The sequence below is a fragment of the Bradyrhizobium macuxiense genome (assembly GCF_001542415.1).
GTDB classification, from domain to species: domain Bacteria; phylum Pseudomonadota; class Alphaproteobacteria; order Rhizobiales; family Xanthobacteraceae; genus Bradyrhizobium; species Bradyrhizobium macuxiense.
This window is the reverse complement of sequence record NZ_LNCU01000039.1, coordinates 271,319-328,989: the sequence shown is the minus strand read 5'-3', so window position 1 is coordinate 328,989 and position 57,671 is coordinate 271,319. Positions and strand designations below refer to the sequence as shown.

At 59.3% G+C, this 57,671-nt stretch carries 55 protein-coding genes and 1 pseudogene (1 of these 56 cut by a window edge); 24 read left to right on the top strand and 32 right to left on the bottom strand.

Going from position 1 to position 57,671, the window contains the following annotated elements:
- Positions 1–577, bottom strand: partial view of an IS30 family transposase gene (locus AS156_RS12450; RefSeq protein WP_066504044.1) — the 5' portion only. It extends 302 nt beyond the left edge of the window; 577 of the gene's 879 nt are visible here — the first part of the coding sequence; the start codon lies at positions 575–577; the stop codon falls past the left edge of the window.
- 149 nt (positions 578–726) lie between these two features.
- Here AS156_RS12450 and AS156_RS12445 point away from each other — a divergent pair, with 149 nt between their 5' ends.
- Positions 727–1,860 carry an MATE family efflux transporter gene (locus AS156_RS12445; protein ID WP_245312745.1) on the top strand — a complete coding sequence of 378 codons (1,134 nt, stop codon included), beginning with the start codon at positions 727–729 and terminating at the stop codon, positions 1,858–1,860.
- Between the two features lie 167 nt (positions 1,861–2,027).
- Complete coding sequence (locus tag AS156_RS12440; RefSeq protein WP_136626174.1) at positions 2,028–2,354, top strand: hypothetical protein; 327 nt, start codon at positions 2,028–2,030, stop codon at positions 2,352–2,354.
- A gap of 907 nt (positions 2,355–3,261) precedes the next feature.
- Here AS156_RS12440 and AS156_RS12430 read toward each other — a convergent pair.
- The 11 genes from AS156_RS12430 to AS156_RS41985 all read right to left on the bottom strand — a co-directional run bounded on the left by AS156_RS12430 (position 3,262) and on the right by AS156_RS41985 (position 12,386).
- Positions 3,262–3,792 carry a hypothetical protein gene (locus AS156_RS12430; RefSeq protein ID WP_066504038.1) on the bottom strand — a complete coding sequence of 177 codons (531 nt, stop codon included), beginning with the start codon at positions 3,790–3,792 and terminating at the stop codon, positions 3,262–3,264.
- 53 nt (positions 3,793–3,845) lie between these two features.
- Positions 3,846–4,715, bottom strand: a complete 870-nt coding sequence (locus tag AS156_RS12425; RefSeq protein ID WP_136626173.1) for a hypothetical protein — start codon at positions 4,713–4,715, stop codon at positions 3,846–3,848.
- Between the two features lie 43 nt (positions 4,716–4,758).
- Positions 4,759–5,892 carry a type III secretion system translocon subunit SseC family protein gene (sctE, locus tag AS156_RS12420; RefSeq protein WP_066504034.1) on the bottom strand — a complete coding sequence of 378 codons (1,134 nt, stop codon included), beginning with the start codon at positions 5,890–5,892 and terminating at the stop codon, positions 4,759–4,761.
- Complete coding sequence (locus tag AS156_RS12415; protein ID WP_136626172.1) at positions 5,882–6,385, bottom strand: SycD/LcrH family type III secretion system chaperone; 504 nt, start codon at positions 6,383–6,385, stop codon at positions 5,882–5,884. Before AS156_RS12415 ends, sctE begins: the two co-directional genes overlap by 11 nt.
- 935 nt (positions 6,386–7,320) lie before the next feature.
- The gene (locus tag AS156_RS12410; protein WP_066504029.1) at positions 7,321–8,385 is read right to left on the bottom strand and encodes an EscU/YscU/HrcU family type III secretion system export apparatus switch protein; all 1,065 of its coding nucleotides are present in this window, start codon (positions 8,383–8,385) and stop codon (positions 7,321–7,323) included.
- A gap of 6 nt (positions 8,386–8,391) precedes the next feature.
- Positions 8,392–9,180 carry a type III secretion system export apparatus subunit SctT gene (gene sctT / locus AS156_RS12405; protein ID WP_066504028.1) on the bottom strand — a complete coding sequence of 263 codons (789 nt, stop codon included), beginning with the start codon at positions 9,178–9,180 and terminating at the stop codon, positions 8,392–8,394.
- 93 nt (positions 9,181–9,273) lie between these two features.
- Complete coding sequence (gene sctS, locus AS156_RS12400; RefSeq protein ID WP_066504027.1) at positions 9,274–9,534, bottom strand: type III secretion system export apparatus subunit SctS; 261 nt, start codon at positions 9,532–9,534, stop codon at positions 9,274–9,276.
- Positions 9,531–10,193, bottom strand: coding sequence for a type III secretion system export apparatus subunit SctR (gene sctR / locus AS156_RS12395; RefSeq protein ID WP_066504026.1), 663 nt, complete (start codon positions 10,191–10,193; stop codon positions 9,531–9,533). Before sctR ends, sctS begins: the two co-directional genes overlap by 4 nt.
- Positions 10,190–11,176 carry a FliM/FliN family flagellar motor switch protein gene (locus tag AS156_RS12390; protein WP_066504024.1) on the bottom strand — a complete coding sequence of 329 codons (987 nt, stop codon included), beginning with the start codon at positions 11,174–11,176 and terminating at the stop codon, positions 10,190–10,192. The genes sctR and AS156_RS12390 overlap by 4 nt, the downstream gene beginning before the upstream one ends.
- The gene (locus AS156_RS12385) at positions 11,173–11,829 is read right to left on the bottom strand and encodes a hypothetical protein (protein WP_066504023.1); all 657 of its coding nucleotides are present in this window, start codon (positions 11,827–11,829) and stop codon (positions 11,173–11,175) included. Before AS156_RS12385 ends, AS156_RS12390 begins: the two co-directional genes overlap by 4 nt.
- 383 nt (positions 11,830–12,212) lie before the next feature.
- A complete protein-coding gene (locus AS156_RS41985) occupies positions 12,213–12,386 on the bottom strand; it encodes a Ulp1 family isopeptidase (RefSeq protein WP_136626171.1) in 174 nt (57 codons plus the stop codon).
- A gap of 829 nt (positions 12,387–13,215) precedes the next feature.
- Here AS156_RS41985 and AS156_RS12375 point away from each other — a divergent pair.
- Positions 13,216–15,243: a secretin N-terminal domain-containing protein gene (locus AS156_RS12375; RefSeq protein WP_160331087.1), complete on the top strand. Its 2,028-nt coding sequence runs from the start codon at positions 13,216–13,218 to the stop codon at positions 15,241–15,243.
- Positions 15,244–15,730: 487 nt separating this feature from the next.
- Here AS156_RS12375 and AS156_RS12370 read toward each other — a convergent pair whose 3' ends face one another.
- The 12 genes from AS156_RS12370 to AS156_RS41980 form a co-directional block, all read right to left on the bottom strand.
- Positions 15,731–16,696: a LysR substrate-binding domain-containing protein gene (locus tag AS156_RS12370; RefSeq protein ID WP_082747470.1), complete on the bottom strand. Its 966-nt coding sequence runs from the start codon at positions 16,694–16,696 to the stop codon at positions 15,731–15,733.
- A 74-nt stretch (positions 16,697–16,770) separates the two neighbouring features.
- Complete coding sequence (locus AS156_RS12365; protein ID WP_066504019.1) at positions 16,771–16,989, bottom strand: EscF/YscF/HrpA family type III secretion system needle major subunit; 219 nt, start codon at positions 16,987–16,989, stop codon at positions 16,771–16,773.
- Positions 16,990–17,004: 15 nt separating this feature from the next.
- A complete protein-coding gene (locus AS156_RS12360; RefSeq protein ID WP_066504017.1) occupies positions 17,005–17,256 on the bottom strand; it encodes an EscE/YscE/SsaE family type III secretion system needle protein co-chaperone in 252 nt (83 codons plus the stop codon).
- Entirely contained in the window at positions 17,243–18,607 is a 1,365-nt protein-coding gene (locus tag AS156_RS12355) for an FHA domain-containing protein (protein WP_066504016.1), read from the bottom strand. The genes AS156_RS12360 and AS156_RS12355 overlap by 14 nt, the downstream gene beginning before the upstream one ends.
- Positions 18,608–18,618: 11 nt before the next feature.
- Positions 18,619–20,715, bottom strand: a complete 2,097-nt coding sequence (gene sctV / locus AS156_RS12350; protein ID WP_066504015.1) for a type III secretion system export apparatus subunit SctV — start codon at positions 20,713–20,715, stop codon at positions 18,619–18,621.
- Positions 20,716–21,128: 413 nt separating this feature from the next.
- A complete protein-coding gene (gene sctO / locus AS156_RS40600) occupies positions 21,129–21,647 on the bottom strand; it encodes a type III secretion system stalk subunit SctO (protein ID WP_082747467.1) in 519 nt (172 codons plus the stop codon).
- On the bottom strand, positions 21,635–23,011 hold the full coding sequence (gene sctN, locus AS156_RS12340) for a type III secretion system ATPase SctN (RefSeq protein WP_283807915.1): 1,377 nt from the start codon (positions 23,009–23,011) through the stop codon (positions 21,635–21,637). The genes sctO and sctN overlap by 13 nt, the downstream gene beginning before the upstream one ends.
- Entirely contained in the window at positions 23,008–23,631 is a 624-nt protein-coding gene (locus tag AS156_RS12335; RefSeq protein WP_082747466.1) for a FliH/SctL family protein, read from the bottom strand. The genes sctN and AS156_RS12335 overlap by 4 nt, the downstream gene beginning before the upstream one ends.
- Positions 23,610–24,305: a hypothetical protein gene (locus tag AS156_RS12330; protein WP_136626170.1), complete on the bottom strand. Its 696-nt coding sequence runs from the start codon at positions 24,303–24,305 to the stop codon at positions 23,610–23,612. Before AS156_RS12330 ends, AS156_RS12335 begins: the two co-directional genes overlap by 22 nt.
- A 25-nt stretch (positions 24,306–24,330) precedes the next feature.
- The gene (gene sctJ, locus AS156_RS12325) at positions 24,331–25,116 is read right to left on the bottom strand and encodes a type III secretion system inner membrane ring lipoprotein SctJ (RefSeq protein WP_136626169.1); all 786 of its coding nucleotides are present in this window, start codon (positions 25,114–25,116) and stop codon (positions 24,331–24,333) included.
- Positions 25,113–25,544: a type III secretion system inner rod subunit SctI gene (gene sctI, locus AS156_RS12320; protein WP_160331086.1), complete on the bottom strand. Its 432-nt coding sequence runs from the start codon at positions 25,542–25,544 to the stop codon at positions 25,113–25,115. Before sctI ends, sctJ begins: the two co-directional genes overlap by 4 nt.
- Positions 25,528–25,950, bottom strand: coding sequence for a hypothetical protein (locus tag AS156_RS41980; RefSeq protein WP_136626168.1), 423 nt, complete (start codon positions 25,948–25,950; stop codon positions 25,528–25,530). The genes sctI and AS156_RS41980 overlap by 17 nt, the downstream gene beginning before the upstream one ends.
- A 756-nt stretch (positions 25,951–26,706) precedes the next feature.
- Here AS156_RS41980 and AS156_RS44290 point away from each other — a divergent pair.
- Positions 26,707–27,072 (top strand): annotated as a pseudogene (locus AS156_RS44290) (ISNCY family transposase); the annotation flags it as partial.
- A gap of 40 nt (positions 27,073–27,112) precedes the next feature.
- On the opposite strand, the gene AS156_RS40590 reads toward AS156_RS44290, so the two are convergent.
- The 3 genes from AS156_RS40590 to AS156_RS12305 all read right to left on the bottom strand — a co-directional run bounded on the left by AS156_RS40590 (position 27,113) and on the right by AS156_RS12305 (position 29,178).
- Positions 27,113–27,382, bottom strand: a complete 270-nt coding sequence (locus AS156_RS40590; RefSeq protein WP_082747464.1) for an Arm DNA-binding domain-containing protein — start codon at positions 27,380–27,382, stop codon at positions 27,113–27,115.
- Between the two features lie 129 nt (positions 27,383–27,511).
- A complete protein-coding gene (locus AS156_RS12310; protein WP_066504153.1) occupies positions 27,512–28,192 on the bottom strand; it encodes a cysteine hydrolase family protein in 681 nt (226 codons plus the stop codon).
- 296 nt (positions 28,193–28,488) lie between these two features.
- Positions 28,489–29,178, bottom strand: a complete 690-nt coding sequence (locus AS156_RS12305; RefSeq protein ID WP_066504004.1) for a hypothetical protein — start codon at positions 29,176–29,178, stop codon at positions 28,489–28,491.
- A 967-nt stretch (positions 29,179–30,145) separates the two neighbouring features.
- On the opposite strand from AS156_RS12305, the gene AS156_RS12300 reads away from it, so the two are divergent.
- The 11 genes from AS156_RS12300 (at position 30,146) to AS156_RS12250 (ending at position 41,613) form a co-directional block, all read left to right on the top strand.
- Positions 30,146–32,554, top strand: coding sequence for a UvrD-helicase domain-containing protein (locus AS156_RS12300; protein ID WP_136626167.1), 2,409 nt, complete (start codon positions 30,146–30,148; stop codon positions 32,552–32,554).
- Complete coding sequence (locus AS156_RS12295) at positions 32,551–33,744, top strand: PD-(D/E)XK nuclease family protein (RefSeq protein ID WP_066504002.1); 1,194 nt, start codon at positions 32,551–32,553, stop codon at positions 33,742–33,744. Before AS156_RS12300 ends, AS156_RS12295 begins: the two co-directional genes overlap by 4 nt.
- 191 nt (positions 33,745–33,935) lie before the next feature.
- Positions 33,936–34,880 (top strand): hypothetical protein, encoded by a 945-nt coding sequence (locus AS156_RS12290; RefSeq protein ID WP_136626166.1) that lies wholly within the window; start codon positions 33,936–33,938, stop codon positions 34,878–34,880.
- Positions 34,877–35,992, top strand: a complete 1,116-nt coding sequence (gene dbpB, locus AS156_RS12285; RefSeq protein ID WP_066504000.1) for a DGQHR domain-containing protein DpdB — start codon at positions 34,877–34,879, stop codon at positions 35,990–35,992. The genes AS156_RS12290 and dbpB (AS156_RS12285) overlap by 4 nt, the downstream gene beginning before the upstream one ends.
- Positions 35,989–37,275 (top strand): tRNA-guanine transglycosylase DpdA, encoded by a 1,287-nt coding sequence (gene dpdA / locus AS156_RS12280; RefSeq protein WP_066503999.1) that lies wholly within the window; start codon positions 35,989–35,991, stop codon positions 37,273–37,275. The genes dbpB (AS156_RS12285) and dpdA overlap by 4 nt, the downstream gene beginning before the upstream one ends.
- Complete coding sequence (gene dbpB / locus AS156_RS12275) at positions 37,272–38,309, top strand: DGQHR domain-containing protein DpdB (RefSeq protein ID WP_066503997.1); 1,038 nt, start codon at positions 37,272–37,274, stop codon at positions 38,307–38,309. Before dpdA ends, dbpB (AS156_RS12275) begins: the two co-directional genes overlap by 4 nt.
- A gap of 13 nt (positions 38,310–38,322) precedes the next feature.
- Positions 38,323–38,958, top strand: a complete 636-nt coding sequence (gene queE, locus AS156_RS12270; RefSeq protein ID WP_066503995.1) for a 7-carboxy-7-deazaguanine synthase — start codon at positions 38,323–38,325, stop codon at positions 38,956–38,958.
- The gene (queD, locus tag AS156_RS12265; protein ID WP_066503994.1) at positions 38,955–39,317 is read left to right on the top strand and encodes a 6-carboxytetrahydropterin synthase QueD; all 363 of its coding nucleotides are present in this window, start codon (positions 38,955–38,957) and stop codon (positions 39,315–39,317) included. The genes queE and queD overlap by 4 nt, the downstream gene beginning before the upstream one ends.
- Before the next feature lie 27 nt (positions 39,318–39,344).
- The gene (gene queC / locus AS156_RS12260; protein WP_066503992.1) at positions 39,345–40,061 is read left to right on the top strand and encodes a 7-cyano-7-deazaguanine synthase QueC; all 717 of its coding nucleotides are present in this window, start codon (positions 39,345–39,347) and stop codon (positions 40,059–40,061) included.
- A 6-nt stretch (positions 40,062–40,067) separates the two neighbouring features.
- On the top strand, positions 40,068–40,847 hold the full coding sequence (locus AS156_RS12255) for a Pycsar system effector family protein (protein WP_066503990.1): 780 nt from the start codon (positions 40,068–40,070) through the stop codon (positions 40,845–40,847).
- Positions 40,848–40,851: 4 nt separating this feature from the next.
- Complete coding sequence (locus AS156_RS12250) at positions 40,852–41,613, top strand: HAD family hydrolase (RefSeq protein ID WP_066503984.1); 762 nt, start codon at positions 40,852–40,854, stop codon at positions 41,611–41,613.
- Between the two features lie 296 nt (positions 41,614–41,909).
- Here AS156_RS12250 and AS156_RS12245 read toward each other — a convergent pair whose 3' ends face one another.
- Entirely contained in the window at positions 41,910–43,691 is a 1,782-nt protein-coding gene (locus AS156_RS12245; protein WP_136626164.1) for a hypothetical protein, read from the bottom strand.
- Between the two features lie 815 nt (positions 43,692–44,506).
- Between AS156_RS12245 and AS156_RS12240 the strand changes: the two genes are divergently transcribed.
- The 8 genes from AS156_RS12240 (at position 44,507) to AS156_RS12210 (ending at position 53,817) form a co-directional block, all read left to right on the top strand.
- The gene (locus AS156_RS12240; protein ID WP_066503979.1) at positions 44,507–45,670 is read left to right on the top strand and encodes a hypothetical protein; all 1,164 of its coding nucleotides are present in this window, start codon (positions 44,507–44,509) and stop codon (positions 45,668–45,670) included.
- 546 nt (positions 45,671–46,216) lie between these two features.
- Positions 46,217–46,513, top strand: a complete 297-nt coding sequence (locus AS156_RS41975; RefSeq protein ID WP_136626163.1) for a hypothetical protein — start codon at positions 46,217–46,219, stop codon at positions 46,511–46,513.
- Positions 46,514–46,667: 154 nt separating this feature from the next.
- Positions 46,668–47,807 (top strand): patatin-like phospholipase family protein, encoded by a 1,140-nt coding sequence (locus AS156_RS12235; RefSeq protein WP_245312742.1) that lies wholly within the window; start codon positions 46,668–46,670, stop codon positions 47,805–47,807.
- Positions 47,808–47,854: 47 nt separating this feature from the next.
- Positions 47,855–48,835 (top strand): nucleotidyltransferase domain-containing protein, encoded by a 981-nt coding sequence (locus AS156_RS12230; protein WP_136626162.1) that lies wholly within the window; start codon positions 47,855–47,857, stop codon positions 48,833–48,835.
- Between the two features lie 15 nt (positions 48,836–48,850).
- Complete coding sequence (locus tag AS156_RS12225; protein ID WP_066503975.1) at positions 48,851–50,578, top strand: ThiF family adenylyltransferase; 1,728 nt, start codon at positions 48,851–48,853, stop codon at positions 50,576–50,578.
- Positions 50,579–50,616: 38 nt separating this feature from the next.
- Entirely contained in the window at positions 50,617–51,075 is a 459-nt protein-coding gene (locus tag AS156_RS42820) for a Mov34/MPN/PAD-1 family protein (RefSeq protein ID WP_160331084.1), read from the top strand.
- An 876-nt stretch (positions 51,076–51,951) separates the two neighbouring features.
- On the top strand, positions 51,952–52,149 hold the full coding sequence (locus tag AS156_RS41970; RefSeq protein ID WP_136626161.1) for a hypothetical protein: 198 nt from the start codon (positions 51,952–51,954) through the stop codon (positions 52,147–52,149).
- Positions 52,150–52,215: 66 nt separating this feature from the next.
- On the top strand, positions 52,216–53,817 hold the full coding sequence (locus AS156_RS12210) for a hypothetical protein (protein WP_066503968.1): 1,602 nt from the start codon (positions 52,216–52,218) through the stop codon (positions 53,815–53,817).
- Here the strand turns inward: AS156_RS12210 and AS156_RS12205 are convergent.
- The 3 genes from AS156_RS12205 to AS156_RS41965 are packed head-to-tail and all read right to left on the bottom strand — an operon-like array spanning position 53,814 to position 55,995.
- The gene (locus AS156_RS12205; protein ID WP_201456031.1) at positions 53,814–55,184 is read right to left on the bottom strand and encodes a ThiF family adenylyltransferase; all 1,371 of its coding nucleotides are present in this window, start codon (positions 55,182–55,184) and stop codon (positions 53,814–53,816) included. The genes AS156_RS12210 and AS156_RS12205 overlap by 4 nt on opposite strands.
- Before the next feature lie 44 nt (positions 55,185–55,228).
- On the bottom strand, positions 55,229–55,621 hold the full coding sequence (locus tag AS156_RS12200) for a hypothetical protein (protein WP_201456030.1): 393 nt from the start codon (positions 55,619–55,621) through the stop codon (positions 55,229–55,231).
- Positions 55,618–55,995, bottom strand: coding sequence for a multiubiquitin domain-containing protein (locus tag AS156_RS41965; protein ID WP_136626160.1), 378 nt, complete (start codon positions 55,993–55,995; stop codon positions 55,618–55,620). The genes AS156_RS12200 and AS156_RS41965 overlap by 4 nt, the downstream gene beginning before the upstream one ends.
- A gap of 77 nt (positions 55,996–56,072) precedes the next feature.
- Here AS156_RS41965 and AS156_RS12190 point away from each other — a divergent pair, with 77 nt between their 5' ends.
- Positions 56,073–56,444, top strand: coding sequence for a helix-turn-helix domain-containing protein (locus tag AS156_RS12190; protein ID WP_066503965.1), 372 nt, complete (start codon positions 56,073–56,075; stop codon positions 56,442–56,444).
- Positions 56,445–56,451: 7 nt separating this feature from the next.
- Here the strand turns inward: AS156_RS12190 and AS156_RS12185 are convergent, their stop codons facing one another.
- On the bottom strand, positions 56,452–57,315 hold the full coding sequence (locus AS156_RS12185; RefSeq protein ID WP_066503963.1) for a DUF4238 domain-containing protein: 864 nt from the start codon (positions 57,313–57,315) through the stop codon (positions 56,452–56,454).
- Between the last annotated feature and the right edge of the window lie 356 nt (positions 57,316–57,671).

The following is a 57,671-nucleotide window of genomic DNA, read 5'->3' as shown; positions in this document are numbered from 1 at the left end:
GACGCATTCCTCCGATGGCGTTCTCGATGCCGCCCTTCTGCCAGGGCGCGTGAGGATCGCAGAAGAAGGTCTCGATCGAGAGGCGATGCAGTGCCAAATGACCGACGAACTCGGTGCCGTTGTTGAAGGTGACGGTCTGGCGCAGCTCCTGCGTCATGTTCGCGAAGAAGCGCACGAGATGGCGGGCGACACCGCGTGCGACCTTGCTGGCGAGGCGAATGCCGAGCAGCAGGCGCGAGGTGCGCTCATGCACGGTCAGCACGGCCTGGCCGAGGTCGGCCTCCCAATGTCCGGGGATGCTGCGGTCGGCCACCTCGATCGGCCGATTTGCCAAGGAAACACGGCCTTCGATGAAGCTTGCGGGACTGCCGCCCTTCTTGCCGCGGTAGCCTCGCCTGCTCTTGGCGCGCGGTAAATAGCGCCGCCAGTTGAAGTCCGTGGGACGGGCGAGCTGGGCATAGATGAAGCGGTAGATGGTCTCATGGGCCGCGATTTGGCGGACCGAGCTGCCATTGGCCGAAAGGCAGGCAATCTCGCATCGGTCGTCCAGAGAGAGCTGCTTGTAAGTCCGCCCCATGGCAACACCTCCTCAAGGAAGTGTCGCACTTCGTTTGTGAACTCAGGGTTGGCCAAATGGGTGGCTCGCCATCACCTCAGTGACGAACTCGCCGCAACGCGACACTCGCGACCCCGATTGCGCTCACGCAGCTTGCGCAGATCGCGATGATGGCGACGGATCTGGCCTGGATCGGCCACATCGGCATCGAGGCCCTCGCGGCAGCCGCGCTTGCCGGTATGATCTTATCGGTTGGCCTGACCTTCGCAGCTGGCGTGATCTCGGCAGTAGGGCCGCTCGCGGCGCAAGCACGTGGCGCGGCAAACACAGCCCTGGTACGGAGTTCGCTGCGCATGGGGCTATGGATTGCACTCGCTCTATGGGCGCCGATCATGGTTCTGCCGGTGCAAGGCGAGCAAATCGTGCTAGCGCTTGGCCAGGAGCCGGCTATCGCGCGCTTAGCTCAGCAATATCTGCTCGGGCTCGCCTGTGGTATCTTGCCGGCGCTGTGGTTTTTGGCGATCCGCAGTTTCATGGCAGCGGTCGATCGCCCGGCGCCGGCCTTGTGGATCACGCTCGCCGCCATCCCGACCAACGCACTGCTGGCCTATCTGTTGATCACCGGCAAGTTCGGCTTGCCGCAGCTTGACTTGTTCGGAGCCGGCCTTGCGACTAGCCTGGTGAACAGTGGGACCTTTCTGGCCGGTATTTGGTTCGTTGCATGCTGCCGTCCTTTTCGCGACTACCAGGTGCTCCGATATCTTTGGCGGTTCGATTGGCCATTGATGCTGGAACTCCTCGTGGTCGGCACCCCGATTTCGGTCGCTATTTTCATGGAATCGGGTCTTTTCTCTGCGACGGCCCTCCTGATGGGTGTGATCAATACCACAGCGGTTGCCGCCCATCAGATCGCATTCCAGGTTGCAGCTGCCCTATTCATGATCCCGTTTTGCATCGGAATGGCGATGAACGTGCGCATCGGACACGCACTCGGCAGCAACGATCTATCAGGTATCAGACAGGCTGGTTTTGCCGCCATGCTGCTTGGAGTCCTGATCGCGGCGATCGCTACGATTGCGGTGGTCGGCACGCGCTTTGAATTGCCGAGCTGTTCGTCGACCAATCGGCCAGGCGCTTCTTGCACATACCAAGGCAGCACACGATGCGACCAGAAGATAAGCTCCGCGCTTGAAGTGCTTCTCGAGTATCGTGACCCGGCTATCCTGGAAAGGCGCAACCCGCGCCGATCATCCTCCCTCCACGAAAGACAAGAGTCTCATCGAGGACGCGGCTGCCGCCAGTAAACGCGCCAGGAAAGCCGTCGAAGTCTCCGTCAAGAACCTCCTCAAGTTTGCAGGGGGCCTCGCCGCCCGCGGCAAGAAGATTGATCAGCTGGACCACATCGCACTCCTCGAGCTTGCAAATAAGCTGTTTCCAAGAGCCTCATCCGCGGGCTCGGCATGATCGATCCGTGAATACCGCAACGCCGGGCGCACTTCCGGTGCGGAAGGAGCTACGCTGGCGGTTGATGTTCTGGGCCTTCTCGCCGATCTTGAGTGTCGACCCGGAGAAACTTCGGCGGCTCCTGGATGACGAACCGACATTCTCGCAGACGATCGACAATTTGGCGGAGCGTCAGGACGGTATGGATCCGGTTGATCAGCTGCCAACCGAAAGTCTCGATACCGCAGAGCTTATAGGGATGCTCGCTTCTCCCGTCCGTTCGCCAGAAGACGAAGTCAATCCAGCCGGATCCATACCGGCCGGGCGCGGAGCAGACTGGCTTATTGCCCACTGAGAGTCTGGATACGGCGAAGCTCCTCGAGATGATCGCTTCGGGCGGCCATTCGCCAGCGGACAGCATCAATCAGCCAAGTTCGATGCCATCATGGACTCTTGAGAATTCAACGACCGGCGCAGCATTTCAGGCGCGCAATCGCAACCTGCGATGCCAGCACTCGAGCTGTATCTTCCGCAAGGATGGGAGCATGGTGAGCAGTGGGCGAGCGAGGACTTCAAGAAAGGAATGCGGCTGCATGGTGTGCTCCCGGACGAAGTGCGGCCGGAGACAAGATTGACCATCCGCGGATTGGACTACATAGCCAGCATTGGACCGCCAGGCCTGGAGCACGAGGTGTTTCTTCGCAGAGCGTGACAAGGCATTCGCAGTCAGAGCAAATATGCATGGCGCCTTTCATAAGACCGCGCGGCCGCCTCTTCCGAGAGGCGCCTCGCTGGCGCACGTATACCGGCGAATATCACCGGCAGCATGTGGGCTGGGACCCCGCTCCCAAGGCGTCCGCCGGCGCAACGTAACGACTCAATCGGGAGCCCCCGCCATAGTTCAACCGGTGGATCGAGCCCGAAGCTTTTGAAATCGCCTCGCATACACATGGGTTTCGACCTCGGAAGAACGACAAGGCAACTGACAGACTGCAGCGACGCTGATCCGCTGCTGATCAGCGACTCCGATCGCGGTACTTTTCGAAAGACTGCCAGCGTTTCCTGTTGCCAAGGGCAGCGGGACCGATCATTCCTTCCGCGGATGAACCAAAGACGAGCTCCTCCGTAACGATCCACCACAAGACCAGAACAGGCCGCTATGGATCTATCAACTAATTGATTGACCGCATCGTGCTGACCCTTCCTGTAACGTTTTGTAGTGTAGCAGCGATTACCTGCCCGCAGCCGTCAATACTGGCCCATCATCGAATATTGCCAATGACGGCCTCCTTGGCCTTTTCGTCTTTCGACAGAACGTTAGATGTCAATTGAGTGACCTGATTGAGCTTATCCAGAAGCCCTTGAAGCGAAATCACTGCCATTTGCCCTTCGCTGTTGGCGCTATCAATCGCCGCTTTGAGATTGTTGATCGCGGCGTCGAACTCCGCCTGTATGCCATATACGTCGTTATTGATTTTCTCGATGGCGATGCCATTCGCCTGTATGAACTCATAGACGCTTCGGGTCTTGCCTTGCGAATCGACAAAGGTGCCGTACGCTTTAACAGTCTTGTCGTCATTTGGCCTTTCGGCCCGCAGAGTCGCCAATGCGCTATTCATGTCTTTCAAAAGATTGTTACGCGCCTGCATGCTGGCATAATCAGCCCGGAGCTGCGTCTCGTAGATGCCGTGTCGCTCCATCATGAGCAGCATCATGGTCGCATATAGCGACTGCCCATCTGTGAGGGCATGGTCCGCACTGTAGGACGGCACGCTTGCAGTTGCATTGATCATTTTCTACCCTCCTTCCGGTCTAAAACATCGTTTGTTCAAATGATGGGTTGCACTCAGGCCATGTTGACGAGTTTGCTCCTCGTCTCGCTATCAGCACTACGCATCTCCGCAAGCTTGCTCAGCATGTCCTGAATCTGCGTCTGATAGTAATCGATGAATTGCCTTTCGTCCTCCGCGTGGGCCTTCGCCTTGGTGCTATCCGCGTCATGCTTCGCCTTTTCTTCCTGACATTGAGTGGACGCCATGTTCATGCCGGCCCCCGCGATCTTGGACGTTTCCGTTGTCATGGCGGCCATGCCCCCCCATTTCATGGTCTCCTCTGCGGCCGCGGTTTGCGCGTGAGCCATGCGCGTAACTTCTAAATGGCCCATGCTATTAGAAGTGTGGGCGTCAAGACCAGACGAGGACTTGGGTGCATTGCTTTCGAATCGCAATTGACTCTGGCGAGCACCCTTGAGGTTCATGCCGGCGCCGGCGATAGCGCCACTCGATGCGGCGATCGAGCCAAACAACTGGTAGAGCCCTGAACTTCGAATCGACTTGGCGGCCGCGTCCTGCGCAGCGATATCGGCGCCAACCGCAGCCCACATGTCCTCTCTGGCCGCTTTGCGAAGCTCAGAATTGAGACGAACAATGAGCGCCGCGATCGCCGACATGTTGCTCCCCGTCGCAAAGTCCTCGAGCTTGGGCGCAATACCTGAAAGCGTCTGCTGAGTAACACGCTCAGGAAACCCCGAGTTTCCAAGCAGTGCAGAACTTGGCGCGCCGTTAACACTATGGGCAAGCGACTGAGTAGTGGTCGCCTCTGGTGCGCGGGCGCCGCGGAGGGAGACAGAGGGCGAACTCGGCGAAAGCTGACGATGCGCGGCATTGTCCAATGGATCAACGCCGACGACATTTACACGCTCGATAGCACCTAGCATGAATGCGTTCCTTACGCTCGCAAGAGAAGGCTGTTAGAAATGATTAGGCGAAGGCACGGATGAGAGACGCATCGCTTGCACTGCGGCTCTCGATAGCCTCGGCAATCCTCTGCGTGGTCGCCTTTTGGTCGAGGACGAGCCGCTTGATGAAGTCCATCTCGTTGTTTTGAAGCTCTTTCATCCACGTAATTCGCTTCCTTATGTCCAAAGCGTCCGCCTGAGTGTCCGCGGCCTCCTTCTGCTGAACCCCATTCGCTATGCCCGCAGCGGCCCCGCCGAACGAAGCAGTTGCCTCGCCAACGCGGGCGGCAGTCGAAACCTTCTGGCTGATCTGAGCAATCCTGGTAGCGTTCGAGGTTGTATCTGCAATCGTGGAAGCGGCTTGATTCATGGCCCTTGAGAGGACGGTTGCCAACGAGCCCGGTTGCTTTGCGAGGGAGGCAAGTCCACGGAGAGCTGACGCGCCGGCCTCACCAAGGCGGCTCCACATAGCGGCCGCGCGGGCTCCATTCGCAGCCCCACCCATAAGCCCGGCGCCTGCCGTCAGCACGGTAACCGACAATATGATGCCCATCGTGATGCCGACAGCCACTTTGTTCGCTTGGGCAGCATCCATGTTGCCGTCTTGCATGAGACGTTTGGCAATCGCCTGGGTCATCTTGTCGACGACACCCGTTTCGTTGAGCACCGCAACGCCAACTGTCACTGCCGCGGCAACTGTCGCAAGAGTGCCACCGGTGACCACGGCGGCCGCGACCGAGAGCCCGACCGCGAGCCACCCGAGGAACTTCCTTATGTGTGCGCTCTTTTTCGCTTTCGCCATAGCGTTAGCGGCTTCGATGATCTTGTTGCCGATCGTCTCGTGCTGCTGCCTTAGCAGTTCGCCTTCGTGTCGAACATCCGCCATCCCGCTCGCAATTAGCCGGTCAGCCATTTTGATCCTCAATGCCAGCAGATTGTTAGCAAGTTCTACCGGGTCGAGCCCGCGCGGCAGCGCCAGGTTCGGAATCGAACCCGATGCGACGATTTTGCGGGAGACTGCTGGCGGCAAATTGCCAATTGCTGTCGTATCGAGCGTGCCTGAACGAGCAATCAAGGAGCGACCGGGTACAAGCAGCGTCCCTGCTTCGTACTGCGCTTCACTGTTCCAACCGGTTACGTTCAAGCTATGCGCCATTTGAGTTCCTTTCCGTTTTCAGACGGTCGAGCATCCGTCGCGCGCGCCAGGCGAACGTGTTGAGCTCGGAATTTCCGGCGCTGAGCGTCAGGACATCACCGAGCGCGACTATGGCTGCTGCCGGGCGCCCCAGTTTGACCAAACATTCTGCAGCGCGAAGTGGTATCTGCGGGTCCTCGCTGTTCAGGAGCGCAGCCAACTTGTAAGCCTGCACCGCCCCCTCTGTATCCTCAAGCATCTGACTGGCAGCAGCCAGGCTGAGCCAGGATCGCGCGTCAGTGTGTCGATGCAAGCATAAAAAGCGAAAGAAACTCAGCGCGTGCTCATATTTGCCGCAGCAGTAATAGCGGTAACCGAGCGCATATAGTGCCTCAAGTTCTTCGTCTGTAATGCCAACGACATCGCCTAACGTCGCGCGCCCCGCCATGAAGTCGAGCGCGAGGTGCGACGAGGCTCCGCCGTCAATCGCATCGGCCGCCTCAGGATCGCTCAATAGGCCTTGCTCGACCCCGCTCGCCAAATCACACCCTTTGTCCGAGCCATGAAAGATTCAAAGTCGTTTCGGGTGAAGGCAAAACATCGCCTGGGGCCGCCTGCTCGCATGAATAAGATGCGTCAGAGCCCCCGTCGCAATCGCCGTTACTCGCAGGAGGGGATTCCGGGTCGGCAGCCCCGGCGTCCGATAGTTGAGCCAGCCACTCAAGTTGAGCATCCGCCCTCCTTAGAAGGCGGTCCATTTGCTTGATCGTTTGTCGGGACCTTTGTATCGTTTCGTCTAGATCCACGTTCGCTTCCTCACCAACTTCATGCGATGCAACCCGGGTCCGACCTGCACCCGACGGCGCCATGCCGCTCGCAGGTGCAAACCACTCGAGAACGTCGACCGCCAGATCGGCGGCTCGACGCCAGGGCTGGGACAATCTGCGTCTTGCACAAGATGCCCGTTATCCCGACTGAACGACGCCGAGAACAACTTCGGCATCCAGGAGTACTGGACGGCCCCTGCCCTACGGTACCCGATAGTCCGCGGCGTGCAAAATATTGAGTCATTATGGGTGCATCGGCACGAATGATAGGGCCGCTCGTATCGGCGCAAGCGTGGCTACCGTTCAGGTTGACGGCCAATACGATTATTCTGAACTTTCCCTGAAACCTTATGAGGGCGGAGTTCGTAACGGCGACTTATCGTGGATGTGAAGCGTGTGGCATTCTCCGGACGCCTCGCGTTCCACCCGCCACTACCTGCCCAGGCCTTAAATTGCCCACATCCATCCTAGGGGGCACCTAATAGCGATCCGAAGAATGTTGCCGAACAATTCACGACAAATTACTCGGTTCTGAGGAGGATGGCGTCGAAGGTGGCACCAAGGGGTCTATTTCATTCGCGCCATGCTGACTATTCCGAAGCTCGCAACTGACCTCACGAATTCAGAGCCGATCACCACCGGTCTCGGTCGCAAGGTCCCCGAGCGCTCGCAACACCTCTGCGATAGGTTCAATCAAGTGTGACGGGATATATTCATCGACCAGACCGTCTTCCAGGAGCGCACGCGCCAGCGGAACATTTCGCATCACCGGCACGCCAGCGGCGGTGGCGGCCGCGATCATTTGCTGTGCGAGCAGGTCGGTACCAATAGCGTCAATCACGGGTAGCGGAGTCTGTTGCCCATCGTAGTAAAGCGCCACTGCAATATGCGTGGGATTGGAGATCAACGCGGTCGCACTGCGCGCTAAGGCGATAGGATTCTTGGCCATTAATTGCGAACGAAGTTGCTTGCGGCGCCTCTTGATCAGGGGATCGCCTTCGTTTTCCTTGTATTCTCGCTTCACTTCCTCCAGCGACATCATATTCCTCTTCTCGAACTGCCACCGCTGGAACGCGAAGTCCGCAATTGCCACGACAAGATGGATCGACCCCGCCCAGACCGCGACATAGAATAAGAGGTTACCCGTCAGCAAAGCCAGGCAGGATATTCCGCAACTCGGAATCCATACAAGCGAACTTACTGCTGCGCGAACCACAAATACAAGAACGAGACCGAGCAACAGCACCTTCACGACTGATCGGCTCAGCTCGAAGAGGCTCTGCGACGAGAATATCCTGCCGATGTTCTCACTTGGGTTCAGCTTCATGAGCGATGGCGCCGCTGCTGAGGGCGAGAAGAGCACTCCGGTCTGCAACATGTGGCCGCCGACACCGCCGATCAGGACGACGCCGAGAAACGGCATTGTCAGGCTCTGTATTTCACGGCCGTACGATCCGAAGAGTTGCAGCGCGACAACGACAAAGTTCTCATTTTTCAGATGCGCGATGGGTAACAGGAGCGCGGCCTCAAATCGGTCCACCAGGCGAGGCAAAGAGGTGACGAACAAGGCGAAGAACCCAATGGTCAGCACCGCCGAGACAACCTCCCTGCTCTGAGCAACCTGTCCTTTCTTGCGCAGCTCGCGCAGCCTCTGACGGGTCGGTCTTTCGCTCTTACCAGCTGGCATGAATACTCACATGGCGATGCGGCGAACAAATGCGACAGGCGATAGCCCATGATCGCCGGCATGAGTCAAAACTGTCGCGAGCGACAGGATCAGCAGCAGCAGACCAACCACGCTTTTGACCGGCATCGCGACATAGAAGACCTGCAATTGTGGCACGAACCGACCAATCAGCGCCAGACCCAATTCACTTAAGAGCATGGCGAGGATGGCTGGACCGGCGAGGAGCAATGTCAACAGCATGACGAGGTCCGCGAGGCTCAGTACCTCTCCGACGAATGCTGGACCAATTGTCGGACGAAAGGTCCACACAGGCCAGATTTCATGCGAACGATAGAGTGCCTCCAGGAGCTTGGAGAAGCCTCCCGTGACGAACAGCCATGTGAGGTAAAGCTCACCCAGGAATGTCCCAAGCGGCGAGGTTTGATTGCCGCTTGCCGGATCAAGCAGACTGGCCATCGTTGCACCCCTTTGGTTGTCAATGAACGTGCCGCACGCCTCCACGCCCCACATGACGGCGGCAACTGGCAAGCCGAGTACAAGCCCGAGCAGAAGTTCCTTCAGTCCGAGGCCCAAGATCAGCGTCAGGCTGGCCAAGTCGAGGTCCTCAGGCCTTGTTGTCCAGGCGCGTCCTATTACAGGGAACGACAATGCGATGATCACGCTGTTGCGTGCCATTCCTGTCATCATATTGCGCGCGAGGACTGGGACGACCAGCATCATGCCCGATATGCGCGCAACCGCGAGCACAAGAACAACGAGGGCGGTACGCATCTCATCCGGATCAAGTGACAACATGAAAAGACAACCAGGATGATGAAGAGCGGCCGCGGTCCTTTCTGCAGATGCCGCACGCGATGGACAATCGATGACCCGCTCGAGCTCCAACGCCTACACTGCGCCGATCTTGTCGAAGATTCGCATGGTATACCGGCCAAGCTCCTCAAACCAGCTCGCGGTGGCGACCAGCACAAGATTTACGCTTATCAGCTTCACAGCGAAGGAAAGTGTTTGCTCTTGAATCTGAGTCATGGCCTGGATGAGACTGATGGTCAGTCCCACGATCGTAGCGACGAGGACTGCCGGCAAGGACAGCACAACCGACAGTGTAAGCGCTTCGACGGCGACGTTGACGAGCGTGGCGGAATTCAAGACGCCGGTCCTGCGTAGGACAAGACGAGGCCGTGGATGAGGCGCTGCCACCCGTTCACGGCAACGAACAAGAACAGCTTGAATGGCAGGGATATCGTCATGGGTGAAACCATCATCATGCCCATCGCCAGAAGGATGTTGGAGATAACGAGATCGATAACGATGAAGGGGAGGAACAGCAAGCATCCGACCTTGAATGCCTCTTCCAGTTCGGACGTGATGAAGGCCGGGATCAAGATCAAAAATGCGTTGTCGACCACGTCAGCCGCGTCTTCCTTGCTCCACAACTTGTGCGTGGCATTGACGAAGAAATGACGTGTTGTCGTGGACGTGTTTTTGATGAGGAAGTCACGAACTGGCTCGGCACCTATGGCTATCGTGTCGACCAATTCTCCGAACGTTTGGTACGCGATTGGCCTATCACGCAGAGCCTGATACGCGCCCTTCGCCACTGGCTGCATGATGTAGACTGAAAGTAAGATAGCGATCGCGTTCAAGGCCATGTTCGGTGGGATATTCTGAACGCCGAGTGCGTTGCGCAGCAGCCCAAAGACAACGACAAGCTTTACGAAGGACGTTACCGTAATCGCAACGAAGGGGAGGACCGCGATGGCTCCCATGAGGACGACAAGCGTCGCCGGATCGGGCAACTTATTCATCGCTCAGCCCGGGGCAAGCGCAGATCCAGCAGGCGCACCCCGGTCCGCTCAGCAATGCGCACCAGCTCACCCGTCGCGACGACTTGGCCATTGACGCGCAGAGAAACGTTAGTGGTTGCATCAAAGCCAAGATCGATGACCTGGCCCACAGCGAGTTCACGAAGCTGTCCGAGCGGCATGGTCAAACGTCCGACATCAACATCGACGGTCAGATTAAGGCTGTCGAGGCTTTCAGACGGGAGGAACTCCGGCTTACCCATCAAACGATCCACTACTGATTGGACAGAGAGGCGGCAATCCCGGATCGAGGCACGAAACCAGGGATTGTTAGAGAGGTGCGCGACAACGCTCATCACGCCATCCTTGCCCACCGATTGGTTGTCGAGCATGATGACGTCACCTTGCGCAAGTCGCTGTAGTTCCGCCACGGCAAGGCTGATGGGAGCAATGCGCACATCCAGAAGAAGCGGAAGCTCATCGAGCGCTGCGGCTACGACCGGCAGGTCGGAGGAACAGTCGGCGACCCACTGCAGCCCCTCACCATCGAGTTCCACCAAACCGACCAGATCGTTCGGTTGCTCCAGCCGAACGATCTTGAACGCGTAGGGACGCGGGGCCGCGACGTCGGAGCAGGACCAGGTCGGCCGCAGACCGCACCATCGCTCGACCTCGATCGCCAGATCCTGCAGAACGATATCAAACAATATCTCACCCAGGCCGTGGCCAGGAGACAATGTGGTGATCTCCGGCCATCGTTCTACGGCCAGCTGTGGAAGGAGCATTGCCCCTAATGCGAGGCGGATTTTGTGGCCTTGCACATTCATTAACACGGTGTAACTTGGCACCGGGATGTGCCGATGCGTTGAATCGGCCATGACCGCCTGCGCTTCGATGCCGGCGAGACTGAAAGCAAACGGAAGACGACTCGCAATTCGCGATATTGCGACAGCATCGCGTCCATCGTAGCGCGGAAGATCGATCATGAGCGCTTCTCAGCGCTGTAGTGGAATGTCGTCTCCGAACCGGAAGAGTGCCAATGACAGCCCTCTTCCCGCCAGCCTCGGCCAACGACTGCAATCATGACGCGCATGCCGAGCCGATCAGACAAGTGGCGCGCAAACGCTTGGCCTCGCAATTGCAAGATGGACCTAAGGTGGTCGGAGACGATGGAGAGAGATAGCGCATCGTCGCGGCATCTGACGGACACACTTGCGCTTCCAAACACGACGCGATTCAACGTGATATACGCCGTCGCGCCCCCCCTGCGGTCCGGGCATATCAAACCGCGCTCAACGATCGCCTCCGCCAGCTCAGCGAGCTCTGTGGAACGTGAAGGCTTTCCGTCCACTCCCGGATCCTGTGCATAATCCAGCATGACGGGTTCGTGCGAGACGACGGGCACGCAGGAGGACGCAACGCCCCCCATCGCCACCGGATCATGCTGATCGTTGCCGAGCTTCGAGCAGCCGGAACCATCCGCGGGCGACTCGCAGTCATCCAGAGCGGCCTCTTCGAGTCGTCGCCGAAAGCGCTCGTAATCCGCACCAGGCACAGGCTTCTGGGCCGCGAGCACGCGCGGGGGCGAGCGGTCACATGGCGCGATTGCCGACATCGAAGCGCTGTCACGGACCTTCATCAAGGCAGCTCCATCGCAGCTTCACCAGACATCAAACGCGCCGCAGCGACAGGCACGCTGAAATGCCATGCAGACAGCTCAATTCGCGCATTGCAGCACCGCGGCTCATCGCTCCAGTCACCAATCACGACCTTGTACCCCGGAGACAAGAGGAAGGTAAGCGCCGCTCAGCACAAGGCACTCCCTTCCACCCCTTTGATCTGCTTAGGGCCGCTCAGAAGCAAATACATTTTCGATATCGGTCCAGCTGATCGCGCTATGGCGCAGCCCAACGATCGGGCCAGGCCCGATCCATATGGTTGTTGAACGGCCGCCTGATCCCCTCCATGAGCGGGGGCGGATTCTCAAGGACTTGGCACCGCTCAATATTCCAGTCAGCCCGGTCAGCCCAACCCGGGAAAAGCGCCTAGTCGATCCTGCAAGGCCTGCCGATCTGCGCCGATGTTGTTAAGGCGCAGCTGCTCTGGCTGCTGTCCTTCCGCCAAACGTCTAACCAGCGTCCGCGTCGCGTCGAGCACGAAGACGCCACAATCATAGCGGTCCTGCTGCTGGGCCATGTCAGCTATGCTGCGAGGACAGCTACGCCGCCGCTAAGAAGATCGATGATTTCTGACATAGTGCCTCATCATCTGAAGCGCGGCATGATCTTACGTGCGTCAAATTCCGGCGCATCAAGGAGTGTGCCGCGAGAGCAGCCCGCTTGTACTAGTCATGCGGGAGCGGCCGACGGCACTCGGGTGGTCATGGCTTGACGAGATCGATGATCATCGCGCTCGTTCAGCCGACGACGGCATACAACGCGCCGTTTTGGAGCCAATGGCAGCGGAGTTTGACTGCCTGGCAAGGGTTGGTCCAGTTTGCGTCCGCGATCTCGCGCTTCACCCGTAACAGCCGAGATTGGCAACAACTCATCGAAACGTGCCGCGTGGTGAATACCGCTCCTGCTTATCCAGGCGACCATCAATGTGTGGTCAAAGCACGGAGCGCTCGCAGCTCCATCACTTCCCGTTATGGCCCGATATCGATGAATTAATTTGCAGCTTGGCGGGTCTCCGGTACTGACACTCGGAAGAATCATCAAGCTGCTATTTGTCTTATCCTCGGGAAAGTTTCGCCGCTGAGCGCCAGGCCCAATATCGCTCGCGCTGCTAAAGCTCCAGAGGATGGCTTTGCGCTGGCACATGGAAACATTGAATGAATGCACATCTTCCGCAAGTGTGTCCCCCTTCGCACCCCACGGCACTCACGTTTCTTTGTCTACTCCTCACCGGATGCGCAGGCTCGACGGCTGAGCGCAGCGTTCTACTGAACCCGCCGAGCGGCATTCGGAAGGTGTCCGAACCTACATACTCGGAGAGCGCACCGCTCGCGGGGGGCTTTGAAGTGTTGACCCAGCCATCCGCCCCACCTGCCGAAACCTCGGAGCGTCGGCTACCGGTCACCACCAATAGCACGCGCGTCAGTCTGGACTACGTCAATGCTGATATTCGGCGGGTCGTGAATGACGTCGTCGGCAATATCTTGGCCATGTCCGTTGTGATCGATCCAGGCGTAGAGGGAAAGATAACGCTCCGGACTTCCGGCAAGGTTCCGGCGAATGATGTTCCGCGGCTTCTGGACGAAGTGCTGGGAAAGTCTGGTTACGGACTGGCGGCAGGTGACCGGGGAGTCAGGGTGGCGCGCCTGGCTGATCTCGCCGACGGAGGGCGCGGCGATGTTAAGGTAATTCCCGTTCGTTATGTCGACCCAGTCGAGGTCATCAAGGTCATCCGACCAAACGTCGAGGAAAACGTTCATTTGGCGCCCGCCCCCGGACAACGAGGCATTGCGATCAGCGGCCCGCCCGGTGGCGTCAGTTCCGCGCGTGAACTCATAGCCTTGTTGGACATCGATAGCATGCTCCACAAGTCCTTTGCTCTGTATACCCTGGCTCAGGCAAGTCCCGCCGCAGTCGAGAAAGACCTCAATTTTCTATTCAATCAGAATGCTGAGGGTCCGGCGCGAGTCCGGTTTGCATCACTGGAGCGGTTGAACGGCATTCTTGTAATTGCCGACGATCCTGCGGCGCTCCAGCACGCGCGTGCGACAATCGAGAAGCTGGACAGAACGTCGAAGGCAGCAGCAAACGTTCAAGTGCGGCCTCTGAAGTACCGAAGGGCGACGGAAGTGGCTCAGGTGCTGGCGCAAATCTTCGGCGCTGACCCGAGCGTTGCAGCAGCGCCCGCACAGTCCGATGGAGAGTCCGGCAAGGTGCCGGTGGCAAACCTGGCCAGTCGATCAGACCTTCTTCCAAACCCGTCCAGCCCGCCGAACGCAGACTCCGACTCGAACACGCAGACGGTGCAAGCAAAGCACGAAGCGGTAGTAGTTCCGGCCAGTCTCGGTTTATCGGCGCCGGTGCGGATCCAGGCGGATCGCAGCCAGAACGCGCTTGTTATTCTGGCGGCACCGCGCGATGCCAAGATCATCGATGCCGCGATCCGTCGTCTTGATGTCAAGCCTCGTCAGGTTCTCATCCAGGCAATTGTCGCGGAGGTCCGGCTAAACGACGGCCTGGGGTACGGGGTGGACTATCTTTTGTCCTCTCGTGGCCTGGGTGCCGTTCCAAAAGGTGGCTTGTCCTATGTGTTTCCCGGGACAAGTGCCAACGTTGTGCTGCATGCGCTGAGCGAGGTGGCGGACGTCAAGGTTGTATCCGCGCCACGCATTCTCGCGGTCGACAATCAGCCGGCGACGATCCAGGTCGGCGAGCAGGTCCCTATCTTGTCCCGATCATCCCAATCCCCGGCAAGCGAGAACTCGCCGATCATCAGCAACGTCGAACTGCGTGACACAGGAGTAATTTTGGCTGTTACGCCGAGAATAGGCGCCGGCGGTAGTGTCACACTCGACACTTTTCAGGAGGTTAGTACCGCCAACAAGAACAAGCTCACCAGCATCCAGTCCCCTGTGATTTCGCTACGCCGCCTGCAGAGCACCGTATCCACACGAAACGGGGATACGATAGCGATTGGTGGGTTGATGCAGGATAGTACCTCTCGGGCCGATTCTGGGCTGCCTTTGCTGATGAACATTCCGCTTCTGGGAGCGGCATTCCGGCGTACTGAACAAACCAAAGAGCGAACTGAGCTCCTGGTGTTACTCAATCCTCTGGTGCTTCAAGGTGACGCAGAGGCAGGAGCCCTAACCGACGAGTTGCGGGCGAAGTTCGAATCGCTGGCACCCGAACTTGGCCGCCAGCTCACGCCCGGACCGCAACAAGAGGCTGCCTCACCAAAGCGCCAACAAGCTGCGAAGGTTCGGCGAGAGCTGGCAATCCCGGCCGTCACCGGCTCAATTTCGGTACCCAGAACCTTTCCTGAGCCCCTGGTATCTCCCCTGCTCGATGGCAATATGCGAAGCGCACTCGATTGATAGTTGGCGCGAAGCAGTCTCCCGATCGGAACGCTGTGCTTGATCAGAGTACGTATCCAGTGACGACTAGAAGGTTGCTGTCGATCGACGCAAGACCGTCATCGAGGTAGCCGGTCAGACAGTCCCATCGATTGCCGGCACGGGCGATGACGCCCCGCTCAGGCTCCCGGGCCGCAGGTCGGATGGCTGCTCGTCGGGCTTTTCCTTGAACGCGGGCCGCGGCAGGCGAGCTACACTGTCGTCGCAATCGCAACTTGTATCGACGAACATTTCTTCCCTCGGCGATCTGGCGCCAGTGAAACCTCAGTCCAACCAGCAAGATCCCAGGTTGCAGCTAGGCTTCGACTATTTGCTGGCCGGATCGCGGGGCGACGGCCGCTCGGCAACACGCTGGCGTTTGAAGTCTCAGAGTCAGTCGATGGTGGACGAATTCCACTTCGGGCCGGGGTTCACACTGGTTGTACCCTCGAGGCTCCCGTTATGATAATCAGCCTTCCTTCTTTTTGCTGTCTTTTCGAAGCGCCAGTTTTACGTGGGTTGTCAGGAGGTCACCTACCGCCTGTGCCGCGAAGGGCAGCGGAGTATTGCCGGAAGAGATCAGGCATGCCGTCACATGGATCGGCGGATCTATCGAGATCAGCCTCAGACGGCCATGTCCCGGCATGTCAGAGAAGACGATCTTCGGAACGATCACATTACCGATGCCTGCATTGACCAGGGAGAGCGCACTGGCGAACGTATCGACTTCCGCGATGCAATTGGGTGTCAAGCCGACCTCTTGAAGCGCCCGGTCCAACGCGCTGCGAACTGTGTTGGGCCTTGTCGGCAGCACAAGAGGAAGGTGAGCCAGTCGCTCGAGCGAAATGGTATGCGTGACGTCTTCCGCAAACACAGGTCCAACCAGCGATAGCGGCTGATGAAAGAGCGGCTGCCGCGATAAGCCCTGGATAGGCTCATCTTCCAGAAGGAAGCAGAGATCGAGCGCACGCGATGCGATAAGCGATCTCATGCGCACAATGTCACCTGCAACCAGACGGAGGTGCACTTTCGGCAGAATCATCCGGCAGGCTTCCATAAAGTCGCAAGCCCAGCACACCGCAAATCCCGATGACATGCCAAGCCTTACCAGGCCTTCCGGTTCTCCTGCCGCCGACCGAACAACGCGGTCCAACTGCTCCACCTGCCCAATGATCGATGCCGCCTCACGATAGAAGATTTCGCCCGCGGCAGTTGGACGAATGCCGCGTTGACTCCGCTGGAGCAGTTCGACGCCAAGCTCAGCTTCAAGGGCAGCCATTTGCTGGCTGAGGGCAGGCTGCGCCACGTGCAGCATGCCTGCCGCCCCCGTAAAGCTACCAGCATCCACGATGCCGAGGAAATAGCGGAGATGACGAAGTTGCAGGAAGTTAGGTGACATCAGTCGCGTTCGATTTCGCTCGGTCGATTCAGGCATGATCAGGATATCCGGACTCGCCCATCAGCCCGGATAGCGTGCCGGCACCGAACGACCACACCTACCGATGAAGATCAGGCAATATTCCGGATGATACCATTGAGTGCGTCGTGAACCGCCTTGATGATGGTAGAGTTCAAGTTCAACAGTGTCGTGTGCTTGGTCATTGAGAGCTGAAAGCGAATCAGATCCATGGTGTCGTCCGGGTTCATGGTTGCCATACGTTCTCTCACATTGCGTTCCGATTGGACGACGGATTGCCCAATCGAGCTGGTTATACTGCCGAAATGCATTTCACCTCTCATTACTCAGCGGACTATTTCGCGGTGATGCTGTACCCATGTAGCATCAACGACTTCGGTCGCGCAATCTATTGCCTCGAGCAGCGCCTGCAGTGCTTCGAACTGCCGCGTCGTGACGCCGCTATCAATGTGACGTTTCAGAGACTGCCTCCAGTTCTGGAGGTCTTCATTGATGACGGCTCTGCTGGAGCCATCGACATCATTTAGCAGCTGCTTTTCCAACTCAAGCACGATGGATTCCTCTTCACCGTTGATCATCCTCGGTTAACCACTCTGGGTTCTCTCGATAGAGCATGCGAAGGTTCGATTCTCCGACACGCACGATAAGCCCGTCGCGGTCAACGGCCGCAATCTTGCCGATGTGATCGATGCTGTCGCCCACTTTCAACTGAGCTCCGTTTTCAACAACGACGAAAGGTGTGCGGCCCAGGTGCACCCCTCGCACCGCGGGCAATACCATCAGCTCACACCGCGACTCGAGTCGGATATAGGGCCTGAATCTTTCCTCGAACCGAGCGGCAACGTCCTTCCACTCATCGTATGTCGCCGAGGCCAGCGCTCCGGACACGGATACGACATCGGGCCTTACGGTGATGCGGATGGACCGGCGGAGTTCGGCGGACGCCGCCCGCAGCAAAAAAGCGCGTGCGCGATCTGGTGTTGCCACTTCATCATTGGTCTTGTAGATGCCCGGGATGTCCTGCTGGAGACGACGAAAGGCCGCTTCTACTTTAGCATCGCTCCGACCATAACCTATTACTGTGAGTTCGCCTGCAGCTTCTACGCGAACGCGACCGTCGATATCAAAAGCGTGTAAGATCGTAGCTGCGAGGTCGATCAGCCTTGCGTCAGATAATTTGGCAGTAGCCGGTCGCTTTGCTGTGAGGTCAGCCGCAAGCCTGGGGTCTTGCCAGTCAGACTGGCTCTTGTTGGTATTCTCTCCAGGCTCCAGTTCGATCGTCAGCCTGCCGGCAGTCGATTGGATATTGACGTCGGGTGCAATGTCCGCCCCATGAGGATCGGCCGTCTGCGGCTCGATCGGCTGGGTGCCCGGAGGGTTAAAATAAGACCGGGAGTGAAGCCGCTCCATCCCTGCCCAAGCGCCACATATTATCATCAGGAGGCCACAAACCACCGCCGCCAACCGCAATCGCCACGGTATCCAGCCCACCGCGAGACGTGTTCGCCAGCTGCCCAAACTCGATGACTCTGTCGCATCCGAAGCGGCCCTGCTTGCATCCACCCCCTGGCGCTCGGCTACGGTATGCTCCTTGGGAAAGTCGAGCCCGACGGGACCGAGGCTAAAGATTGTGCGGCCAACACGGACAGGGGTGAACGGATCAAGGATAGTCGGATTGTTGGGAGTGCACTCTCTACCGTTGATCAGCACGCCCGGTGCGGACGCAGTGATCTGGATTTTCCCTGACTCGTTAACAATGCGGATATGCGAACCGACGAGTTCCGGATCGCCGAAGGTGAGGTCATCCGTATCATGGCTACCGATGAGCGACGTTCCCTCGTCCAGGCATGTCTCCGCGCCCAGGTTTGGCCCGGACAGCACGCGCAAAGTGAGCTTGGCCTGCTCATCGGTCAGAACATTCTTTTCCATTGGCATGCACGTCACTGCAGCGCAATTCGCGCCAAGGGCTGGACAGAGATGTCGGGAGCAAGCTCCTGATAGGAGAGCACCGGGAGCTCGTACAAATCGGCCTCGACAAGCTTGCGGACGTATCGACGGATATCGATCGAGGTGAGTAGCACGGGCTTGTATGGCAGCGATTCAAGGATGCCGGCGGCATCTTTTATCCTGCCAACGATCTGTTGCGTGGTCTGCGGATCGAGAGCGAGATAGCTCCCCGCAGACGTCTGTCGAATTGACTTGCGCACAGTATCTTCCACCTCCGGCGTCAAAATGTAGGCCGGCAACAGATTCGTACCGGCACAATGCTGAAAGCAGATCTGCCTCTTGAGCGCGCCACGCACATACTCGGTCAGCAGGACTGTATCCTTCTCGTTTTGTCCCCACTGGACCAATGTATTGAGGATAGCGCACATGTTTCGCAGCGAAACCTGCTCCGAAACGAGCCGTTTGAGCACCTCGGCAATCTTTTGCAGCGGGACTAGGCGCAACGCCTCCTTCACGAGTTCTGGAAAGGATCCCTCCGCCTGCTTCAAAAGCGCTTGCGTTTCCTGAATACCGATGAACTCATCGGCGTGCCGACGCACGATTAGACCAACATGGCAGGAGAGAATCTGGGCTGATTCCAGATACGGGATGCCCGCCGCTCGCAGCGACTCGAGATGTGCGACATCAACCCAGACGGTCTCGATCTGAGGCAAGAAGGAGGGCTCTTCCACGACACATGGAATGTCCACCATTTCGAGGCCCTCGGGAGTATCACGCGCCAGGATGTGTTGAGGCCGCAATCGTCCCGATCCGTATGGAACTTCATTTAGCCTGATAATATATTCGCCCTTGTGACAATCCTCGCTTATTCGGACATTGATCGCTGGAACCGGCACGCCAAGATCGAGCATCAGCGCCTGCTGCGTGGCCACCAACGCTTTATCAAGCACGTCCGGCTGGATCATCGTCTGGATATCCCGGTCAACCTCGATCATCAGGGGCACAGTAAGCATGATACCATTGCCGCCTGCCTTCTTTGCCTCAGAGGCCTCAGTCGGATTCGTCGACAGCGCTCCCCCGCTGAGTGGCTGGCCGTGCGAGTCAGTGCGCAATAGCTGGCCACGACGCTGCAGCAGCCAGCCAGCCCCACCCACCGCTGCTGCCAAAACCATAAAAATCAATGTCGGAAAGCCGGGCACAAGGGAGAACAGGATGAGCATGAATGCGCCAACCATGAGTGCACGCGGTTGCGCACTCAGTTCATTGCCGATTGCATTGCCGAGGTCTGCGCTGTTGTCTTCGGAGCTTACTCTCGTGACGATGAATCCTGCCGTGATCGAGGTGAACAACGCCGGAATCTGACCGACGAGACCATCGCCAATGGTCAAGGTCGTATAGACTTCAAGCGCCTCCGAGAATCCCATTCCCTTTTGGAGTGAACCAATTGCGATCCCGCCAATGATGTTCACGATAATGCTGATCACGCCTGCGATCGCGTCCCCTTTGAGGAACTTCATGGCGCCGTCCATGGCACCGTACAACTGACTTTCGCGCTCGATGGCAACACGGCGCCTGCGTGCCTCTCGCATATCGATGCTGCCGGCCCGCAAGTCGCCATCGACGCTCATCTGCTTTCCCGGCATGGAATCCAGAGAAAAACGTGCAGCGACTTCGGCAACGCGCTCTGATCCTTTGGTGATGACGACAAATTGTACAATGGTCATGATCAAGAAGGTAACGGCGCCTACGACGAGATTACCAGCTACGACAAAGTTACCGAAGGTCTTGATGATCTGGCCAGCTTCCGCATGAAGCAGGATGGTGCGAGTTGCCGCAATACCGAGCGCCAGACGAAACAGCGTTGCCAGCAAAAGCACCGATGGAAATGAGACGAATGCGAGTGGCGATTTGATGTAGACCGCCACCATCAGCAGGAGGGCTGCAATTCCCAGATTGACCGCTTGCAGCACATCCATAAGCACTGATGGAAGCGGAATAATCATCATGAAAACGATCGTGATCAGCAACGTCACCAGAACAATGTCGTTACGGCCGGTCGCGATGGTCAGCAGTTTGTCGAGTGACTTCATATGATCAGCCTAGCGCGACTTGCCCCGTGAAATGCCAGCCCATAGCCAGAGGTGCGACACGCAGCTGACGATGGCTCGCTCCGGCCCTGAGGCAGACTGCCGGCCCGCCTTCAAACCCAGAGCAGCAAATTTGAACCCTCCGCGCCGATTAGCTGCGTTCAAAGCCAACTCTCCCGGATCGCAACAGTGACTCTGATGTTTCTTCGATCGTCTGCCGGAAGCCCGCAGTCTTTGACCTAGACGACAGGCACACGCGATCGTGCCAGCGGGACGGTCGGTCGAGCGTATCGCCGTCAGCCTAACCGCACGATCTGCATCGACGTAAACCGCAGGATCCGATGCACCATGGATGAGATCGACCTACTAGACCCGCCATATCCAACGTCGTATCGACGCTCGCCTGATCTCCTCCCCTAGCCTTCGCATCCCCGACATTCTTCGAGATCCAAGGCCGATCCGGCTTGCGACGTGTTCACAGCAGTCCTGTTCTCGCAAACCTGCTCCGGCCTCCTCACCGAGGCATCGCGCAAAGCGCGCGCCAGATGTTCGCACTTATCGAACTGCTTGCCTGTTTGACGTACGATGTTGCACACCTCGTCGCGTGCCTGCCGGGCCCGATCGGCTTCCGCGATTGCCTTTTCAATGTCCTTTTCGAGCAGCTGATCGTGATCGTGCAGCGAGGTCATCCTTGCCTTCAGACCGACAAGAGCGCCGAGAGCGACGGTTTCTCCGATCACGGAATCGTACAGGGAAGCTTCAAGCCGAAGACGCTTTTGCCGCCAGGTGCGGTGATTTTTGGTGGCGGTCTCCACGACAGCGGCAGCGTTCTCAAGGGCCAGCTGTCGCGCCCGGAGAATATCTTGCTGACGATGATGTCGCAATTTCCGTAGCTCCAGGAGATGGGGGACGGCGTCCGAGATCATCCCACGCATGCTTCAAGCTCCTGGAGCGTAGCTTCGAAGTCCATCTGCTCACTTGTCGATTGGCGCAGGAAGTTCTGTATTTCGTCCCTTCTGGCGATCGCCTCATCCGCGAGTTCGTCGGTTCCGTTCTTGTATTCGCCCACACGAATCAACAGTTCGACCTCCTGGTATTTCGCCGTCAGCTCACGCAGTCTCCGCGCCATGCTTTCATGCTGGGGAGCCACGATCATGCTCATGACGCGGCTGACGCTCGCAAGAATGTCGATGGCAGGATAGTGGTTCGACGTAGCCAGGGCACGCGAGAGCACAATGTGACCATCAAGGATCGAGCGCGTTTCGTCGGCGACGGGTTCAGTCATGTCATCTCCCTCGACAAGCACGGTATAGAAGGCCGTGATCGACCCACGCGCATTGTTGCCCGCACGTTCCAAAAGTTGCGGCAGTGTTGCGAACACGGATGGCGGGAAACCATGCCGGGTCGGTGGCTCACCCGCTGCAAGGCCGATCTCCCTGTGCGCCCGCGCAAAACGCGTTAGCGAATCCATGAGAAGCAGCACGCGTTTGCCTTGATCGCGAAACCATTCAGCTATTGCAGTGGCTACATAGGCCGCCTTGGCGCGCTCCATGGCGGGCCGGTCGGACGTCGCGAAAACAAAAACCGCTTTGGTTCGTGATTGCGAGCCGAACTGCGTGATGAACTCTTGCACCTCCCGTCCGCGCTCGCCGATAAGTGCTATCACCGCGACGTCAACGTCAGCGCCCCGTATGAGCATCGACAGCAGTGTGCTTTTGCCGGCTCCTGCAGCGGCAAAGATACCGACGCGTTGCCCTTCCCCGCACGTCAGCAGGGCATCGATCGCCCGCACACCAACCGGAAGAACCTGATCTATGCTACGCCGGCTTAGCGGATCCGGTGCGCTGCCATGAACCGGCACGTGGGCCTCTGCGATCATGGGCCCATGAGTGGTTGCATCGAGCGGGCGGCCAAGGCCGTCAAGCACCCGACCTAGCAAGTTCCAGCCCGCCGGCACCAGCAGGGCCTTGCTCGTCGGAATCACCTCTGTGAGGGTAGAAAGTCCCCGCATTTCCCCGAGCGGCGTTAGAACGGCAACATCGCGCTGAACACCGACGACCTCAGCGGTCAGTCCACGGTCATTTTTGGGATCGTGGAGTTCGCACAAATCCCCGATACGCACGCCAGGAGCCGTCGCACGGATGATTGTTCCAACGACTTGAAGGACGCGACCACGGACATTCATCGTCGGCGTTTGCTCAACCGCCCTGTTAGCGAGCCGGAAGAACCGATCGATGCTTTCATGCGAACAACCTACGGGATCTACCGCCGTTGACGGCCCGGCTGTCTCCGAGATCACTTCGACGCCTCCAGGCTTTTGCGAAGGCCGCTTTCGATCAATGTCAGCTGGCTTTCGATCGTCGCGTCGACCAGTCCGGCATCGGTCTCAAGAATACACCCGGCATCATTGATCCGCGGATCAGAAATCACTTCGACGACTGCGCGTGACGTGACCGCCGGGACTATCTCGTCGACCCGCCCGCGAACCGTCTCGACCAGCGACGGGGCCACTCGCAGCCGAACGACAGGGCTATGGCCCACGACTCGCAGGCTTCGCAGTGCGATCTGCACCGCGGTCTCGTCTGGCGCCGTCGCGTCGATGATCCGGCGGGCGATCTGCAGGCCGAGGTCCACGATCCTTTCCTTGTTTTGCTCCATGACCCGCAGCGACTCTACGGCGATTGCGGCCAAGCGCTGTTGAATTGTCACTTGCGCTTCCTTGAGCCCGGCTGCTCTGGCGGCCGCTTCAATCCTGCTTGCGGACATGCGCGCTTCCTCAACAAGCGCCTCTGCATCGCGCTGCGCCTGGGTCAGCAGTTGCTCGGCGTGCAGGAGTGCCTGCGCGCTTGCCGCCGGCAAGATTTGCCCTGGTCCGAGAACACTGATCGTCTCGGACGTCAATCGAACCAGTGCGACCATGGGGCCATCCTTTTGCGGACCAACCGCCGCATCGCATGAAAGGCGTCCTCTCCAGCACTGCCGTTGCGACAGGCGTTAGCCGCCACCGTCCAGATCGACGCAGGGCTGCGTAATCTCAGTCGTACCTGCAGTGCATGCGGGATGCAGCCCATTGCGAGGCCGAACATCGCAGCTGCGCAGTGGAGCAGTTCAGCAGGCCCGGTCGGCAGCTTGGAAGCACCGATAGCCGACATCAGTCCGGCGGTCGGTCGTGGCAGCAGCGCGGCATCGAAAGCGAACGCGACGGCGTCTTCTCCGAGGACGGAACGCGCTGCAACGACATCGGCATTGCGAAGTTGCCCGACAAGACTCGGCACCCCGGTCCACGCCGCGGCAAGGCACATGAGGCGCACGGCGTCCGATACCGGCAAAAATGCGAGCCGCGTCCGCGGCGCATGGCCGGCGGAGATGATGGCCGACGCCCCCCTATCTTGATCGCGAAGCAGCCGACTTCCAAGTCTCATTCGGATGAACGAATCTGCCCGTGCAGGATCCCGCGGCAACCATTCCGGCCAATCCTTGGCTATAGCATCATCGAAGTCGGCCGCGGGATCGGCGATGCAGCGCATCATCGCTCCGGCCCACGGCCTGTGAAGCCAGCTGTCCGAAATTGCCGCCGATTCTGTCGCGATCATCGCGGGATTGCTCGCTTGCATCGATCTATGGCGCCGCAGGATTTGTTGTGTGGCTCACTCGCTTCCGCCACACGAGAAAGGCAAGAGCTGCATTGCAGATTAGCGATATCACCAGCCCAGCCACGAGTCCGACCAGGAGATAGAGCCGAGCACTGGCCTCGGCGGCGACGGGAGGCGCATCAAGTGGCGGCAAGCCGCTATCGCTTTGACTTGCCTCGACGAGCGTAACCGAGACGCCGTCGTACGATACGCCCTTCAAGCTATTTGCGACCAACTCCTTGATCTTCGGTACGATCTGATCAACGGCAGTACCAGCCTTATAGCGGACCAATACAGCAGCAGTTGAGGGAGCAGGTGGGACGCGATCGTCGATCGTATATTCGGGCAGGACGGCATGGACGCGGGCACTGAACACGCCATCGATCCTGGAGAGCGTCTCCGATAATTCCTGCGTCGTGCCATGGATGAATCGCACACGCTCCTCCGTTGGCGATGACAACATACCCTCTTTCTTGAAGAGGGTGCCCAAGTCGGCAAGCCGATCGCGAGGCAATCCGGCGCCATCCAGTACACCCATGGCACGCGGCACGTCTTTCGTCGAAACAATCAGGGAGGCCGCCCCGTTGTGCTCGGGCACCCGCTCGGCATCGATGCCGTGCCGCATCAGCAACGCGAGCATGTCGTTGGCGTCATGCGCCGGAAGATTGCGATAAAGCTCGATCTTTGCTCCGCAGCCCGTCAACGCGAGCGTCGCCAAAAGAATCAATGCGCGCTTCAACACCAACATCACGCTCGCATAACCGTTGTTCACTGGCTCTTCAGGAGAGTATCTAGGGTTTGCACGGCCTTCCCAACCACTTTCGACGCGATATCGTATTGCAGAGTCAGGGCTGACAGGGCGGACTGCGCGTTCAGCCACTCAATCGAGCTGAACTCGCCGGAAGCATAGCTTTCCGCGACCCCGGCCGCGACTTTCGCGGCATCGCCGAAAGATGCGCTTAGTTTATCCATTCCACTAAGGATATCGTCAGCCACCCGGACGCGACCAATAAGCCCCTCCTCGCTGGGGGCAAGATCAGTGACCGCTGCGGGATCATCATTCGGCGATGATGGCACCGGCCGCTCGAGGGCCGCACGAAAGGCCTCGACCGAGTCACTCGGCGCCCTTGATGCCGCCGGCCTCCCGCTCGCCGGCGACACGGCCTCAAGTAGCGCCACGACCTCATTCACACCGCTCACTGACCGAACCTCCTGTATGTACCTTCGCTGCACCACCTAGTGCCGCAAAAAGCCCGTCGAGCGCCAGATCGCCGCGAGGAAGACGCCGAAGCACAGCATCCCGCTCACTTAAGCGGCCAACAACCTCAAGCACCAGCGCCTGAAATGCCATTCCATAGGGATCATTCGCGCGGGCAAGAGGATCGAGGCGCTCCAGCGCTGCTTCAACGTCGCCTGCCAATAGGTCGACAAGCACGCAAGCGATGACGGCCTCCCGACCGCCTGGAGCAACCACACCAATTCCCTTGGCAATCCGCCTCGCTCGCTCCACGTCGCTTTTAAGACAGGCCAGAAACGCAATCTCGGTCAGGCACCGCAGAAGGCGGCGTCGGCTTTCCGGCGCGGCAAACGGGACCAAATCAGACATAACGACGAATAGTCCTTACACCGCTTTAAGCCCACCTCATCCGCCAGAATGCAATAAGGCTTTCACCGAAGAGTTGCACCTGCTGCGGGGTGTTTTGGCCACCACTTCTGATGCCGCTGAGCGCGTCATCAGCATTCGGATAAAGCTCTGCCTTCCAGCAGGCCGTCGCTCAGGATTAGCTGCTTCAACGGTTCTAGCCCGCGGCACGATCGAGTGGAAATACCGTTCGCATATGGAAGCATAGTGAATGCATATGGAACGTCACTTCGGGCCAGACGGAAGACCGCGCAAGCAAGGAGTCAGGCGACGGACAGGGCAGACAACGCCGACGCGACCGACCACTTGCTCCCAAAGGTCGCAACAGAGAGCGTCTCAGAAAGCGTCATAGACGGACACATCAAAAGAGGAGTCAGTTTGCAACCAGCAAAGCGGCTCAAGGTGACCTGCCTCTGAGTATTTCGTTCGGATGAAGTTATGCTCCGGCCTGAGCAGCATTCTCGAGTCCGATGCTGCAAATTTTGCAAGTGAAATATTTGAGCAGCTGCGCGACAGCACAGGATCCTCACCGAGCGAACGCAGAGTAGCTTGGCAACCGCTTCATGGCGGATAACCTGACGCTCGTCAGCTTATCGACAGCTGAGCTTCCTAGCATGCGAACGTCTCGATCCAGCCGATAGAGCCGCCTAATCGGCTGAGTCCAAACATGTCATGGAGTTTCAATGAATACAGAACGGCCCCAGCCTCGCGCTGACATAAGCAAGAACACCTGATGCCGTCCGCGCCCGCGTCAATGAAATGTGTGCACGCCTGGATCCGGTCGCCTTACTGCGCGATATCCGAGCCGTGCAGGAGCAGTTGGCCAGTCTCAGCGACGCCGCCCCAGCAAGCCATCCAACTGCGGTGCCACCGATCTAACAGTTTTTGTCGAGCTTGCGAATCGCGTGGAAAGACGGAGCGGTCCGCCCTACCGACAGGCCAATTGCGAAGCCAAAGCGTGAGCGACGACGCCCTGATCCGCTCGTCAAGGCTACACCACAGCTGCGCGAATGGTTCGAGGCCGAGCCGTGGCGAACCGGCAGCGAACTCCTTTGCAAGCTTCAGGCAGAATGCCCCGGGGCCTATCTTCTTTGAAGTATCGCTCTTGGACATGCACTTCTCCTCGCTACCGGCCCCCGAGGAATTCGGGCGCTGGATAGCGAGGGGAAACACTATGGTCTGACGGACTTCCGAGGGCCACAAGTGCGCGTTTGCGTGCGTCTGCTAGAGAGAGGCCGGGGTAATAGCCAATCGTCACCTTCGTGCGCGACGGCTGTTTGACGACATGCCATGTCTTACGCTGCTTGCGGATGCCGAAGCCTGGTGTCTTGTCGTCATAGAAGTTGCCCTCTTTGAGAGAGCGAATGGTGATGTCAGTGAAATGGATGATGGACATTTTTGCTCGCTTTTTGCTCGGGAATGCGTGGTGTAGTGCCGAGAAAAGACGAGTAGCTATGAAGTACAGATTTTCCGGAAATTCAAGAAGGGGCAGTGACTTACGGTCGGCACGAGTAGAGATGAGCAGCTAAGATTTTTTGCTCAAGACAACTTGGCAAGCAGCACTGATCTCCTCAATCAGGTCGTTTGTGTACACTTGGCGGCAATACCCCTTGATCACCCGCAAACTATTGTCCTGGCGCTCCTGGCTGTAGGTCGCGCAAGCATCTGGCACGAGCGTCACGAGGTAACCGAGGTCGCAAGCGTCACGCACAGCGGATTCCACGCACTCGTCGGTAACCACCCCAGCCAATACCAGCTGTTTTGCGCCGAGATTGCGCAGCAGGTAATCGATATTCGTGGATATAAAGACGCTCGAGGACGATTTCGGCAGCACGATTTCGTCATCGCCCGGCGCAAGCTCGTCAATGACCTTGCCGTCCCATGAACCTCTTGGGACGTTGAAGCCCACGATCTTGTAGTTCAGGCCGCGATCGCGACCATCCCGTGTGAGGCTCTCAATCGTCGTGTAAAGTACTTCTATTCTTGCCGCACGAAAGGCAGCCTGCAGCCTCAGCATGTTGGGTATGGCAATGCTGTTCAAGCGATCGAAATAATAGCCGTACTTGCCGGCGATGTCGTCGTCCGACACATCCTTGAACTCGCCGCCATCGCGTCGGATGCAAAAGTTCTGCACGTCGATGAACAATAATGCGGACTGCCCCGGATTGAGCGGCACCTCGCGCGTCGGAAGTTCAGTCGTTGACATGTTTTCCTCTCGCGCATCGATCGGCCCATAGTAGATCAAGGTCACAATCTGGCGTCCCTCGGGATCATCGATCAAATGATTTACAAATTCAAAGTAGCGGGCGCGGCAACCGGCGCTCCCCGCCCCCTCAGCTCATCCAGGCATGTTTCGTCAGACTGCAAGCTCTCAGATAAGAGACCTAAGTGCGACATCCCACACCACCGCATCTTTGTGGCGAGGATCGGCCAAATTCCACCTCGTGTCGAGTTTACACATTTCGCTGCGCCGGCAAAGGTTACGTCGCTAACATCAGCCCGTCATTCTCCTGGCGGAACAACACGGCTCCTCAACTCTTCGCCGGTCAGCCAGATCAGCCAATCATCGTCGACAATTTCCTCTTCCACCAGCCGCAAGATCGAGCCGGCTCTCTCATGGTGAGCATATCCGTACTGTGAAACAACGCCTTTATCGATTAGCCAGCGCGCTACCAGTCCACAGACGAAATCAGGAGCCCACATGGCGAAAGACACGCCGAATGCCATTCCTCCCATAATCTCGGGTATGCCCGAACCTCTGAAGTCTCTGCGCACCCAACCATCCCCGTGATATGCTACTTTGCCAGACATCTTCCTCGCAATTGGTGCCGCACAAGTGCACTCATCCTCTGGATGGGCATGTTTTGCCGGGTCGGCGTAGAACGCTTTCAGGGATTGAAGATGCTCTGCCAAGTTGCTGCGCGAAAGATCGTACAGTCGAACGGCCTGCAGGACCGCAACGTCATTGTTCTTGTCGACGCCGACCATCCAAAATCCCTCGCCTGATCCAATTGGCGAGCGGTCCGGCCGGAAATTCGGATATGTAGGCCCCTTCGTTGCAGTCGCCCGCGTAATCGAGATATACTCGTGAAAATCGACTCCCAACGAAAGTTTGATGCCTTTTTGGGCGGCGGCAGCGTCATAGCTGTGAATGAAGCGCGATATGTGCAGCAGGTCGACTACGCTCGTCATTGCCGCGCCTTGGTCCTATTGTGATGCGCCAGGTCCCTTAGCACTGCTACGGCACTAGCGATTTACGGGACACTACCAGTTCGGGTGGGTTAAGAGTGGGTCCGATTTTGACGAATTCGTCTTCGCTCGCGTCCAACACCATCGCGACGGACATGACGATCAAGGCGGCAAGGCAAGCACGAACGACATCATCGATCTCGTGAAGACCGGGCTGTCACTCCGCCCTATCTGGTCCATCGCTCTGCGACGCGTCCGATCAGAGTGTGCGCGAGCCTACGGTCATGCGAAAGCAACGTGTCGAACACGGACCGCACCCGATTGCTGATCGAGTGGTGGACGACGATCCAGGACGCACGCTTCTCGGACATTTCGCTCGACCTGGCGCGTCCGCCCGTCGCCTTAACGTGATGCGCAGCACATGATTATTGTATTCGCACATCACCAAACTATCGGAACCTCGCAAGCTGGAACACGTCCTCCCTCCCGCACCTCGGCGGCCTTGAGGGCATGCCGGATCTTGGCTTCCTCCGGATCGCGCGTCTTCAGCGCGAACTTCTCCTCGCGGGATCGCCGAACGCGATCATGCGCAGGGCAGAGACGGGGCGTCTGTAATCGCAGGCTTTATTGCTTCGACACGGTCCGAATTGCTTCGACACGGTCCGAATTGCTTCAACACGGTCCGAACCGAGCGTTATCGCTGAGGGAGGCGAAATTCCGGCGCGGAGGGGATAGCCGGACGGCCTGGCGAAGCGAGCCGAACCCGATCGCGGTCCTACATTGGCAATTCGCTGGCCGCCGGGATACTCCGGTTCGGTCCGTTCCGTACGAACTTAAGTATGATTCAACGCTACTCCCGTTCGCGCGCTTCCGGCATCGACGAAATCGAAGGGTCCCGCTATAGCTGCTCTAACATAAGTTGCGGCGCAAAGAGGATCGCCAGCACGGCGGGGCCTGAGGGGGATCGCAGGTGACTACGTTGACATGGGAGGACTTTTGCGACCATGCGATGGCGGTGGCAAGAGTTCCTCTTAGCGCGAGGAATGTGGGACGCGAAGGCGGCCTGAACGATGGACAGGTTGGCATCGTCTCCGCAACGGTCGACAGGTCCCTTTTCGTCATTGCCGGCCCAGGCAGCGGAAAGACGACCGCATCGGCTCTTCGGATCCTGAAGCTCATCTACGTAGACGGCCTCGATCCGCTCGAAATCGTCGCCACGACCTTCACACGTCGAGCCGCCGCGGTCCTGCGGAGCAGAATTATCGAGTGGGGCGAGAACATACGCGCGCGCGTCCTGCGCACCCGGCGCCCTGTGCCCCCTCGCTTCGAGAGGCTGGATTTCAACCAACTGCGAGTCGGGACGATCGACAGCATCGCTCAGGACCTCCTCAACGAATTCAGGGCCGCCGGAGCGCCTCGACCGACGCCGGTGGATACGCACGTCTTCGCCGCTCTGATGATGGCTGAAGGCGTCCGCCCCACGGCCGCGGCAAGGTCGAGGAGACTGTGCGCGTTTCTCGAATCGCTGGGATTTAATACCTACGGCGGCCTGCTCGGCCTCGGCGGTCGTGCCGCCGCCCTCGTCGAAATCCGCGAACGCCTCATAAACGACCGCGTCGACCGCGCCGCGCTTTTGGCCGGCGCCGGCCGCGGCGCCGGCGACGTCAGCGTGGGTCTGTCGCGCGCGCTGGAAGCGATCGAGACGTTCGAGGCTGTCATGCGCGAGCGGGAGATCTTCGATTTCGCAGGCCTCAACGAGTACTTCCTCGAGGCGCTCGGCTCCGGCCGGATGAACGACTTCCTTGCGACCGTCCGGTTCGTCTTGGTCGACGAATATCAAGACACGAACTATCTGCAGGAGAGCATCTATTTCGCGTTGGCCGCCGCGGCGCGCGACAACGGCGGATCGATCTGTGTCGTCGGCGACGACGACCAGTCGCTGTATCGTTTCCGCGGCGCCACCGTGGAGCTTTTCGCCGGCTTTCGCGGGCGCGCACGGGATCGGGTGAGGATCGAAGCAACCGAAATAGCGCTGAATCTCAATTATCGATCGACGAGAAATATTGTGAGCCTCGTGGACAGCTTCGTGCGCTCCGACGTGATTTTTCAGCAGGCGCGCGTGATCGGCAAGCCGGCGCTTCTGCACGGCGCCGCCAATGAAGGCGAACTCCCTCTCGTCGGCATGTTCGAGGACGGCAAGCAATTGCTCGCCCAGGAAGTAGCAAACCTGATTGGCCGATTGGTCAACGGGGGCCGAATTCGGATTGCCGACGCCGAGGGGCGCCGACACGCGATCGCTCTCGACGCGGAACGCGGATCGGCCGGAGATATCGCGATCCTATTCGACTCGACATCTGAATACCGCGCAAGCGGCACCGAACGATTCCCGCGCCTCTTACGCGACGAACTCGAAGCGCTCGATCCGCCGATTGGTGTCTTCAATCCCCGAGGCCAGCCGCTAAAGAAGCAGGCGGCCGTACGCAGGCTCCTTGGCCTGGCGCTGCTTTGTCTCGATCCCAACGGTTCGATATTGGGCTCGCAGAGAATAGGAGATCCGGTGTTGCGCGAACTGCGCGGATGGCGCGACGACGCCGACGCCTTTCTCGTGTCCGGGCCGGCAAATCTGAGACGATTCGTCGACAGCTGGCAGCGACGCCGAGCGACCCGGCCACTGCGAGGCAACACAAATGTCTCTTTGAGTGACCTGCTCTACAAGCTGGTCACCTGGATTCCCGCTTTCCAGGACGACGTCGAGCATCTGGCTTGGTTGGAAGCCATCATGCGCGCCGTATCGGCGGCCAGTCTCCTTCGCGGATTTCGGGGCGAACTCATTTTCGCGCCGGGTTCGCTCACTGACGAATTGGCGACGCGCAGCGTGGCCGACGCGATCTGGCGCGTGTTCGCCCCGATCGCCGACGATGTGATCGAGGTCGAGGAGGACTTGCTCGAGACATTGCCCCGCAACCGGGTCAACTTCATGACGATCCATCAGGCCAAGGGTCTGGAGTTTCCGGTCACAATCGTCGACGTCGGTTCGGAGCTTGGCGACGGAAGGGTCTCCAAGCCGTTCAAGCGCTATCCTACCGATCCCGATCGGGTCCATCGGATGGAAGATTTCTTCCGTCCATATTCGCAGATCGACCTGGGAAATCGGACCGGACAGGATCGCGCATTCGACGACCTGACCAGGAAATACTTTGTCGCCTTCAGTCGCGCCCAGGACCTGCTGATCCTGGTCGGCCATTCCGTCGCTACGACGGGTATCAGCCGTAGCAAAAAGACGATGCAGAGCGTGGCCACCGGTTGGCGCCGCCCCTCGTGCGCACCTGCCGAACTCTGGCCCTGGCGAGGCCTCTCGTTCCTCAGGAGGTTTCGATGAGCATCCGTCCGCACGGCGTCGAGCGCATCATCCCCGAGTACAGCCTCACGGGCGACTTGCTGGCGTTCTTAAAATGTGGACGCCAGTATCGTCTATACAACAAGGCGGGCTTGCCTCCTTCCGTCCCGGTTCAACAGTGGTTCGGCGAATTCATTCACGGCCTGATGGAGGAGGCGTTTGCGCGATGGAGGGCCGGCGGAGCCCCCTGGAACGGCGGTTGGCCTTGGACGTGGGCGACGCACATCCGTCCGATCGAGGAGACGGTCTATCGCAGGCTGCTGTCGCGGGGGCTGCGTCCTCCGCCGCGCCTTCTGTATCTCGACTATGATAATCCGACCGAAAACGGCCGAGGCATCGCAAGTCGCCGGGCGGAAGCGGCCTTGAACACGTGGGGCGTCCATCTCTTTCCGCTCGTCGCCGAAGCGGAACTACGCCTGATGGGATCCAGGGAGCTGCCGCCCAATGCACAGATGCGGGCCGTACGCTACTCTGTCACCGGAATAGTCGATGTCTTAAGCTCGGTTCAACTCCATCGCGCCCCTCCGAGCAACGCCATTCTTCACCGTCTTCGCCAAAGCCCGGTCGTACGTACTGAGATGGAACGGAGCGATGCCCCCTTCGAGATCATAGTGGACTACAAGGGCATGAGGCGCCCTCCAAGCGTGGGGAGCGACACGTGGCTCCACCAGGCGTGGCAGATACAGACCTATGCGTGGCTACGGCATCGGCAAAATCCCGACGCGAGGGTGATCGCGGGCGTACTTCTATACCTGAACGAACTCTATCCCTCGCAGACCGACCTTCGCGATCTGCGGAGCGACGTGAGAGGGCGCACGACCGATGTCATGCCCGCCCCGGCCGATCGCGCATTCCTCCTGGGCGAACGCGAAAGCCCGGAGCAGGAAGGCGAAGAACTCGAGACCGGCCAGACGCGCGGCCTCAGCAAGCTCTTTCTCGAGGATCGGAGCTTTCGGCTTGTCGAGGTCACGCCCTCCTCCCTCGACGAGGCAACCGGTCGGTTCGACAGGGTCGTCGGAGACATCGAAGTGGCGGTCCAGGCCGAGATCACGCAGGGATCGACCCGTGCGCCCTGGCCCACGCAGCCGGAACAACGGACCTGCACGGCTTGCGACTTCAAATATCATTGTCCAGACGCGACGGGCCGCAACCGACTACCCCAAGTCCCGTGATCCCTGCGAAAGCGCGACAATAACTGCAGAGTATTTCTTCGGGAAGGCTCAGGAAACTGCACAACCAGAGCTTGACAGCGCGCGTTGCTTGTCGGATTAGCTAAGGGAGCGTCGGGGAATTCGCCAACTCCATCCTTGCTTTTTGGCTTTCCCCGTCCTTGCAGTAAAGAGTGGCTACGGTCGCAGAAAGAATGGCAGTTTCTCGTACGAAAACGATCAACCGCCTCCGAAAACCGACGCTCGTCGTGACGACCTGTTCGGCAGGAAAGCGATGCACGCGCGCGCTTTCCGTCAGATCGTTGCCGCGCGGGACGCTCGAGCAGACCGCAGATGCCTGGATCGGACGGCTGAAGAGGGAGACCCAACTCCAGCCGGCGGCCGATCTCTACAAGGGGCGGGCGTTCCAGATGGCCCGCAAGGCCTCGGAGCACGTTTCGGGAAGATTTGCCGTTCTTTCCGCGGGACTGGGTTACGTGAAGAGCGAAACCCCGATTCCGGGCTACGATCTGACAATCCGGCCGGTCGGGCCGGCCTCCGTCCTCCGCAAGATCAAGGGCGAAGTGTGCGCCGCGCGATGGTGGGCCCACGTCTCGAAGGGACCCTTCTCCTCAACTCTGGCGAAAGACGCGAGGGGCTCGTCGCAAGTTCTGGTGTGCCTTTCGCGCGCCTACGCCGCGATGATCGAGAAGGAGTTGATAGGCGTTTCCCGAATGGAGGGTGTTCAGCTCAGGTTGTTCGGGCTGTCCATCAGCAATCATCTGTGCGACGCCCTCAAGCCATACGTGATGCCGTACGACGAACGGTTGGACAGGCTGGGGCGCCCAGGAACGCGGGTCGATTTTCCCCAGCGCGCGCTTCTCGATTTCGTGACGAACATTTCGCCGCGGTCCGACGGGACGCTCGAGACCGACAGGAAGGCCGTCGCCGCGCGCCTCGCCCCTTTCGCCTTTCGCCGACCGCGGGTCCAGAAGAGGGTTTCCGACGACGAGATCAGAAGGATGGTCACCCGCCTGATGCCGAAGGTCGGACCCACGTCGAACATGGTCCTCAGACATCTAAGAAATGTCGAAGGGGTGTCCTGCGAACAGGGTCGGTTCTCCCGGATCTACAACGACGTGCGGCGAGGGCTCTCATGAAGGCTATACCCTGCGTGAACGTGCACGCCATCAGGACCCGCCAAGGCGGCACCGAAGTCTTCGCGTTCTTCGTTCCCGGATCGCGGATACTCGAAATGGCCGAGATCGCCCGGATCAAGCAATCCACGGATAGTCAGATCGAGGGGTTCCAGCGGCCCGAGATCCGCGCTCATGTCAAGGCGATAGCCGAATATCTGGCCGGCGGCGACGTTCTGTTTCCGAATGCCGTGATTCTCGCGATCGCCGGCGCCAAATTCAACCAGAAGAGGGGCACGAAGAACGAGACCGTCGATGATGCCGGCGACGCTGGCGTGCTCTCGATTCCGGTGAGACCGGGAAGGAAGTCTGCCTGGATCGTGGACGGACAACAGCGCGCGCTGGCACTCGCCGAATCTGGCGGGTCAAATCTTCCGGTGCCGGTCATCGCGTTCGTCTCAAGTGACATAGCGGTTCACCGCGAGCAATTCATTCTCGTGAACAAGGCGCGTCCCCTCGACAAGCGCCTCATCGACGAACTGTTGCCGACGGTGGGGGCCGTCCTTCCGCGCGATCTCTCCGCGCGCCGGGTTCCGAGTATACTGTGCGCCGCACTTGCCGATACGCCGAACTCTCCCTTCTATCAACTCGTCAAGAGACCATCCCATTCGTCCCCTTTGGCCGTCGTTACCGATTCGACCCTGACCAATCTCATGCGCCGCAGCTTGCAGGATCCACGCGGCGCGCTTGCCGCGCACGTCGACACCGACGGGACCGCTGACACCGACGCGATGTATCGGCTCCTCGTCTCCTTCTGGTCGGCGGTTCGGGACGCGTTCCCCGGCGCTTGGGGTCTTCCGCCAGACCGGAGCAGGCTCATGCATGCCGCCGGCATCACTGCGATGGGCGTCCTCATGGATCAGATCATGACGCGTTACGGCAATTTGAGCGGCGACCCTTCGGCGGTGAGGTCGGTGCTCACCCGCCTCGCTCCTTATTGCCGCTGGACCGAAGGAAGATGGGAGGCGCTGAACCGTGATTGGAACGACCTCCAATCGACACCCAAGGACCAACGTCTGCTCTCCAACTACTTGATTCAACTCGAGCGAGACGTCTCCAGGGCTTCCGCGGCATGAAGTTCTTGTATTCCGATAGCCTCGATTTCGTTGACCCGGAGTTCGACTTCGTCGCGGACCGCGCGGCGAAGCGGCGGCGCGCGCATGCCGACGACGATTTCCCGCACGAGCACCTGGACACCCCACCCTACGACGGTCTCTTGGTCTCCCGCGCGATCGTCGGGGACGCTACCGTGACCGGCAAGTATTCGGAGGCGCAGGCGATGCGCTTCCGCAGGGAAGGAGCGCGCGAATTTCTCCGCTACCCGCTTTCCAAATATCCCGGCAGCATGGTGATGGGGGACAACGGCGCCTTCACGTATCGTGACCGGAAGGATCCGCCCTATAAAATCCATGACACCCTCGAATTCTACGAGGATGGCGGCTTCACGCACGGCTGCTCGATCGACCATCTGGTTTTCGATTTCCTTGAGGACGGGATGAGGCCTTCAGCCGAGGCGAAGCGGCGCGTGGACATCACGATCGAGAACGCGCGCCGATTTCTGCCGGCATCAAAGGCTTTGGGCAGGAAGTTCACTCCGGTCGGCGTCATTCAGGGCTGGTCTGCGCGCAGCATGGCCGACTGTGCGACCGCGCTCGCCAAGATGGGTTACGGCTACCTCGCCGTCGGCGGCATGGTACCGTTGCGCATCGAGCAGATCGAGAAGGCGTTGGCGACGATCCGCGAATCTCTGCCAAGACGCATCAAGCTGCATCTTCTCGGCTTCGGCAAGACCGAGCACCTCTCAGCCGTGAGGAAATACGGCGTTGCAAGCTTCGACACCACGTCGCCGTTGCTGCGCGCCTTCAAGGACGGCAAGCGCAATTACTATGCCTTGGGGAAGAGCGGCGAACTCGCCTATTACACAGCGGTCCGGATCCCCCAGGCGATCGACAACGACAAGCTGCTGAGAAATGCCCGCAGGGGTCGTCTCGACCAAGAAAATCTGCTCCGGCTGGAGACGCGCGCGCTGGAAGGCGTTCGCAAGTTCGCCTCCCGAAGGATGAAGGTCGAATCCGCGGTGGACGCGGTCATCGAGTACGGCCGATACGCCCTCTGGGACGAGCGCGCCAGCGATGCACGCAACGAGGCGAGGCTCGCCGAATTGCGAACGGCCTATCTGAAAACGCTGGGCGATCGGCCCTGGGAGCGCTGTCGCTGCCGCGTCTGTCGCGACGCCGGCGTAGAAGCACTGATCTTTCGTTCGTCCAATCGCAACAAGAGACGCGGCATCCACAACCTGCACGTCTTCTACGCGCACCTGACGGCGGACGGCAAACAAGTCCGGAAAAGAGAACGATGACTAAAGTACGTTTCGAGCCGACGATTTCACCGCGCCAGGGCAAGGGCCCTCGGGTCATCTGCTTCTCCGCAACCCCGCAGGAGATAACGAAGATCGCTCGCATCGAGCGGATCGGCCGCGATGCGAAAGGTCGTCTGAACGGATTTCAGCGGCCGCAGATCGCGTCCCATATCAGGGAGATAAGCGATTATTTGGGGCAGGACGACGCGATGCTGCCCAACGCGATCGTGCTCGCATTCGCCAAGGGAGCCTCGGCCACACGCGACGGCGGCTTTGTGGTCGACACTTCCGGCGGACCTCCGGGGTGGGTGGTCGACGGCCAGCAGCGCCTGTGCGCCGCGCTGAGCCTGCCGGAGCGGAAATTCGAATTTCTCGTCTCTTCGTTCCTCTGCGACGACATGGCTGAACTCAATCGTCAATTCATTCTGGTCAACAATACGCGGCCGATCGCCAAGCCTCTTATCTACGAACTGCTGCCGGGGCTGGACGGACTGCCGCACCGCTTGTCCGATCGCGCCGGCGCCGCATTGTTGACGGAACGCCTCAACTACGATCCGGATTCGTCGCTGCGCGGCCAGATCAACCAACAGACCCATCCTGAGGGGATCATCAAAGATACCCTTCTGCAGCGGCTTTTGATGAATTCGCTGCAGCAGGGCGCGCTTCGCGGCTTCGAAAGCAACGGAGATCTGATGTCCGAGGGCGTCGAACTCGTCAGCAATTTCTTTGGCGCGGTGCAACACACCTTCGCTAAGGATTGGAAGGATCATACGCCGAAGACGTCACGTCTTGTGCACGGCGTCGGTCTGATTTCCCTGGGCTACGCGATGGACGAACTCGCCATCAGGAACAAGGCGAAGTCGCAACGGCAATTCGAGAACGGCCTGAAGTGTCTGGTCGGCAAGACCCATTGGTCCAGCGGCGAGTGGAATTTCGGCACTGAAAAGCGTTTGTGGCACGCCCTTCAGAACACGAAGGCCGACTATCGGCTGGTGTCGCATTTTCTCGTGCGCCTCATCCGGCGCGCCAATTGAGGGCGGTGGGGATATGGGCTCCTACGCGGTCAAGGAGATTTTTCTGACGCTGCAGGGCGAGGGAATACAGGCCGGGCGCCCCGCGGTATTCTGTCGCTTCGCCGGCTGCAATCTCTGGTCGGGACGCGAACAGGATCGGCACGAGGCGGTCTGTCGTTTCTGCGATACGGATTTCGTCGGGACCGACGGCACGAAGGGAGGCCGGTATCGCGACGCACAAAGCCTCGCCGAGGCGATCGTCTCCGAATGGACCGCCGGCGAAGCTCATCGTCTCTGCGTCCTCACCGGGGGAGAGCCCCTGCTGCAGGTTGACGACGAACTCGTGCGGGCGCTGCACGGCTTCGGCTTCCGTATCGCGATCGAGACGAATGGAACGCTGCCGGCTCCTGCCGGCATCGATTGGATCTGTGTCAGCCCCAAATCGAATGCGAGACTTACGATCACCCGAGGACACGAACTCAAACTCGTGTACCCGCAGACGCTAGCCCCGCCTGAACGGTTCGAGAGCATGGGCTTCGATAATTTTCTGCTTCAACCGATGGACGGCCCTGACGTGGTCGACCACACGCGGCAAGCTGTCGCGTACTGCCTGAACAATCCGAAGTGGCGTCTCAGCATTCAAACCCACAAGCATCTTGGCATTCGATGAAGATATCCCAGGCATTCAAGTTCGAAGCCGCGCACCGGCTTCCCAGCGTTCCACAGACACACCGTTGCCATCGGATGCACGGTCATTCCTATCGCATCGAGGTCGTATTGGACGGGCCGGTCGATCCGCATACCGGCTTCGTGGTGGATTTTTTCGACATGGAGGCGGCGTTCGGCCCCCTTCTCAAGGCGCTTGACCACCACTGCCTGAACGACGTTCCGGGACTGGAGAATCCCACCGCGGAAAACATCGCGATCTGGATCTGGGACAGGATCAAGCCGCAACTGGCGCAACTCTTCAGCGTGAGGGTCTACGAGACCACCGATTGCTGGGCGGAATACGACGGACCCCGTCGCTGAATTCGGCATTCATTCCTGGAGATCGCGATGACGCAATCCGCAATCGTTCTCTTCTCGGGCGGCCAAGACTCGACGACGTGCCTCGCGTGGGCGCTGTCGCGCTACGATCATGTGGAGACGATCGGATTCGGATACGGTCAGCGTCACGCGATCGAGATGGATTGTCGCGGCGCGGTGAGATCCGGCATTGCCGGCATCGACCCACGTTGGGAAGCGAGGCTCGGGCGTGATCACGTCATCGACCTGGCCGTTCTCGGACAGGTGAGTACCAGCGCCCTGACCGCAGATCTGCCACTTTCGAAACGGCCGGACGGTCTTCCCTCCACTTTCGTTCCCGGCCGCAATCTGGTGTTCCTGACCTTCGCGGCGATCGTCGCCCATCAGCGCGGCCTCAAACACGTCGTCACAGGCGTCTGCGAGACTGATTTCTCGGGCTACCCCGATTGCAGGGACGATACCGTGAAGGCGCTTCAGGTTGCTATCAATCTCGGCATGGAGGCACGTCTTGTACTGCAGACGCCGCTGATGTGGATCGACAAAGCCGCGACATGGAGGCTTGCCGAGAAGTTAGGAGGGCGCTCATTCGTCGAATTGATCCTCGACAAGACTCATACCTGCTACCTGGGCGACCGGAGCGTCCGTCACGATTGGGGCTTCGGCTGCGGCAAATGCGATGCCTGCGGGTTGCGGCGCGAAGGATGGCGGCGATATATGGGGGAAGCAGTTGATCTGCAAAGCGGGTGATTCGGTATGTTTGGCATCAGCAAGCCTCCCAGCGATACGGGCTTCGCGGAACTGTCGGCCAAGCTCGACGGGTGGTCAATTCCGACGGACGCGCTCGATCGCGTTCACGACGGTGCAAAGGCCAGTCTCGCGGAAGTGAAGGCACTGACCGAATACGAGGACGGTAAAGCCTCGCGTCTGCTGACGATCGTGGCGTTCTTGAGCGCCGTGGTCGCCGCCGTCTTCACCAGGTTCGCGGCAGACTATCCTTGGCCCGGTTTCGGCGCGTTCGGCACCGATCCGTTTTCGGCGCTGACCATAGCGACATACGCTGCTTTCTTCGCCTACGTCCTGCTGGTGACGGGCTCCGTATTGATCATCCTCTGGGCGGTCAAGCCGCGATTTAGAATACCCAAGACCTGGAAAGCCGGATCTAAGCCCGACCGACCAACGTCCATGCTCTTCTATAAAGGCATCCTGGACGTGACTGCTCCGACCTGGGGCGAAGCTTTCATCGCTCTCGGCACCAAAGAAGGAGCAGATCTTAAGGCATACTACGCCAAGTGTTACATCGCGGAATCCTATCTCGTCGCCGAAAAAGTGGCGGACAAGCTTCGTCTCCTGAAGCCAGGTGTGGGCGTTCTGCAGGCCGCAATGTGGGTCTTGTTGGGGTTCTTCCTTCTGGCTGGCGCGAACGTGATCATGGTCAAATCCTCGAGCTCCGCCGCGCCCAAGGCGACGCCCTCAACCGCACCAGCCGTAAACCCACCGGCGCCCGTTCCGGCCCCGGGCAAGAAAGGGGGATGACCCGTTGAAGGCGCATCTCTTCACGGACGCCGACAATACACTCTGGGACACGGACCGGGTATTCGCGGCCGCGCAATTGGACATGCTGCGGCAGATCGAGCGGCTCACCGGCCGTAACGCACCGCAGGACGAGGATCAAGGATTGGCGTTTTTGCGGGACTTGGACCAGAAGATCGCGGCGACGCATCCGGATCATCTGCGCTATCCGGCGGCGTTGCTCGCGCAAGGACTCTCGATGGTGCTTCAGGGGCGCGACGTAGAAGAAACGGTCGCACTAATCTCCGGACCGGAGGTCCGGCCGGACAACATCTTCGAGTCGGCTCAATCCCGCTTCCTGGAAGCCATCCAGAGCCTTCCGATGCTGCGGACGGGCGTTCGCGAAGGACTCATCGCCATTTCGAAAGCCGGAGTACCGGTCACGATCGTGACCGAAGAGAAGACCGAAAGGTGCCGCAGGTTCATTTCCGGACACAGCCTCGAACACCTGATTGGCGATGTCGTCTCGGTGCGCAAGACTTCGCAAGTGTATCTCGACCTCAAGCGGGACGTCGGCTCGGCTCGGTGTTTCATGGTAGGTGACCAGGTCGACCGGGACATCCTGGCTGCGGCGGCGGCCGGCTTCTCGACATTCTACTTCCCGGGCGGCTTTGCGCCGTACTGGAACGCGGACCTCGACATGGGTGAAGCAAAGAGGATCGACCGGTACGATGCGATAGTTCCGGATATCCTTGCAGAGACGCGTCGGCCATTCCCGCCTCTGAAATAGGCCTGACGCCGCGAATAAATCGGTCTCATCAAGCCGAAAGTCCCACACAGTGTTTCAGATATGCCTATCCGCCATGGCAGGCGATATCAGACCGAACGCGTCGCTTCTTGCTGACGATCGTAATGTCGCCACCGTCTCGGCTGATCGGTAAAAACTCGCCATTCCTCGTGGTCTGCCGCCGAAAGACAGGTAATCGCGTACTCTTCTTACAGATGCGCACGTCGCGTTGGATGGCGAGGGCCACCGGCAGTGTGGGTCGAAGTCACGCCGCCAGGGGACGGACGTCTTGCTGGAGTTCATCGTCTCGCGCCCTCGCATTCCTGTCGAGTTGAGATGAACGTCGCAACGACCACGCCCCCGAGTGTCACGATGCAAACTCCGACCTCCGCCCTGTAACCATGCTCTTGGGCCAGTCTCACGATCGCGCCCAACTGCGTGGCCCTGGATTCCATGTCCGAAAGGTTCGCTCCGACATCCAGCAGCGACCGCGCCGCCAAATCGTCGGTCTTCGCTTGCACCGAAAGAATATCGATGATCTTCGAAGTTTCGATCCTCGACCTTTGGATTAGATCGGAGCCGATCCTGCTCCTTCCACCGCTATCGGAAAGGCCGGACGCCTTCGACTTGGCCTCCGCGATCATCTCATCCTCTCGCGGGGAAATCACCGGATCGCGGCTTCCCCCGCGTAGACTTTGGATACGGTCGAAGAGCATCGATCCGTATCCCCGGATCCCACTCAAGGCATTTTTCAAAGACGCACCCAATTTCGTGTCGAGCAAAGCCGATGCTCTTCTTCGGAGCTCAGATTTCGCGTCCGCCGACGACACCGCTCCCTTGAGGTAGTTGTCGACGAATTCGACCGCGGCCGCTCTTATACCGTCAGCCAGCAAATCGTCGCTCATCGCCGTCAATATTTCTTTGATCACGTTCCCGGAGACGGTTTCCTTCACTAGCTCGGATATTGCCGGTTCGATGACCTCGGGGACCTTCGCAACGTCGAGCGCAGTCGAGAGCATCTCTCGGAACGCACGCTGCTGAGACTGGCTGCTGCCTGGTCGTTTGAGGTCGTCCCCGGGAGGGCTCCCTTCCCGCGCTGCTCCTCCCCGAGGTCCATCCAGGGCGGATCCGAGTTCGGCCAGTTTGGACGTACTTGCCGTAGGCGGCGCGTTCAGCGCGTCGGACCGACCGCGTCCGTCGAACTTGGCTGCATTCGCAGCCGTTCTGCTCGCGATGCGCTCGTTCAGCCGCTCGTCGGAATTGAGGACCCTGGCCTTGAGTTCAGTGTCCCAAACACCCGAGCCGGCGGGCGGGGGCGTCGGTCGTGGTCCCGGAGGCGCGCCTGCGGGTCGCGGACCACCCCAATCCCCCGGGGGCGACGCAGTCCGGAAAAGGTGGTCATCCTGCAGGGTCGCCCTATCCAGCATGACCTTCGCGAAGTGGATGGACGCGCGGGCAACGGCTCGTTTGTACGAATTGTCTATAGCATCGTGCGCGGACCGAAGCTCGACCCGCAGGGCGTTCAAACCGCTAGGCGCAGAGCCGTAGAAGGAGAACAGCAGGACCGCGATGAAGAAAGCACCGACGACGTCTATACCCTTCGATGCCATCTTCGAAAGTCGAGCCACCCTCGACGAGAGAAGCGGGAAGAAGATCAGGTTGAAACCAAGAACGAGTATGATGGCAAGGCGCGCCTTCAGGGCGAAGGACTTCACGCGCTCGATTATGTGTCCAGCCTCGAGGCTATCGTACCAAGCAGTCACGGTGCTCAGTCGCGGTGAGAACTGCGTCAAGAAAAGATAGAAGCCGATCTGCAGCAATAGGAAACATGCCGAAACGGCGCCGGTCACCATGCAGTAGGTGATAAGTTTCGATCCGACCTCGGCGAGGACAGCGTTGCCGCTGTGCCTTCGGCAGACTGCCCGGATCGCAAACACGGAGATAGCCGAGACGATCAACACCCCCAACGGCAATAATCCGACGAAAGAAAAACCCGCGATAAACGCAAGCCAGGCGGGGATCAGGATCACCGGAAGAACGAACAGCTGCGAGAATTCACGCAGACGAGTTGAAATGCTCAAATTCTTGCCCTCCACTCGACTGGTGGCAGACCTATCAAATTTCCACTTATGCTAGTGAGCCAACGGGACCGCCTCCTATCTGAGCGAATTCCAACCAACAAGCTCAGCAGGCAGCATTGCGCAGTTCTGTCCGGACCGGGTCTCGAAGATAGCTAGGGACATTCTCCACGGAGCCGGAAAATTTCGACACGGGATATTTATAGCGATGAGACGCTTCGATGAGCGTGTGCGCGGACAAGTAAAAGAGCTCTTGAACGCAACAAGTTATTTACAACGCTCGACGATACCAGCAATCCTCAAGATATACCTTTAAGTTGTAGCACTCCAAAGGAGATTTTTGGAGGGGCGTTGCGGATCTGATATCGCCGCGGTTCAAATTTATTCCGTACGGACCGAACGCTGGCGGACGATGAGGAAATGTACGTATTGGACAATACTTCTACTTGAACTTGTACCATGGTTTTATAACTTGAGGCGGGGCGTAGCACAATCTTGATGTCAGCGAAGCTGTCTCGTCAGTTTAGCGCATCGGGGTGTTCGTGTTGTTGTTTCGACGACGAGAGGGGTGGGTCCGCAGATTTTTTGCGGGACCAGAATATGTCGGGGGTCTTTCGCGCAAATTGTTGAGCAGGCGATCCGTCGCACTTGGCACGGTTTGCTCAATCCGGTTTTGAATGTTGGGATCGGCTCCGCCGACAAGCGGATCGGCCCGCCCCCCGCCTGCCGCCCAAATCGAGGCCACAAGCGCGAGTACGATTCGTGCGCGCGCTTGATAGTTTCGCCAATGTTGTTGCAAATTGTTGCAGGAATCGATCATGCGCTGCACGTTTATATTGCTGGGCTCAATTGCCGCACTGGCCATTTACTCTACAGCCGCGGCTGCTCAGGTCGACCCAAATCTACAAGTCCGCATCGAGAATTTGACGCCTCCCAAGGATCGGAAGCCGGACCTTCCGCAGACCGAAGTCGTGACAAAAACAAGGGTTCAGACCTACACGACAACCGAGACTGTTGCCGTACCTCCTGCCGAGCGACGCCGTCGCCTCCAAAAGGTCCTGGCCGAGAAGCAGCTGATGCTGCCTGCGGACGCCGAGGCGGTCCAAAGAGCGTACGAAACGTACGGTATCAAGGACCACGAAACCCGCAAAGTTCAGAAGAAGAAGGTGATCACCGAACACGTCGTAACGACCAAGCCGCGAGAAACCACCGTCACAGCATCTGTTTCGAGCCAGTCAGTGTTCGACAACAACGCGAGCAAAACCCCCATCCACGTGGGCGACACAGTTTTTGGCACCACGGGCCTGCTTACCGTCAATATTCCCGTCGGCCTTGCCGATAGCTTCATCCTGCAGAGCGGCGTGAGCGACCAGCGTTATGCACGCCTGTTCAGAAAGAACGTCGACATCCTGGTGAACAACGCCACTTACAACCAGGTTCTCAATCTCGTTGTGCCGGGCAAGACAAGCGGCACGACGACTTCCGACGTAATGAGCTATTCGGTTGCCTCCAGCACGGTCTACGGATCCGGATTTAGTCCTTACCAGGTGGAGCTTTTCACGCCTTCAGTCGCTTGGGCTCGCAATAATCAGGATCTAGGCGGGACGATCTGCGGTCCGAAAGGCCAGGAAACTTTTTGCGTCGCGGGCACTTTCGTCGCAGAGGGCGAATTCACGTTCTCGGATATCGCCAGCCAGCAAAATTTCTCCTCCAGGCTGTCTGGCAGTGTGACCTGGCAGACGCCAGTAACCGGCCTGACGACGTCAGCTGGCGGCTACGTTCAAGGGCGGCATTTCACAGATTTTCCCGGCGGCCGCGACGATCTTATCTTGCAAGCGTCTGCTCGAGCAGACTGGACACCAAATAGCTACGTCCAGCTCAGCGGCGTCCTGCAGGTCACACAACAGTTTTCCACTGTGAAGGCTCTGGAATGGAACGGTTTTGCTGCGTATCCGTACCTGAGGCTAAAGGTTACGTTTTGAGAGGCTGCGAGGGTTTACGCCCTGCCTGCCGGGCTTCGCGCTGCTGTAAGATCGTTCCGCGGACGGATCGTTGCTGCCATCAAGATCCCCGCCTTATTGGTGCGGCAACTGCACCTCCGTCGCCAGTTCACGCCGGCGAAAGGGGGCCGAATCTCCCTTGCCGAAGCGACAGGGAAATAGACTTTGCGCGCGTGCCGCCCGCCCGGACGGATGCGGTCTCGTGGATGTTCTCGTTCGAAGATCGAGCAGATCCCGCAGGGGTAGAGCGCCAACCAGTAACTCCAGTCCCGGCCTTCGACCTCGACGAGGTAGGCGGCGAATTCCTCCGTAGGCTTCCGCCGGCGCGTCGCGTACGATTCGGCTCGCTCGATCGCATCGTCACCCACCCCGGGAGTACCATCGAGCCTCTCATGATTTCGGCTAGGTTCTTTCCGCGGTGCGGGGACTGGCTAGCCCAATCTCCGGATGGTTTTGGCATGAAGACTCCGACGCGCTCGCCGAGAAAGGCGAGCTCCACCACGATATCCGCCAGGACGAAGCCGCGCGGTGCCCCGTCTGAAGACGGCAGCACGACTTGCCTTTTCGATCTGTCGCGAGCGAGCACAATCCGTTGCTCGAGCGGCAGGAGAGATCCTGGACTTCGTTCGCCGGGAAGAGCTTACCGATCGCGACCTCGTGGCCTACATCGATTGGCATCTGAAGAAGGTGCTTCCGCCAATTGCGAATCATAACCTGCTAACTGAGTGGGCCGAGTCATTGGGGAATTGCGATGCAATCGGGAAAATAAACCTCTTTGCCACTTGCGACGGCAAGCGCGAAGCACCAGCTCTTGGTCTTGTTTAACTCTAATATTGCGGATTTCGCCGGAGTCATTCCTACAGCTGTGCGTTCTGAAGTATTCGATCCGGCGGCACGTGCCGCAAATTGCGGACGACCTTCGTCGCCAGACGTGTGACGCACGAAGCGTGAATCGCTTGTGCAATGCCTGGAAGTTAGTTTGATTACAGACGACGAAGTTGCGGGTCACCCGTCCGACGTTAAACCCTACCGGGTGCTCAGCCTGGATGGCGGCGGCATGCGTGGCATCTACACTGCAGCCTTCCTCGACCGACTCGTCACCCAGTTCGCGCGGACGCGCGGTGTGGAAAGCCTCGATCTCGGCAAAGGCTTCGATCTGATCACCGGCACCAGCACAGGGGCCATCGTCGGCTGCGCGCTGGCCGTCGGGCGCCCGATGGGCGAGATCGTCAAGATGTATCGCGACCACGGCCGCCAGATCTTTCCGCACCGGATCAAGGGCACCGCGAGCGCGATCTGGCGCATGTTTGTCGGCGGACACTACGTCCGCAAGGGCGACCATGTGCTGCGCAAGGCCCTGAGCGATGTGCTGGAAGACACGACCATACTGGATGTGTTCCAGAAGCGCAGCATTTCGCTCTCGATCCCGGCCATCCTGATGAGTAGCCATCGCTCCTGGGTCTTCAAGAAGACGCCCAAGAGCGGAGTACGCGACGATCACTACAAGCTGGTCGACATCTGCATGGCGTCGAGTGCGGCCCCAATCTTTCGGTCGTTGGCCGCGATCGACGACCCCAATAATGATCACGGGGTCGAACAAGTGTTTGCCGATGGAGGCCTTTGGGCGAACAATCCCATCATGGTCGGGCTGACCGATGCTCTCGCGTGCGCCCCTGCAGGCGCAGCCATCCAAATTTTTTCGCTAGGCACCTGCTCCCGGCCCGAAGGCGAACTCATTCCTGCACGCAAGGTGCACCGCTCCATCCTCGGCTGGAAGATGGGCGCGGACGCCGCCGCCCTCAGCATCACGGCCCAGGAATTCGCGTTCGACAACATGGCCCGCTTCATCGGCAACAAGCTGACCGAGTTGGGGCGGCCGGTTACCAGACTACGCTTCCCGAACAAGGACGTGCCCGCCGAAATGATGAAATACCTCGCGCTTGACGACGCCCGGCCCGAAGCAGTGAAGCGGCTGATCCAGCAGGCGAGCAACGATGCGGATATCGCCAAGAGCGCTTGCGACGATCCGAACAATGCGGACGGACGGATGGTAAAGGCGTTGATGATGAGCCTGCCAGAGATGCCGAAGACCGGTGTGAAGATGGAGACGACCACGTGAAGGACTGTAACGAACAGATGAGGGGCTTCGAGCGCTCTGAGGTGCGCATGTCCGAGGATGACCGGGCCGACATCTACGGCAAAGCGAAGATCAACCGCGATCGTCTGAAGAATGGCCTGGCGCGCAACGGGAGCCCGAAGTCGATCGGATCCAGGACCCAAGGCAGTTACGCGATGCGGACGATGATCCAGCACGATCGCGGGGACTACGATGTCGACGACGGCGTCTATTTCAGCAGGGACAGCCTCAAGAACGATAAGGAAGAAGACAAGTCTCCCGAAGACGCCCGCAAGATGGTCAGCGACGCCCTGCAGGACAAGCGCTTCGCGGATCAACCCGAAGCCCGGAACAACTGCGTACGGGTCTACTACAAGAAGGAAGGTTATCACGTCGACGTACCCGTCTATCGTGAGATCCGCACCAAGAGCCCGTTCACCGGCGAGGAGACGAAGTCCTACGAGATCGCCGCCGGCGACAAGTGGCGCTCATCCGATCCCCTCGCGAATACGAAGTGGTTCAAAGACGAGAACAAGAACAAGTCGTCGGACTCGACCTCCAACGGCAACGACGGGCAATTCATCCGGATTGTCCGACTGGCCAAAGGATTTGCCCGCAGCCGCTACGGCTGGTCGGACAAGATCGCGAGCGGGTTCGCCATCTCGAAGCTCGTCGCCGACAATTTCGCCCAGTCTCAGGAACGAGACGATTCTGTACTCCGGCAGACGCTGAGGTCCATCAGCCTCGTGCTTGCCCTTAACTCGGCCGTCCGGCATCCCGTGCTGAACGAGAACATCGCTGAAAGCGGCGACGAGACGACGAAATTCCTGAAGGAGAAGATCGACGAGAACCTCAAGCATCTCGACGTGCTCGACAAGCTCGACTGCTCGCACGAGGACGCGATGAAGGCTTGGGACAAGTTTTTCAACACCGATTGGTTCTCCAAACAGCCCGATCCCTCGAAGAAATCGCAGGCCGAGAAGGCCAGTGGCCCGGCGGTGATCAAGCAGGGCGAAAGCCGCTACGCCTGAGGAGCGCTGCCACGCGTGAGCCTGCCGCTTGAAGCCGCCCCGGCGGTCCCGTCTGATCCGCCGAAGCTCGACGATTGGTTCGCCGGGCTCGGTGACGACTTCGCGGGCCGCATGGCCGCAGGCGCGCTGCGTGCCGGCATGTCCGACGGCTGGCGCGTGCGATGGCGGGGACGCGAACTCGAGTTGCAGGTCGACGCCGACTTTCCTTTCAGCGCCCCGCGCATTTATCTTGTCGGGTACGCGCGCGCGCAAGCGCAGCCACACGTCGAGAGGGACGGCAAACTCTGCCTCGGCAGCAAGCCGGTGCCCGGCGATGGCATTGCTACCGTCAAGGCGGCGCTAGCCGCAGCCTTCCGCCTCCTGGCCGAAAACGAGACCAAACAGCACGACGACGACTTCCGCGAAGATTTCGGCCTTTATTGGTTGAACTGGTCAAGCGACACGGACCTTCTTGCCGAAGTTCTTCCGGGGCCCGAAGGCACCACGCAATGCAGGCTCGTCCGCGCCGTGCAGACGAAGAACCGGGCATTCGTGCTTCCGAGCAAGGCCGACGCGGCGAGATTCTGGACAAACCGGACCGGCGCCGCCCCCAAATGGCTGAAAACGACAGCTCTCATCCCGATCGATCCTCTTCCGGCTCCCCATCGTTATCCCGACACTGCGGCGGAGCTCTGGACGCTGGTGGAGGCCCGCACTCGGGGCGGCACCGATCTTCTGGCGCGCCTCGTGGACAACGATCCGAAGGAGTTTTTCGTCGTGCTGGCGGGACGGGCTCCGTCGGGCCGAGAACACTACGCAGCCTTGCGGATCCGACGACCGCTCGACCGAGCGGGTCTGCCGCTGAAGAGGCGTATTCTCCGCCAGGGGCTCGAACGCGCGGAAAATCCTATGAGAACGCTGTTCGGGCGTTTCAGGATCGAGCGCTTGGCGACCGATCGGCTTGATGCGTCGTCCTCGCGGCTGCCCGAAGGGCTGCAACGCCAGATGGCGGCGGCCAAAGTTCTCGTCGTCGGCTGCGGCGCGCTGGGATCCGGCGTGGCCCGCATGCTGGCGCAGGCCGGCGTCGACCATTTGCGCCTCGTCGACCCCGACAGCCTCGGCTGGGAGAACATTCGTCGGCACGAACTTGGCGCAGACCATGTCGGGCACGGCAAGGCCAGGTCCCTTGCGAACGCCATCCGCGCAGCCCTGCCGCTGATAGGCTTCGTGGAAGGCTACCAGACCACGTTCGCTACCTTCGCGCGCGAGCATTCCGAAGCCCTCAATGATACGGATCTGATTGTCAGCTGCACCGGGGACTGGACCGCGGATGCTTCGGTCGAACTTGCTCTAACGCGGCTTGGTCGTAAGGGTTTAGCCGTCTACGGCTGGATGGAGCGCCACGCGCTCGCCTCGCATGCTCTTCTGCTGGGCAGCGCCGGCGCGAAATTGGCCGACGGCTTCGACGAGCATGGTAATCCCCGCTTGCCCGTGGTCGCGGGTGGGAAGCCGCCGCCGCCCGAATGCGGTGGGGCGTCGACGACGTTCGGCGCGGTCGAACTCGCGCACGCCCAGGCTCTCGTCGTCAGGCTCGCGATCGATGCGTTGCGCGGACTCGAAACCGCGCCGGCCTGGCATTCCTGGATTGCGGATGTCGTCGCGTTCGAGGAGGCGGAAGCCTCAGTCGCCTCCGGCTGGGCAGTGTCGCGCGGCCAGCCCGGCAACATGGGCGGTCTGTTTGTCGGCGATTGGTCATTTACGTGAGTGGGCCGGTTCTGACGTTCGAGGTCGGGCGGCTCTCGGTGCGCATCAGACCCGATGCGCTTGCGACGTTCGACGCACACCGGCAGAGGCGCTTCTATCAACGCGAGGCGGGCGGACAGCTTTTCGCTCGAGTGAGAGGCGACCACTGGGATATCGTCGCGGCGACTCGCCCGCGATCGCAGGATCGTAGAGGTCGCTTCTCGTTCCGGCCCCACCGCGCGTCGGAACAGGAGGAGATCTTCCAACATCACGTCTTGGGACTTGATTATGTCGGCGACTGGCATACGCATCCCGAAAATGAGCCGACGCCGTCTCCCCAGGATTTCTGGAGCATCACGGAGGTGGTCCGCCGATCGACCCATCACCTCCCGGGATTTCTCCTCATCATCATCGGACGCCAACCCTTTCCGGATGGCCTATGGGCATCCTTCCACTCCGTCGGCGGCACGCAACTCGATGCAAAGAAAAAGTGCCTTTCATCGTTCACCGAAGGATAGCCTGGGTTTCGACCGCGGACGTCACCCTGCAGCGCGTCGCGAAAATCGACGCAAAATGAGGGGCGGCCACCGACGGCATGACATCATCACTTCGGTGGAGCGCCGCCCTCTCCCGGGCTCGGAAAGCGCAAGTGAAACACCCTCTTGATGAAACCGGTAAAGCGGGTCTTAATTTCGAGCCCTTGAGACCATTTCGCGATCCGGCCGAAAAGCATCTGAAGGTCCGCCGGGACGACACCCTTCCTGCCAGCCTTTCCGGTTATCGAGCGACGGCTCGAGATACACGGGCTTGACCAATCCGTCTCCTCGCGTCTCCGGTCGGCCCCTTCCGATGCATGGCCAGCGCCAGGCAGATCAAGGCCGCGCGTAAAAGCCTGGAATTGCCGCAGCGTACGACTCTCGAGCGATTGACGTGGCATCGAACAGGCCAGTGGATCGAAGAACAGGTCCTGGCGCGGCCTGTCGTTTGCCCCCCTTATCATCGTCCGACGAGCCCGCATTCCCGAAGAGACCGCGCCGATGACCAAAGCAACTCCAGGTCCTGATGGAAGGCCTCCCGGTCCGGCGCGATTGATCGCGGTTTCATGCTTGGGATGCGTACACGGCGCATCCTCCAAAGATTCGTTCGCTTTGCTCTTCAAAAGTCGGTGAAGCCAGCGCCAGGAGGCAATAAACAGCAAGTAAAACCAATAACTTACGCCACGTCAGCAGGTCAAACCATGTAAAACGGGTTGATCAATTTTCTGATCGGATCCGTGAGAGGGCCGGATCGACGATTGACGCGATGTCGCCCCACGACTTAATGTTCACCGATTCGTATGCAGATCCGGGGCTATTCCCTTCCTCGGCGCCCTGAACGTCCCGCCAAACAACATTGTGACCGCCAGCGACGTGATAGATAAACCAACCAACGCGCCGACCAGCATTCCCCCGACCCGTCAACGCGTTGAGTTGTCCGCTGAATCGATCGGCTTCACGCTGAAAAGCGACGACGAGACGATTCGCGACATTGAGAAGATTCAGGAGTCCGCGATCAAGGCGGCTCAGGAAATCAAGAAGTTCGCGCTAAAGTAACCAGCGATTCCTTCGATTCCCCGAAAGGAAGACCAATGCTTTGCGTCTTAACGAGATTGATTGCCTATGAACCTCGACTACGCGGTAGGAAAGCTGAATACGTCTGAAGACTGGGGAGGCCTCGCTGAGGAACTCGGCGGCAAAGATCAGCGTCCGGTTCACAGTATCATCAGACATCTTATAACGGTCGGCGCCAAGTCCTATCTCATTGAAACGCGCTACATCGATCGCGACTACTCCGCCGACTACCGCCGTTTCTACGCCCAGACTTTTCGCACATACGAGCGTCACTGCAAGCGAATCCATTTTTTCAAGGAGGACGTCGCAGCCATTCTCGCGCTCCCGATCTGGAGCGATCGCGTTGCGGGGCTCCAAAGGACATCCAAACGCAGCTACATCGGTTTCTGTGTTGTGCGACCACTCCCGAGTGCTCCGATCGGTCGCACCGCGCTCCTTCAGGCTGGTCCGGCAGGCCGCAATCTCGAATCCATCGTTACTTGCCGTGCCGACATCCGCGCCAATCTTCTTGGAGCGGAACTGGATGTGTCGGCGGCGTGTTTCATGCAGCAGGACTCTCGCGTGGGTGCGTGCGCTCAGGTCGCCATCTGGATGGGCGCCCGGCATATGCATCAACGTCATAAGTACAATTGGCTCTCGGTCGCCGATATCACCCGTATGGCCGCACCAACTACGGCGTACCAGGCAACATCACTTCCTGCTGGCTCCGAGTTTCTCACGCCGGACCACATGATCCGCGCCATCCACGAGATGGGTTTCCAGCCGCTTTACATAGAGGGCACGGGCAAGGAACCGGGCAAAGAGATTGCCGCCGAGATTATTCCCTATGTCGAATCTGGCTTGCCCGTTATCCTTGGCCTCGCCCATGGAGAAGGACTCGGCCATGCCGTGACCGTCATCGGCCGGGTCTTTGCCGCCAGGCGGACTCCTTCAAATCAACTCGCAGAGTATGTGCCAGCCTTTATAGTGCACGACGACCAGGCTGGCCCTTACATGCTGCTGCCGCGAACGCGCGATGCCGCCGTAACTCACAAGTTTGATGAACACCAACTCATCAGGCATTCGTTCACGACCACCACTCCGGTTGACTTGAATGTCGAAGAACACGGCGTTTTTGCGGTTGTCCTCATGCCAATTCGAGTCTTTGCGACCGCGCGCGCGGCGGAGCGAACGGCGGTGGGACGCCTGAACGCGGCTATCAAGAACATTGCCTCCATCCGGGCGAAGCTCGCCGAGCAGGGAGCGCCAGTAAACGATCGCCTCCTCGACGAGCTGATCGATGCGCACAAGAAGGACAAGATCGTCCTGCGCACATACCTGACTTCGGCATCAGGCTACCGAAAGCATATTACCTCCGGCACTGCCTGCGACGACCTTAAGGATGAGCTTGCGCGCCTTCACCTGCCTCACTTCACGTGGATCACCGAGATTTCGACCGTAGGATCCTACAATCAGGCTTCGCCGGGCATGCGGCGCATGTACGGGCACACGATCCTCGATGCGACTTCGACGGGCCGCGACAATGCCGGCCTGCTTGCACTTCACCTCCCGGGCGTCTTGATCAGCCGCGATGTAAACAGTGGCGACGAAGTCGCCATCAACATCACGGATGACGCACTTTATCACTGCAGGGAGAAGAAGGGACCCTAGCAGCCAGGCCGCGTCGGCAACAAGAAGTTATCGCCGCACCCCAGTCGGCTTCCCTCGATGCCTGAGCATTCAAGGCACTGCGCATCTTTTCGCGGCACGTCATAGCTTGCCGTTCCTTTGCGCGCGTTCCATCGAAACCAGCCCGCCTCTGCAGTGTCGTGTTTCAAGCCGGTCATATGGAAGAGGAAATCGTCCGCGGCGTGCGCACAAGCCACGGCGTTCATCGTCACGACGCTTGGGGCGACCACGCCAGCATCGTTGACGTAGGCGTAGCCCTTCTTGATCGCATCGGGTACCGCTTCATCCTGAAGGCGAGAGGCATTGATGAGCCCGTTGCACCACAGGCACCCGTGTCCCGGCCGTACGGTCCGCGAGACGCAGAAGACATCTCCGACCTGCCCCGCTCCATCGAGCGGCACCTTGGCGCCGACCTGAACGCCGGGAATCCCGTACTGGTTGACGATCGCGTTGAATAACAGTCGCGCGCTCATCGTGTCGGCCGCGAGAAACAGATAATCGCAATCCTTAAACCGCTCTGCCACATCAGCATCAACGAAATCGCGCGGCAACGCCATGACCTTCGCCCGCCGGTTCGCATGCTTGATGTTCCGCGCTGCCATATCGACCTTGAATTTGCGGAACCGCCCATGGAGATACTTTGGCAACCAGCTTCTGGCAACATCGGTGTATTTTGCGCCGATCAAACGCGGCAGGTTTGAAAACTCAACCTTGTCGGGGTCGGCAAGCACGAAGTCGCCCACGCCAAGACGCCCCAGCAGTTCGGCCAGTATTGATCCCGCTCCGCCGAGCCCGACAATGCCCACGCGGCATCCGGCAAGAATCGCCTGACCGGCATCGCCGAACAGACGGCTCTGTCGATCGTAAGCTGCATCAGATATTGCCCCGCGTGCCGGCGGCTGCGGAAAGAGAAACTGTCTGCGAGTGCCAACGACATGCGCTTCGCCCAGGACCGAGCGCTTGCCGCCTGCGAACCAGAGATCGCCAGCCACAGCCTGTCGCGCAAAGACGAGGGCGCCGACCGGCATACCACGAGATATGTCGAGCAGCGCGGGGTATCCGCGTTCGTGCGACGCGAAATCGTCCGGTGAGAAGGCGACCGACGTCGAGCCTCCGTGATTATGGATAGCGAGATAGGCCAAACTGGCGTCGCGTGCCCGCAAGATGCGGCTCTGAATGAACTGCGCTTTCAGCATCCGATAGCCGTACTTGCCGGGGACGTAGTCTTGCCCATCGATGGCCAGGTGAAGCTCCCGCGCAACGAGCCGCAATCCGCGATCGGATTCGCAGATACCGGCCAGAATGATTGCGCCGTGTTCATCACCGTCCCCGGGAAAGAGATGCCGCATAAGAGCTGCGTGCATCTCCTCGGGAATTGTGAGCCGCCACGGCCTTACGGGTGCGTTCGGAGCCATTGCATAACTTTCAGAAGCTTGAGGGCGGCCGTATCAGTGGCTGGATTGAGTTTGTTCGACCGGCGCGAAAGCTGTGTCGCGTTCCTGCCGCGCCAATTGGCGTTGCCGATACCATCGCCGAGGGACCTGCCGTCCGTGCGGGCAAGCTCGGCGCAGGTAAAGTGCGGGTACACGTCCGCGTAAGGATATTGAAAGGTGATCTGAAACCCGACCCAGATCTTCTGTTGCGCATATGGCGGGCCAAGCGCCAGATCCCTGACGGTGACATACGCGCCGCCTCCGCCATCCGGCTCGGTTTCCACGATGCATTCCGTGAAGGTCGAGCGGATGTCGGCAATGGCCTTCTCGATCTGGGGCTGGATCCGGGTCATGAGTTGTCGTCATTGGGGATGGCGAGAAAACGGTCCCCGTCGTGAAGTTTGACATCATCGTCGTCGCCGATCAGCTCGGTCTTGCCGCCACCGCGTTCGATGCTGAGGACAAAATCCAGCTCGATCGCTACGCCCTGGGCGATGGCGGTCTGCTTGATCGACATTCCCGTCTGGCGCTCTTCGTCGAAGACAACCCGCTTCTCGTTGACGAGGACCGTTACCTTCTCCCCATGGCCGCCATGGCCTTCGCCTCCTCCGTGACCGGGATTTCCGCCATTCCCGCCATGGCCAGGGTTGCCACCGCCACCTTGCCCGCCGGGCGCGCCACCAGGGCCTTCCGGACCTGGGCCGGGGTTATCCTTCTCATTTGACATGCAAATCTCCTTGCAATCTTGAAATTGACTTGCTAACTTGAAATTTGATATTGCACTTCAGACGAGGAATTGCAAGAGTGAAATCAAAAAAATCTGCGTCCACCCAGTTTGACGTGGAGGCCCTCCAAGCCGCCCTGGACAGCGAGCGCATCACCCGCGACCTGAACTGGAAGGATGTATCCGCTCAATCCGGCGTCAGCGCCTCGACCCTGACCCGGCTGACCCAGGGCAAGCGTCCCGACGTCGACAGCCTTACCGCCCTCACCCACTGGCTGGGCCTGTCGGCCGATCGTTTTATGCGGCTGCCGCAAAGAGGCTTCGGCAGCGCGAGTCCGCTTGCGCAGATTTCGTCGATTTTGCGGGATGACCCCAATCTCAATAAGGATGCGGCGACGGCGCTCGACGAGATGATCAAATCAACCTACGCGCGGCTGCGCTCCCAGCGCTAGTCAAACGCTATCGGTTAAATCCGATGTTTGGGAAAAGCGGCGTCTTCTCCATACGTTGCGACATGTGTTTGGCAATGAAATCGCCCTGAGACCGGTCGTGCGCCCACACGAAACGGCGGGCACGCCCGACCAGAAATCTGTTGGAGTTGTGTACGATGTCGCAGGGCGACAGTGCACGCAGGCGCTGCAGGCGGTCGAGCGTATTGGCGGCAACGAACAGCCTGGTCGGACTGATAGGCAAGCAGGCCGAGCCGTCGGCATTGGTCCGATTTGCGAAGCTAACCGCGCGGTCCGATAGAAGGAAGCGGTATGGAGATCGGCCGACGTCGATCACACCCCAGGTCATGTTGTTCAGATGTTTGCCCAAAATCTCGTTGTCGAATACCCTGATGATCATATTGACGCCGATCTTGGTCGCCGTAAGCGGATCCCGTGTCGCGAGATACTCGTCTAGCGTCGCAGGATCCTCCGCCCTCTTGATGGCCTCGTACCGGGCTTGATATTCTTCGCTGCTGCCCTCCCACACCGATTTGGCAGCAGCGCGCAACTCCGGCATCGCATCGGGATGACGCAGATGAATTGCAATCACGAAGCGTGACCAGGCACTCGTCAATTCAGAGGTCCACCGGACCGGCGCCGCAGAGAGGTGGTTGCGCAATGCTTCCGCGGCCACGCGATCCGCATAATCGAAGAAGACAGCCTCAAGGAAGCAAGTGGCGTCCGGTGGGAGATCAGGAAACGAGTATAAGTGCGGCTCAAAGCCTGTCGCTCGTGGACCGACCGGCTTCGCGATGAGCCTGCCATGCTTGATCGTGTACTCGACCAGCTTGCCGGAGCTATCGGCCCACTGCACCAGAAAGAACGCGGGAATGAAGTGATGGTCATTGGCGCATCGACCAGAAGTCCCCGCGGGAGGGTTCTCCCGAGCTTGCTTAGCTTTCTGTCCTTTTGCTCAGCCATACTAAGTAAATTAGCATTTTTTCAAACTAACCGTATGGTTTCAAATCTCACCGAATTGCGTAGCTGGACTACGCAAAATCAAAGGAACTCAAACCAACAACCCCGCTCGGTCAGCGCCGTCGACAGGGACGAAATGAGATCAATCTTTGACGAGGCGCGCGGCCAGTTTTGAAAGACACCTCGATGAGGTCGCCACTAACCAGATCAATCCCCGAGTTCGACTACCAGCCAGCGAAGGCACCCACCAGTGACAGGTCCACTTTGCCC

Excerpts from the sequence above, each read along its gene's own strand:
- AS156_RS12445 (WP_245312745.1), top strand. The coding sequence starts at position 727 with ATGGCGACGGATCTGGCCTGGATCGGCCACATCGGCATCGAGGCCCTC.
- AS156_RS12430 (WP_066504038.1), bottom strand. The coding sequence starts at position 3,792 with ATGATCAATGCAACTGCAAGCGTGCCGTCCTACAGTGCGGACCATGCC.
- AS156_RS12425 (WP_136626173.1), bottom strand. The coding sequence starts at position 4,715 with ATGCTAGGTGCTATCGAGCGTGTAAATGTCGTCGGCGTTGATCCATTG.
- sctE (WP_066504034.1), bottom strand. The coding sequence starts at position 5,892 with ATGGCGCATAGCTTGAACGTAACCGGTTGGAACAGTGAAGCGCAGTAC.
- AS156_RS12410 (WP_066504029.1), bottom strand. The coding sequence starts at position 8,385 with ATGCCAGCTGGTAAGAGCGAAAGACCGACCCGTCAGAGGCTGCGCGAG.
- sctT (WP_066504028.1), bottom strand. The coding sequence starts at position 9,180 with ATGTTGTCACTTGATCCGGATGAGATGCGTACCGCCCTCGTTGTTCTT.
- sctR (WP_066504026.1), bottom strand. The coding sequence starts at position 10,193 with ATGAATAAGTTGCCCGATCCGGCGACGCTTGTCGTCCTCATGGGAGCC.
- AS156_RS12390 (WP_066504024.1), bottom strand. The coding sequence starts at position 11,176 with ATGATCGATCTTCCGCGCTACGATGGACGCGATGCTGTCGCAATATCG.
- AS156_RS12385 (WP_066504023.1), bottom strand. The coding sequence starts at position 11,829 with ATGAAGGTCCGTGACAGCGCTTCGATGTCGGCAATCGCGCCATGTGAC.
- AS156_RS41985 (WP_136626171.1), bottom strand. The coding sequence starts at position 12,386 with ATGGCCCAGCAGCAGGACCGCTATGATTGTGGCGTCTTCGTGCTCGAC.
- AS156_RS12370 (WP_082747470.1), bottom strand. The coding sequence starts at position 16,696 with ATGCCTGAATCGACCGAGCGAAATCGAACGCGACTGATGTCACCTAAC.
- AS156_RS12365 (WP_066504019.1), bottom strand. The coding sequence starts at position 16,989 with ATGCATTTCGGCAGTATAACCAGCTCGATTGGGCAATCCGTCGTCCAA.
- AS156_RS12360 (WP_066504017.1), bottom strand. The coding sequence starts at position 17,256 with ATGATCAACGGTGAAGAGGAATCCATCGTGCTTGAGTTGGAAAAGCAG.
- AS156_RS12355 (WP_066504016.1), bottom strand. The coding sequence starts at position 18,607 with ATGGAAAAGAATGTTCTGACCGATGAGCAGGCCAAGCTCACTTTGCGC.
- sctV (WP_066504015.1), bottom strand. The coding sequence starts at position 20,715 with ATGAAGTCACTCGACAAACTGCTGACCATCGCGACCGGCCGTAACGAC.
- sctO (WP_082747467.1), bottom strand. The coding sequence starts at position 21,647 with ATGCGTGGGATGATCTCGGACGCCGTCCCCCATCTCCTGGAGCTACGG.
- AS156_RS12335 (WP_082747466.1), bottom strand. The coding sequence starts at position 23,631 with ATGGTCGCACTGGTTCGATTGACGTCCGAGACGATCAGTGTTCTCGGA.
- AS156_RS12330 (WP_136626170.1), bottom strand. The coding sequence starts at position 24,305 with ATGATCGCGACAGAATCGGCGGCAATTTCGGACAGCTGGCTTCACAGG.
- AS156_RS41980 (WP_136626168.1), bottom strand. The coding sequence starts at position 25,950 with ATGTCTGATTTGGTCCCGTTTGCCGCGCCGGAAAGCCGACGCCGCCTT.
- AS156_RS40590 (WP_082747464.1), bottom strand. The coding sequence starts at position 27,382 with ATGTCCATCATCCATTTCACTGACATCACCATTCGCTCTCTCAAAGAG.
- AS156_RS12310 (WP_066504153.1), bottom strand. The coding sequence starts at position 28,192 with ATGTCAACGACTGAACTTCCGACGCGCGAGGTGCCGCTCAATCCGGGG.
- AS156_RS12305 (WP_066504004.1), bottom strand. The coding sequence starts at position 29,178 with ATGACGAGCGTAGTCGACCTGCTGCACATATCGCGCTTCATTCACAGC.
- AS156_RS12295 (WP_066504002.1), top strand. The coding sequence starts at position 32,551 with ATGAGCATCCGTCCGCACGGCGTCGAGCGCATCATCCCCGAGTACAGC.
- AS156_RS12290 (WP_136626166.1), top strand. The coding sequence starts at position 33,936 with ATGGCAGTTTCTCGTACGAAAACGATCAACCGCCTCCGAAAACCGACG.
- dbpB (WP_066504000.1), top strand. The coding sequence starts at position 34,877 with ATGAAGGCTATACCCTGCGTGAACGTGCACGCCATCAGGACCCGCCAA.
- dpdA (WP_066503999.1), top strand. The coding sequence starts at position 35,989 with ATGAAGTTCTTGTATTCCGATAGCCTCGATTTCGTTGACCCGGAGTTC.
- dbpB (WP_066503997.1), top strand. The coding sequence starts at position 37,272 with ATGACTAAAGTACGTTTCGAGCCGACGATTTCACCGCGCCAGGGCAAG.
- queE (WP_066503995.1), top strand. The coding sequence starts at position 38,323 with ATGGGCTCCTACGCGGTCAAGGAGATTTTTCTGACGCTGCAGGGCGAG.
- queD (WP_066503994.1), top strand. The coding sequence starts at position 38,955 with ATGAAGATATCCCAGGCATTCAAGTTCGAAGCCGCGCACCGGCTTCCC.
- queC (WP_066503992.1), top strand. The coding sequence starts at position 39,345 with ATGACGCAATCCGCAATCGTTCTCTTCTCGGGCGGCCAAGACTCGACG.
- AS156_RS12255 (WP_066503990.1), top strand. The coding sequence starts at position 40,068 with ATGTTTGGCATCAGCAAGCCTCCCAGCGATACGGGCTTCGCGGAACTG.
- AS156_RS12240 (WP_066503979.1), top strand. The coding sequence starts at position 44,507 with ATGCGCTGCACGTTTATATTGCTGGGCTCAATTGCCGCACTGGCCATT.
- AS156_RS12230 (WP_136626162.1), top strand. The coding sequence starts at position 47,855 with ATGTCCGAGGATGACCGGGCCGACATCTACGGCAAAGCGAAGATCAAC.
- AS156_RS12210 (WP_066503968.1), top strand. The coding sequence starts at position 52,216 with ATGAACCTCGACTACGCGGTAGGAAAGCTGAATACGTCTGAAGACTGG.
- AS156_RS12205 (WP_201456031.1), bottom strand. The coding sequence starts at position 55,184 with ATGCGGCATCTCTTTCCCGGGGACGGTGATGAACACGGCGCAATCATT.
- AS156_RS12200 (WP_201456030.1), bottom strand. The coding sequence starts at position 55,621 with ATGACCCGGATCCAGCCCCAGATCGAGAAGGCCATTGCCGACATCCGC.
- AS156_RS41965 (WP_136626160.1), bottom strand. The coding sequence starts at position 55,995 with ATGTCAAATGAGAAGGATAACCCCGGCCCAGGTCCGGAAGGCCCTGGT.